52 protein-coding genes and 3 pseudogenes (1 of these 55 cut by a window edge) are annotated in these 57073 nt (G+C 60.4%); 21 read left to right on the top strand and 34 right to left on the bottom strand.

Annotated features, from left to right (window positions below; translation table 11 throughout):
- The 14 genes from ACIOWE_RS19615 to gspM form a co-directional block, all read left to right on the top strand.
- Window positions 1-181: the end of an FAD-dependent oxidoreductase gene (locus ACIOWE_RS19615; RefSeq protein ID WP_007909438.1), read on the top strand. It extends 1238 nt beyond the left edge of the window; 181 of the gene's 1419 nt are visible here — the last part of the coding sequence; the start codon falls outside the window, past its left edge; the stop codon is at window positions 179-181.
- Window positions 182-434: 253 nt separating this feature from the next.
- Window positions 435-1502 carry a uroporphyrinogen decarboxylase gene (gene hemE, locus ACIOWE_RS19610; protein WP_401394734.1) on the top strand — a complete coding sequence of 356 codons (1068 nt, stop codon included), beginning with the start codon at window positions 435-437 and terminating at the stop codon, window positions 1500-1502.
- Between the two features lie 911 nt (window positions 1503-2413).
- Window positions 2414-3904: an N-acetylglucosamine-binding protein GbpA gene (gene gbpA / locus ACIOWE_RS19605; protein ID WP_401394731.1), complete on the top strand. Its 1491-nt coding sequence runs from the start codon at window positions 2414-2416 to the stop codon at window positions 3902-3904.
- A gap of 202 nt (window positions 3905-4106) precedes the next feature.
- Entirely contained in the window at window positions 4107-4637 is a 531-nt protein-coding gene (locus ACIOWE_RS19600) for a type II secretion system protein N (protein ID WP_401394728.1), read from the top strand.
- A gap of 4 nt (window positions 4638-4641) precedes the next feature.
- Window positions 4642-6567 carry a type II secretion system secretin GspD gene (gene gspD / locus ACIOWE_RS19595; protein WP_401394725.1) on the top strand — a complete coding sequence of 642 codons (1926 nt, stop codon included), beginning with the start codon at window positions 4642-4644 and terminating at the stop codon, window positions 6565-6567.
- The gene (gspE, locus tag ACIOWE_RS19590; RefSeq protein WP_401394722.1) at window positions 6564-8045 is read left to right on the top strand and encodes a type II secretion system ATPase GspE; all 1482 of its coding nucleotides are present in this window, start codon (window positions 6564-6566) and stop codon (window positions 8043-8045) included. The genes gspD and gspE overlap by 4 nt, the downstream gene beginning before the upstream one ends.
- A gap of 2 nt (window positions 8046-8047) precedes the next feature.
- Entirely contained in the window at window positions 8048-9259 is a 1212-nt protein-coding gene (gene gspF / locus ACIOWE_RS19585; RefSeq protein WP_401394719.1) for a type II secretion system inner membrane protein GspF, read from the top strand.
- A 3-nt stretch (window positions 9260-9262) separates the two neighbouring features.
- Window positions 9263-9712: a type II secretion system major pseudopilin GspG gene (gene gspG / locus ACIOWE_RS19580; protein ID WP_095187436.1), complete on the top strand. Its 450-nt coding sequence runs from the start codon at window positions 9263-9265 to the stop codon at window positions 9710-9712.
- 2 nt (window positions 9713-9714) lie between these two features.
- Window positions 9715-10185 carry a type II secretion system minor pseudopilin GspH gene (gspH, locus tag ACIOWE_RS19575; protein ID WP_401394715.1) on the top strand — a complete coding sequence of 157 codons (471 nt, stop codon included), beginning with the start codon at window positions 9715-9717 and terminating at the stop codon, window positions 10183-10185.
- Entirely contained in the window at window positions 10175-10540 is a 366-nt protein-coding gene (gspI, locus tag ACIOWE_RS19570) for a type II secretion system minor pseudopilin GspI (RefSeq protein ID WP_401394713.1), read from the top strand. Before gspH ends, gspI begins: the two co-directional genes overlap by 11 nt.
- Window positions 10533-11093, top strand: a complete 561-nt coding sequence (gspJ, locus tag ACIOWE_RS19565; protein WP_401394710.1) for a type II secretion system minor pseudopilin GspJ — start codon at window positions 10533-10535, stop codon at window positions 11091-11093. The genes gspI and gspJ overlap by 8 nt, the downstream gene beginning before the upstream one ends.
- Window positions 11090-11959: a general secretion pathway protein GspK gene (locus ACIOWE_RS19560; RefSeq protein WP_401394707.1), complete on the top strand. Its 870-nt coding sequence runs from the start codon at window positions 11090-11092 to the stop codon at window positions 11957-11959. The genes gspJ and ACIOWE_RS19560 overlap by 4 nt, the downstream gene beginning before the upstream one ends.
- Entirely contained in the window at window positions 11956-13065 is a 1110-nt protein-coding gene (gene gspL, locus ACIOWE_RS19555; protein ID WP_401394704.1) for a type II secretion system protein GspL, read from the top strand. The genes ACIOWE_RS19560 and gspL overlap by 4 nt, the downstream gene beginning before the upstream one ends.
- On the top strand, window positions 13066-13536 hold the full coding sequence (gene gspM, locus ACIOWE_RS19550) for a type II secretion system protein GspM (RefSeq protein WP_401394701.1): 471 nt from the start codon (window positions 13066-13068) through the stop codon (window positions 13534-13536).
- Window positions 13537-13539: 3 nt separating this feature from the next.
- Here the strand turns inward: gspM and ACIOWE_RS19545 are convergent, their stop codons facing one another.
- The gene (locus ACIOWE_RS19545) at window positions 13540-14814 is read right to left on the bottom strand and encodes an MFS transporter (RefSeq protein WP_401394698.1); all 1275 of its coding nucleotides are present in this window, start codon (window positions 14812-14814) and stop codon (window positions 13540-13542) included.
- Between the two features lie 118 nt (window positions 14815-14932).
- Here ACIOWE_RS19545 and ACIOWE_RS19540 point away from each other — a divergent pair, with 118 nt between their 5' ends.
- The gene (locus ACIOWE_RS19540; protein WP_401394695.1) at window positions 14933-15835 is read left to right on the top strand and encodes a LysR substrate-binding domain-containing protein; all 903 of its coding nucleotides are present in this window, start codon (window positions 14933-14935) and stop codon (window positions 15833-15835) included.
- Between the two features lie 104 nt (window positions 15836-15939).
- On the opposite strand, the gene ACIOWE_RS19535 is transcribed toward ACIOWE_RS19540, so the two are convergent.
- The 22 genes from ACIOWE_RS19535 to ACIOWE_RS19430 all read right to left on the bottom strand — a co-directional run bounded on the left by ACIOWE_RS19535 (window position 15940) and on the right by ACIOWE_RS19430 (window position 35731).
- Window positions 15940-16377, bottom strand: coding sequence for an excinuclease (locus ACIOWE_RS19535; RefSeq protein ID WP_401394692.1), 438 nt, complete (start codon window positions 16375-16377; stop codon window positions 15940-15942).
- 276 nt (window positions 16378-16653) lie between these two features.
- Window positions 16654-17457, bottom strand: coding sequence for a hypothetical protein (locus ACIOWE_RS19530; RefSeq protein WP_401394689.1), 804 nt, complete (start codon window positions 17455-17457; stop codon window positions 16654-16656).
- Between the two features lie 25 nt (window positions 17458-17482).
- Window positions 17483-18709 (bottom strand): beta-ketoacyl-ACP synthase, encoded by a 1227-nt coding sequence (locus ACIOWE_RS19525; protein ID WP_401394686.1) that lies wholly within the window; start codon window positions 18707-18709, stop codon window positions 17483-17485.
- Window positions 18709-19437, bottom strand: a complete 729-nt coding sequence (gene fabG / locus ACIOWE_RS19520; RefSeq protein WP_401394683.1) for a 3-oxoacyl-ACP reductase FabG — start codon at window positions 19435-19437, stop codon at window positions 18709-18711. Before fabG ends, ACIOWE_RS19525 begins: the two co-directional genes overlap by 1 nt.
- Window positions 19430-19894 (bottom strand): hotdog family protein, encoded by a 465-nt coding sequence (locus tag ACIOWE_RS19515; RefSeq protein WP_401394680.1) that lies wholly within the window; start codon window positions 19892-19894, stop codon window positions 19430-19432. Before ACIOWE_RS19515 ends, fabG begins: the two co-directional genes overlap by 8 nt.
- Complete coding sequence (locus ACIOWE_RS19510) at window positions 19891-21087, bottom strand: beta-ketoacyl-[acyl-carrier-protein] synthase family protein (RefSeq protein WP_401394677.1); 1197 nt, start codon at window positions 21085-21087, stop codon at window positions 19891-19893. Before ACIOWE_RS19510 ends, ACIOWE_RS19515 begins: the two co-directional genes overlap by 4 nt.
- Entirely contained in the window at window positions 21084-21698 is a 615-nt protein-coding gene (locus ACIOWE_RS19505; protein WP_401394674.1) for a hypothetical protein, read from the bottom strand. Before ACIOWE_RS19505 ends, ACIOWE_RS19510 begins: the two co-directional genes overlap by 4 nt.
- Window positions 21698-22423 carry a class I SAM-dependent methyltransferase gene (locus tag ACIOWE_RS19500; RefSeq protein WP_401394671.1) on the bottom strand — a complete coding sequence of 242 codons (726 nt, stop codon included), beginning with the start codon at window positions 22421-22423 and terminating at the stop codon, window positions 21698-21700. Before ACIOWE_RS19500 ends, ACIOWE_RS19505 begins: the two co-directional genes overlap by 1 nt.
- Entirely contained in the window at window positions 22420-23667 is a 1248-nt protein-coding gene (locus ACIOWE_RS19495; protein ID WP_401394668.1) for an NAD(P)/FAD-dependent oxidoreductase, read from the bottom strand. The genes ACIOWE_RS19500 and ACIOWE_RS19495 overlap by 4 nt, the downstream gene beginning before the upstream one ends.
- Window positions 23654-24817 (bottom strand): sodium:proton antiporter, encoded by a 1164-nt coding sequence (locus ACIOWE_RS19490; RefSeq protein WP_401394665.1) that lies wholly within the window; start codon window positions 24815-24817, stop codon window positions 23654-23656. The genes ACIOWE_RS19495 and ACIOWE_RS19490 overlap by 14 nt, the downstream gene beginning before the upstream one ends.
- On the bottom strand, window positions 24814-27153 hold the full coding sequence (locus ACIOWE_RS19485) for an MMPL family transporter (protein ID WP_401394662.1): 2340 nt from the start codon (window positions 27151-27153) through the stop codon (window positions 24814-24816). The genes ACIOWE_RS19490 and ACIOWE_RS19485 overlap by 4 nt, the downstream gene beginning before the upstream one ends.
- Entirely contained in the window at window positions 27137-27739 is a 603-nt protein-coding gene (locus ACIOWE_RS19480) for an outer membrane lipoprotein carrier protein LolA (RefSeq protein ID WP_401394659.1), read from the bottom strand. Before ACIOWE_RS19480 ends, ACIOWE_RS19485 begins: the two co-directional genes overlap by 17 nt.
- A complete protein-coding gene (locus ACIOWE_RS19475) occupies window positions 27736-28161 on the bottom strand; it encodes an acyl-CoA thioesterase (protein WP_401394656.1) in 426 nt (141 codons plus the stop codon). Before ACIOWE_RS19475 ends, ACIOWE_RS19480 begins: the two co-directional genes overlap by 4 nt.
- Window positions 28154-29698 carry a histidine ammonia-lyase gene (gene hutH, locus ACIOWE_RS19470; RefSeq protein ID WP_401394653.1) on the bottom strand — a complete coding sequence of 515 codons (1545 nt, stop codon included), beginning with the start codon at window positions 29696-29698 and terminating at the stop codon, window positions 28154-28156. Before hutH ends, ACIOWE_RS19475 begins: the two co-directional genes overlap by 8 nt.
- Window positions 29679-30626: a glycosyl transferase gene (locus tag ACIOWE_RS19465; RefSeq protein ID WP_401394650.1), complete on the bottom strand. Its 948-nt coding sequence runs from the start codon at window positions 30624-30626 to the stop codon at window positions 29679-29681. Before ACIOWE_RS19465 ends, hutH begins: the two co-directional genes overlap by 20 nt.
- Window positions 30623-31357 carry a glycosyltransferase family 2 protein gene (locus tag ACIOWE_RS19460; protein ID WP_401394647.1) on the bottom strand — a complete coding sequence of 245 codons (735 nt, stop codon included), beginning with the start codon at window positions 31355-31357 and terminating at the stop codon, window positions 30623-30625. The genes ACIOWE_RS19465 and ACIOWE_RS19460 overlap by 4 nt, the downstream gene beginning before the upstream one ends.
- A 140-nt stretch (window positions 31358-31497) precedes the next feature.
- On the bottom strand, window positions 31498-33177 hold the full coding sequence (locus ACIOWE_RS19455; RefSeq protein WP_401394644.1) for an AMP-binding protein: 1680 nt from the start codon (window positions 33175-33177) through the stop codon (window positions 31498-31500).
- Entirely contained in the window at window positions 33174-33719 is a 546-nt protein-coding gene (locus ACIOWE_RS19450; RefSeq protein ID WP_401394641.1) for a hypothetical protein, read from the bottom strand. The genes ACIOWE_RS19455 and ACIOWE_RS19450 overlap by 4 nt, the downstream gene beginning before the upstream one ends.
- The gene (locus tag ACIOWE_RS19445) at window positions 33716-33970 is read right to left on the bottom strand and encodes an acyl carrier protein (RefSeq protein WP_007909503.1); all 255 of its coding nucleotides are present in this window, start codon (window positions 33968-33970) and stop codon (window positions 33716-33718) included. Before ACIOWE_RS19445 ends, ACIOWE_RS19450 begins: the two co-directional genes overlap by 4 nt.
- A 9-nt stretch (window positions 33971-33979) precedes the next feature.
- A complete protein-coding gene (locus ACIOWE_RS19440) occupies window positions 33980-34240 on the bottom strand; it encodes a phosphopantetheine-binding protein (protein WP_201235862.1) in 261 nt (86 codons plus the stop codon).
- Complete coding sequence (locus tag ACIOWE_RS19435) at window positions 34221-35030, bottom strand: lysophospholipid acyltransferase family protein (RefSeq protein ID WP_401394638.1); 810 nt, start codon at window positions 35028-35030, stop codon at window positions 34221-34223. Before ACIOWE_RS19435 ends, ACIOWE_RS19440 begins: the two co-directional genes overlap by 20 nt.
- Entirely contained in the window at window positions 35006-35731 is a 726-nt protein-coding gene (locus ACIOWE_RS19430) for a beta-ketoacyl synthase chain length factor (RefSeq protein ID WP_201238553.1), read from the bottom strand. The genes ACIOWE_RS19435 and ACIOWE_RS19430 overlap by 25 nt, the downstream gene beginning before the upstream one ends.
- 356 nt (window positions 35732-36087) lie before the next feature.
- Between ACIOWE_RS19430 and ACIOWE_RS19425 the strand changes: the two genes are divergently transcribed.
- Window positions 36088-36858, top strand: coding sequence for a ParA family protein (locus ACIOWE_RS19425; RefSeq protein ID WP_401394634.1), 771 nt, complete (start codon window positions 36088-36090; stop codon window positions 36856-36858).
- 129 nt (window positions 36859-36987) lie between these two features.
- Here ACIOWE_RS19425 and trxC read toward each other — a convergent pair whose 3' ends face one another.
- Entirely contained in the window at window positions 36988-37422 is a 435-nt protein-coding gene (trxC, locus tag ACIOWE_RS19420; RefSeq protein ID WP_213027325.1) for a thioredoxin TrxC, read from the bottom strand.
- Between the two features lie 321 nt (window positions 37423-37743).
- On the opposite strand from trxC, the gene ACIOWE_RS19415 reads away from it, so the two are divergent.
- Window positions 37744-38199 carry a hypothetical protein gene (locus ACIOWE_RS19415; protein ID WP_401394630.1) on the top strand — a complete coding sequence of 152 codons (456 nt, stop codon included), beginning with the start codon at window positions 37744-37746 and terminating at the stop codon, window positions 38197-38199.
- Between the two features lie 27 nt (window positions 38200-38226).
- On the opposite strand, the gene ACIOWE_RS19410 is transcribed toward ACIOWE_RS19415, so the two are convergent.
- The 7 genes and pseudogenes from ACIOWE_RS19410 to ACIOWE_RS19380 all read right to left on the bottom strand — a co-directional run.
- On the bottom strand, window positions 38227-38751 hold the full coding sequence (locus tag ACIOWE_RS19410) for a hypothetical protein (RefSeq protein ID WP_401394628.1): 525 nt from the start codon (window positions 38749-38751) through the stop codon (window positions 38227-38229).
- On the bottom strand, window positions 38751-39911 hold the full coding sequence (locus tag ACIOWE_RS19405) for a hypothetical protein (RefSeq protein ID WP_401394625.1): 1161 nt from the start codon (window positions 39909-39911) through the stop codon (window positions 38751-38753). The genes ACIOWE_RS19410 and ACIOWE_RS19405 overlap by 1 nt, the downstream gene beginning before the upstream one ends.
- 90 nt (window positions 39912-40001) lie before the next feature.
- Window positions 40002-41465 (bottom strand): protein adenylyltransferase SelO, encoded by a 1464-nt coding sequence (selO, locus tag ACIOWE_RS19400; RefSeq protein ID WP_401394622.1) that lies wholly within the window; start codon window positions 41463-41465, stop codon window positions 40002-40004.
- 48 nt (window positions 41466-41513) lie between these two features.
- Window positions 41514-44867 carry a mechanosensitive channel MscK gene (mscK, locus tag ACIOWE_RS19395; RefSeq protein WP_401394619.1) on the bottom strand — a complete coding sequence of 1118 codons (3354 nt, stop codon included), beginning with the start codon at window positions 44865-44867 and terminating at the stop codon, window positions 41514-41516.
- A gap of 34 nt (window positions 44868-44901) precedes the next feature.
- A complete protein-coding gene (locus ACIOWE_RS19390) occupies window positions 44902-46644 on the bottom strand; it encodes a potassium/proton antiporter (RefSeq protein WP_201235855.1) in 1743 nt (580 codons plus the stop codon).
- Window positions 46645-46947: 303 nt separating this feature from the next.
- Window positions 46948-47547 (bottom strand): annotated as a pseudogene (locus ACIOWE_RS19385) (methyl-accepting chemotaxis protein); the annotation flags it as partial.
- A 303-nt stretch (window positions 47548-47850) separates the two neighbouring features.
- Window positions 47851-48507, bottom strand: a pseudogene (locus ACIOWE_RS19380) (MCP four helix bundle domain-containing protein); the annotation flags it as partial.
- A gap of 345 nt (window positions 48508-48852) precedes the next feature.
- On the opposite strand from ACIOWE_RS19380, the gene ACIOWE_RS19375 reads away from it, so the two are divergent.
- From ACIOWE_RS19375 to ACIOWE_RS19360, 4 genes and pseudogenes are all read left to right on the top strand, one after another.
- Window positions 48853-49083 carry a hypothetical protein gene (locus ACIOWE_RS19375; protein ID WP_042557307.1) on the top strand — a complete coding sequence of 77 codons (231 nt, stop codon included), beginning with the start codon at window positions 48853-48855 and terminating at the stop codon, window positions 49081-49083.
- Complete coding sequence (locus ACIOWE_RS19370) at window positions 49080-49382, top strand: cell division protein ZapA (protein WP_401394616.1); 303 nt, start codon at window positions 49080-49082, stop codon at window positions 49380-49382. Before ACIOWE_RS19375 ends, ACIOWE_RS19370 begins: the two co-directional genes overlap by 4 nt.
- A gap of 99 nt (window positions 49383-49481) precedes the next feature.
- Window positions 49482-50552: pseudogene (locus ACIOWE_RS19365) on the top strand (cache domain-containing protein); the annotation flags it as partial.
- Between the two features lie 21 nt (window positions 50553-50573).
- Complete coding sequence (locus ACIOWE_RS19360) at window positions 50574-51419, top strand: methyl-accepting chemotaxis protein (RefSeq protein WP_401394749.1); 846 nt, start codon at window positions 50574-50576, stop codon at window positions 51417-51419.
- 68 nt (window positions 51420-51487) lie between these two features.
- Here the strand turns inward: ACIOWE_RS19360 and ACIOWE_RS19355 are convergent, their stop codons facing one another.
- The 3 genes from ACIOWE_RS19355 to putA all read right to left on the bottom strand — a co-directional run.
- A complete protein-coding gene (locus ACIOWE_RS19355; protein ID WP_401394613.1) occupies window positions 51488-52201 on the bottom strand; it encodes a hypothetical protein in 714 nt (237 codons plus the stop codon).
- Between the two features lie 172 nt (window positions 52202-52373).
- Complete coding sequence (locus tag ACIOWE_RS19350) at window positions 52374-54176, bottom strand: acyl-CoA dehydrogenase (RefSeq protein ID WP_401394610.1); 1803 nt, start codon at window positions 54174-54176, stop codon at window positions 52374-52376.
- A gap of 257 nt (window positions 54177-54433) precedes the next feature.
- Window positions 54434-57073 (bottom strand): bifunctional proline dehydrogenase/L-glutamate gamma-semialdehyde dehydrogenase PutA (gene putA / locus ACIOWE_RS19345; RefSeq protein ID WP_401394607.1); only part of this gene is annotated, 2640 nt, incomplete at its 5' end.

The following is a 57073-nucleotide window of genomic DNA, read 5'->3' as shown; positions in this document are numbered from 1 at the left end:
AATCCAGACCGACAGCCAGGGCCGCGTCGTTGCGCCTGAGCAAGGTCAGTACAAGCACCAGACCAGCAACCCGAAAATCTTTGCCGGTGGCGACATGGTGCGCGGTTCCGACCTGGTGGTGACGGCGATCTTCGAAGGCCGCAATGCCGCCGAAGGGATCCTCGATTACCTGGGCGTCTAAACCCGGCCCCTGAGCCAAATGCAATAACCCTGTGGGAGCGAGCCTGCTCGCGAAAGCGGTGGATCAGTCAACAGAAATGTTGAATGTGAAGCCCTGTTCGCGAGCAGGCTCGCTCCCACAGTTGTTTCTCTGTGTTGCTGATAGCGTGTTTCCAGCGCGACAAATTGACCCGATAGACAAAAGGCTGACCTGCAACCGTGCCTTTTGCGTCGCGCTCTGAGAAAATGCCCGCACTTTTTTTCCGGATGCCGACATGACTGCCCTGAAGAACGACCGTTTCCTCCGCGCCCTGCTCAAGCAACCCGTAGACGTCACCCCTGTGTGGATGATGCGCCAGGCCGGCCGCTACCTGCCGGAGTACCGCGCCAGCCGCGCCCAGGCCGGTGATTTCATGAGCCTGTGCATGAATCCGGAATTCGCCTGCGAAGTCACGATGCAACCGCTCGACCGCTATCCACAACTGGACGCGGCGATCCTGTTTTCCGACATCCTCACCATCCCCGATGCCATGGGCCAGGGCCTGTACTTCGAGACCGGTGAAGGTCCGCGTTTCAAGAAAGTCGTCAGCACCCTGGCCGACATCGAGGCCCTGCCGATCCCTGATCCACACAAAGACCTCGGCTATGTGATGGACGCGGTCAGCACCATTCGTCGCGAGCTCAACGGTCGAGTGCCGCTGATCGGTTTCTCCGGTAGCCCGTGGACCCTGGCGACCTACATGGTTGAAGGCGGCTCGTCGAAAGACTTCCGCAAGACCAAGGCGATGCTCTACGACAACCCGCAAGCCATGCACTTGCTGCTGGATAAACTGGCGCAGTCGGTGACCTCGTACCTCAACGGCCAGATCATGGCCGGTGCGCAAGCGGTGCAGATTTTCGACACCTGGGGCGGCAACCTGTCGGCGGCGGCGTACCAGGAGTTCTCGCTGGCCTACATGAAGAAAATCGTCAGCGGTCTGATCCGCGAGCACGAAGGCCGCAAGGTGCCGGTAATCCTCTTCACCAAGAACGGCGGCCTGTGGCTGGAAAGCATCGCCGAGGCTGGCGCCGACGCGCTGGGCCTGGACTGGACCTGCGACATCGGCAACGCCCGCGCCCGCGTCGGCGACAAAGTCGCGCTGCAAGGCAACATGGACCCGACCGTACTCTACGCAAAACCGGAAGCGATCCGCACCGAAGTCGGGCGCATTCTGGCCAGCTACGGCAAGGGCAGTGGCCACGTGTTCAACCTCGGCCACGGCATTACCCCTGAGGTTGATCCGGAGCATGCGGGTGCGTTCCTGCGCGCGGTGCATGAGCTGTCGGCGCAGTATCACGAGTAACTGACACAGTGCTTGTTGTTTGCCCTGCCCCGGAATCGGGCAGGGCAATTGATTCAATGTTCCTTCGTTGTCCTCCTCGTTTCCCCTCCCTCTCAGTCTTTATCGGGTACGTATGCGTCCGGGACGTCTTACGTCTACCGGTTTTCTCCTTGTCTGCTGAATAAAAGTACGTCATTCACGCGAACAAAGTGCCTGCGTCGTGTGATGAATCTCTCAAAACATTAATTGCCATTAATATTATTGGTCGTAAGTTTTTAGTTGTTGGTCGGTGCTGTCTGGAATGTCTGTTTGAATAAGGAAGTTTGCAGTTTTCAGGTGGGTAGTGAAGTAACAGTTATCAGGCTTTTAAAAATCCTATTGAATTGGTCGGTTATTTTTTAGCACTTGAAATGTTTAACAAAATATTTCGTGGTGTAATGGTCTGGCTGTGTATGGGGTGCGAAGTTCTTGCCTGATCGATATTTTTATCCGATATATCGACGGTTTTTCGCTACATGTTTTCTCGCTAAATATCATATAGCTACTATTGTGCGCACTGTTTTAGAGCGCTTTTTTTTCGCCTCGATGCGCTGTGATTGCGATAACGTTCAAAGTTTTTTCTTTGCACAAAGCAGTTGGCTATTTCGTAAAAGGTGCCTGAAACCCCTTCTATTTCAGGCACGCAGGCTTCTCGAGTAAGATTTTCGTCAAAGAAAAATCGCACCGACACCGATGAGGGCATCACGCCTGGATATCTCTCGCAGAGTGGCTGTGCATGCCGAGATAACAGTTGATGCCGTCAGCGAAGTCTCGATCGTTAGTTTGATTATGGAATATCAGAGGACCAGCCATGTCGCGGCAGCGGCTTGTTCTGGAGAAGGAACTCGTGCGGCAAAAAAACAACGTCGTAAGTGTGTTAATTGGAGAGCAAGATGACGAAAAACATTTCATCAGCGGGGATCCTCGCAGGGTGTGCATCCTCATTGACCCTGCTGGCTTCACTGTTGGCTTCTCAGCAAGTGTCGGCGCATGGCTATATTACCGAGCCGCCGGAGCGAGCTTACTCTTGCCGACTGGGCGTCAATACAAATTGCGGTGGTGCTCAATATGAACCGCACAGTGTGGGAGAGGGGCCTAAAGGTTTCCCGTCTGCGGGGCCAGTCGATGGCAAGATTCCAAGTGCCGAAAACGGTTCGTTTTCCGAGATGGATATTCAAACGGCTACCCGCTGGCATTTGAATGAAATCAAGAACCGCAATGTCGAGTTTGCCTGGAACTACACCGCCGCCCATCGAACCACTCGTTGGGAATACTTCATCACCAAAACCGGCTGGAACCCGAATGAACCGCTCAAGCGTGCGTCGTTCGATACCACACCGTTTTGCGTGGTGGAGGCCAACGGCGGCTCGCCGATTGCCGGGCCGTCGGGCGGCGCTGGCCCAGGAAAAGAGAAGCACAAGTGCACGATCCCGGCCGATCGCAGTGGGCATCACGTCATTCTCGGTATCTGGACTGTCGATGACACAAAGTCGGCTTTCCATAAAGTCATTGATGTGAACATCACTGCCGATGGCAATACGGGACCGGGTCCGGGTCCTGTGGACAGTTGGAATGATGTCGGCAACATCGCCCCGAACAGAACCTTGGGCATCGGCGACAAGGTTAACGCCCGCGCATTCGTAGGCGGAGCCGAAAGCGCTGAATACAGTGTCGGGATCACGATCGATTCAACAGAAGAAGGCCTGCCGCAGAACTGGTCGTACAAACTGGCCGAAAAGGTCAATGCGACCCAGAAACTGATACGTGCCGGTGTACGTGACGCCGAAGGCAATATTGCCCCGGTCAAGGGCACGAATGGCTTGTACGCCAAGGTTGAAAGTGGTGTTACCAGCTATCAGCTGCAAACGGTAATAGTCAGTGATATCGACGCTTACATGCACGTCCACAACATGGCGAGCGAGTTTGTGCTGGACAAAGGCAAAGCCAAAGTCGACCTCACGGTCATGACCAACCGCGAACTGACCGTTGAGGCCACCGTGGTGGATGCCACCAACAAGCAAGTGGGCTATGCGAAACAACTGGTTAATGCCACTACTGCGCCGATCAGCGTTCAGGTAACCAGTTCGCCCGGTGCACACCAGGTATTGCTGGTTGGCAGCAGCAAGGATGGCCGGATCAATCTTCAAGACGCCAAGCGTTTTGAAATGACCGGCACAGCCGGCGGTGGCGATCACGCCTTTGAGTTCCCTGCCGGGATTGGCAGTTACAAGGCCGGTACCAAAGTGCTGCAGCCAAAAAACGGCAAGGTCTATGAGTGCAAGCCGTTCCCGTTCGAAGGCTGGTGCAAGTCTTACAGCCCCTCCGCCAATCAGTATGAGCCAGGTATTGGTTCCAACTGGCAGGACGCCTGGATTGCCAGGTAATCCCTAGCCGTTCGACGCCGGATAGCCGTCATGGCTGTTCGGCGTCGTCAGTTGGTATTCGAGGCATACCCTGGATGTGTGGATCGGAACGTGAAGACATGAACAGAAAACCCGTTTTCTCAAGGCAACCCGCGCCTGCGCAGAGATTGCTCACCGACAGACTTCGATTGTTTGAGTTGAGCCGCCCTTGAAGTTTTTATCGATGGCGCCCTCCAGAAAGATCTCGGTATTTCTCGGCTCGACATTGCTGCTGCCGCTGGTTTGTGGCGGTGTATTGCTGTGGAAGGAGCGCGCCTGGCGCGACACGCTTCCCGTTCTGGCGAACCTTGCGATCAAACCGCCTCCCTCAGTTGACGAACAGGCGCCGTTCAATCCGGGGGCGATTGCTTCGTTGCTGGGGCTGGTAGCGCAAGAGTCACTGGCCCGAAGCAGTGAGGCGTTAGTGCTCAAGGCCAGTTTTGTTTCCAGTACCGGTGACTCCCGAGCGCTGTTGGCCGGCACTGAAGGTGAACGGACCTACCGACTCGGCGACACCTTGCCGGGCGGCAGTGTGCTGCGCCGCATCGAAGTCGGCCAGGTGGTGTTCTGGCGCAATGGCCGCGAAGAAGTCTTGCCCATCGAAATGTCGACCAAACGCTGGTTGTTGCCCATCGAAGGCAGTTCGCCCGACGTTGCTGGCGCAAGCGCCAACCTTTATCTCCAACCCACGCCCTACAGTGGCCAAAGTGATTGATCGCATGACTATGCTCTTCTGGTTTTCTGCACGCCGCGTCTTGCGGTTTCTGGCGTTCGCACCGTTGTTGGTTCAAGGCGTTGTATTGGCCGAAGCGCCGCAATGGCAGTTGTCCATGAAGGATGCGGAGTTGCGCGATGTCGTGCAGGAGATGTCTTCGATACTCGGCTCCACGGTGATTCTTGATCCGCGTGTTCAGGGTCGAATTACCGTGCTTTCCAAACAGCCGCTGGACCGCGAAGGTGTTCGGCGTCTGTTCTTCTCGGTGCTCGATGCCCACGGTTTTGCCGCTGTTGATCAGGGTGATCGCTTGCTGATCATTCCGGCGGGCGAAGCCAAGGCGCGCGCTGGAAACGAAAATGGCCACACGGCGTCGAGCACCGAGTTCGTCACTCAAGTCATCGAGTTGAACGCCAGTGTTGCCGCCGATCTCGCCGGGTTGATTCGTCCGTTGGTGTCCACCAATGGCTATATCGGACCCTCCGCTTCGGCCAATGCATTGATCGTCACCGACAGCGCCGGCAACGTCCGCCGCATCAGCGAGATAGTGCGGCAACTGGATTCCGGTGCCAAAAATGCACACGCCGTTGTTGAGTTGCGCTATGGCCTGGCCGTTGAGATTGCCAAAGTCATGGAGCAGTCGATCGGCAAACAGAACCTGGAGTCCGGCAGCCAGGTTATCGCTGATGGCCGCAGCAATCGTCTGGTGATTCTGGGCACACAGGTCGCCCGGCAGCGGTTGATCGATATGGCACGGGCGCTCGATACACCCGCCAACGCCCGCGCTGACAACTCCAGGGTCATACGTCTGCGCCACAGTGACGCCAAGCAGTTGGCCGAGGTGCTCGATTCCATGAGTCAGGGAATGAAAGCGGCCGGTGGTTCGGGCAATGGCAAAGATACTTCGCCGGCCTCCCCTGTGGTGGTCAAGGCCGATGAGAGCCAGAACGCGCTGGTAGTCATTGCCGAGCCGGCGCAGGTGCGCACCATCGAGAATATTGTCCGTCAACTCGACCAGCCACGCGCTCAGGTGCTGATTCATGCCGCGATCGTCGAAATCTCCGGCGACATCAATGAAGCGCTCGGCGTGCAATGGGGCGTGAATGGCGGTGACGTCAAGGGCGGCATCACCTTTCCGGGCGCTGGAAGCACGATTGCCGGGCTCTTGGGTTCGGGAGCCAACGTCAAGTTGCCGGAAGGCGCTGCACTGAAAATCGGCAGTGATCGTTTCGGCGTTCTGGTGACCGCGTTGGCTAGCAATGCCCGTAACAATTTGCTGTCGACGCCGAGCCTGCTGACGCTCGACAACCAGCAGGCAGAGATTCTGGTGGGGCAGAACGTGCCGTTCAAGACGGGCTCCTACACCACCTCCAGCAGCGGCTCGGATAATCCCTTTACCACGGTCGAGCGCAAGGACGTCGGCATCAGCCTGAAGATCAAGCCACACATCAACGAGGGCTCGACACTCAGGCTGGAAGTCGAGCAGGAAAACTCCGAAATCGCGCCTGCGGTCAGCGGCCTCACCAGCGAAGACCTGATCACCAACAAGCGCTCGCTCAAGAGCACCATTCTGGCTGATGACGGCGAGATCATCGTGATTGGCGGTTTGATCAAGGACAGCGTACGGACGGTGGAAAGCAGTGTGCCGATCCTCGGCCGCATTCCGCTCATCGGCGGGCTGTTCCGCTCAAGCAAAGACACCGTGACCAAGACCAACCTGATGGTGTTCCTGCGTCCGACCATCGTCCGCAGCAGAGAGAACCTCGCCGAGATCACCGAGGATCGTTACAACGACCTGCGTCACTTGAGCAAACCGGGCGCGCGGCAGAACAACTCATTGTTGTTGCCACGAGACCCACAACAATTGTTCGAAGGCACCAACGACAATCAACTGATTGATCTGCGCAAAGACAAGGTGCGAGCACCATGAGTGCGGTGCCGGAGTCCGCTGCTAGATTGCCATTCGGCTTTGCCCGTCGTTTCGGGGTATTGCTCGAAGGCGAGGGGGACGATTTGCGCGTGTTGTTTCGCGATGACACCCCGTTGACTGCGCTGGCCGAAGTGCGCCGTTTGAGTCCCCGGGATCTGCCCTGGCAGCGGCTCGACGAACAGACTTTCGCCCTGCGTCTGGCGCAGTGTTATCGAGCCGGAAAAAGCGCTGCCGAGCAAGTCGCACAGGGCCTGGACGATGAACTGGATCTGGTCAGTCTGGCGGATCAGGTGCCACAGACTGCCGACTTGCTGGAGCAGGAGGGCGATGCACCGATCATTCGTCTGATCAACGCGTTGCTCAGCGAAGCCGTCCGCGAAAAAGCCTCTGACGTGCACCTGGAAACGTTCGAACAGTACCTGTCGGTGCGCATGCGGGTCGACGGTCAATTGCGTGAAGTACTGCGGCCCAAGCGCGAGCTGGCGAATCTTCTGGTGTCACGAATCAAGGTCATGGCCAGGCTGGATATCGCCGAGAAGCGTATTCCTCAGGATGGTCGTATCGCCTTGCGTCTGGCTGGCCACGAGGTTGACGTGCGGGTGTCGACCCTGCCTTCGGCCCATGGCGAGCGAGTGGTTTTGCGTTTGCTCGACAAGCAGGCCGGTCGCCTCGACCTGCAGCGTCTGGGTATGCCGGCCGAGACGCTGGCGCGGTTTCAACAAATGCTTGGCAAACCCCACGGGATCTTTCTGGTCACAGGTCCGACGGGCTCGGGCAAGACCACTAGCCTGTATGCCGCGCTGACTCATCTCAACGATCAGACACGCAATATCCTGACCGTCGAGGATCCGATCGAATATCACCTGCCGGGCATTGGCCAGACCCCGGTCAACCCCAAGGTCGATATGACGTTCGCCCGGGGTTTGCGGGCGATCCTGCGTCAGGATCCGGACGTGGTGATGGTGGGCGAAATTCGTGACCGCGAAACCGCGGAAATTGCTGTGCAGGCTTCCTTGACCGGTCACCTGGTGCTGTCGACCTTGCACACCAACAGCGCGGTGGGCGCAGTGACCCGGTTGCTGGACATGGAAGTCGACGCGTACTTGTTGGCGTCTTCGCTGGTCGGTGTGCTGGCCCAGCGTCTATTGCGCACGCTGTGCTCCGAATGCAAATCACCCTATGTGGCGGACGCGGCCCAGAGCCTGCGGCTCGGCTTGGCGGTCGACGCGGCGCCGCGCCTTTATCGGGCCGTGGGTTGTGAGCATTGCCAGCAGGGGTATCGCGGACGGATCGGCATTTATGAACTGATCAGCGTCAATCCGGCGTTCTCGGCATTGATCCATCGCGGGGCCAGCGAGCCGGAGCTTCAGCGTGAAGCACGCAACAGCTCCCCGAGCCTGTTTCAGGATGGGCTGCGGCGGGTACTCGATGGCTCGACCAGCCTCGATGAGCTGTTGCGCGTGACCCAGGAGGACTGAGCATGCCGGCATTCGATTATCAGGCGCAGGACCGCAATGGTCGCAGGATCAGAGGCTCGCAAGAGGCGGAAAGTCCCAGGCAGGCGCGTCAGTTATTGCGTGATCGCGGCTTGATGACTACTCACTTGAGGGAGGCCCGACGGGTAAAAAACCCGGCCGGTCGGTTCACCAGTAACGCGCGCTTGAGTGCCAGCGAACTGGCCCTGGTCACACGTCAGCTATCGACACTGATTCAGGCCTCGTTGCCACTGGAAGAAGCCTTGCAAGCGGTAGCCTCGCAGAGTGAAAAAAGACGTGTCAGCAGCCTCCTGCTATCGGTGCGCAGTCGTGTCCTTGAAGGCTACGCACTGGCGTCGGCACTCGGCGGATTTCCCAAAGTGTTCCCCGAACTGTATCGCGCCACGGTCGCTGCGGGTGAGCGCTCCGGTCATCTGGAACAGGTATTGGAGCAGTTGGCCGACTACACCGAGGCTCGTCAGCTTTCGCGCCAGCGCATTCAGCTGGCGCTGGTTTATCCACTGATTCTGATGTGCGCATCGCTGGCCATTGTCGGTTTGTTGCTGGCCTACGTGGTGCCGGACGTGGTGAAGATTTTTATCGACAGTGGCCAGCCATTACCGATGCTGACTCGCGGACTAATCGCCCTCAGCGATGGCTTGCGCGGTTATGGCCTGTGGCTGTTTTTGTTGATCTTCGCCTTGGTCGCGGCTGTACGAGCGGCGTTACGTCAGCCCGCCATGCGTTTGCGCTGGCATGCATTGCTGTTGCGCATGCCGCTGCTTGGCGGGGTGTTGCGCGCGACCGAAGCGGCACGGTTCGCCAGTACCTTGGCGATTCTCGGCAAGAGCGCCGTGCCGCTGGTGGATGCTCTGGAAATAGCCGCCGCGGTGATTGCCAACCATACCGTCCGCGCCCGCATGAGCGATGTCGCCCGCTCTGTTCGTGAGGGCGGCACGCTGGCTCGTGCCCTGGATCGCAGCGGCGATATCCCGCCGATGATGCTGCACATGATCGCCAGTGGCGAGCGCGCGGGTGAACTGGACAGCATGTTGGCGCGAGCCGCCGAGCAACAGGAAAAAAACCTGGCAGCGCGCATCGCACTGGCGGTGAGCCTGTTTGAACCCTTCATGCTGGTAGTGATGGGCGGCGTGGTGTTGCTGATCGTCCTGGCCATCCTGATGCCGATTCTGAGTCTTAATCAACTGGTGAGCTGAACCATGAAACCCTTTGTACATAGCGGCGCACGTACCCAACGCGGTTTTACCCTGATCGAAATCATGGTGGTCGTGGTGATCATCGGCATTCTCGGCGCGATCGTCGTCCCGCAGTTCATGAGCCGACCCGATCAGGCCAAGGTCACTGCTGCTAGAACCGATATTCAGGCGATCGCCACGGCGCTGGAAATGTATCGCCTCGACAATCACAACTATCCCTCGACTCAACAAGGGCTCGAAGCGCTCAGCAAACGCCCGACAGGTACACCGACGGCGAAAAACTGGAACCCGCAGGGTTACCTGAAGAAACTCCCGGTCGACCCATGGGGTACGCCTTATCAGTACCTGGGGCAGGGCGTTAAAGGGCCGGGTTATGACCTCTATTCCTTCGGTTCCGATGGCGTCGAAGGTGGGGAAGGGCACGCGGCTGAAATCGGCAATTGGGACAACTGAGGATGAAGCGCAACGCCCGTGGTTTCACGCTGCTGGAGATGCTCGTGGTGATTGTGGTGATCAGCGTGGTGATCGGCATGATCACCCTGGTGGCCGGCGAGAGCCCGGCACGTCAGGCGCGGCAGCAAGCCCTGATCGTCGCACAGTTACTGAACACCTCACGGGAAAGCGCAGTGCTGGAAGAGCGTGAATACGGCGTGCGGCTGGAGCGTGAGAGTTATCAGTTGTTGCGTTTCGAGCGTTCGACCTGGCAGCCAGTCGGCGCGCCAAGTCATTTGCCTGTGGGATTGTTCATGACGCTTGAGCAGGAAGGTCGACCGCTGACCCTGAGCGACCAGTCGGCGCAACCCCAGATTTTGCTGCTCAGCAGTGACGAACTCAGCCCCTTTGTCTTGAGTTTTTCCAGCAAGAGTCAACGTTGGTTGAGTCTTTCCAGTGATGGTCTGAGTGAGCCGGTCATCAATGAAAACTGAGCGCGGATTTACCTTGCTGGAGGTGATGATCGCCCTCGCGATCTTCGCAACCCTGGCCGCCGCCGCCCTGTCGGCCAGTCAGTATGTATTGCAGCAGGGTGCCGGTCTGGAGGAGCGGTTGTTTGCCTCATGGCTGGCGGATAACCAGTTGAGCGAACTGAGCCTGCAACGCAATCTGCCATTGGGCAGTAAACAATTCGTCGTCGCCTTCGCCCAGCGAGAGTGGGTGCTCAGCCAAGTCATTCGAGCGGCAGACGACCCGCGTCTGCTTGCGGTCGAAATCAGCGTGCGTCGTGGCGACAGTGACAACATCGTGAACCACAGCCAGCGCTGGTTGCAGGCGCGAGATGAATAGACAGTCGGGTTTCACCTTGATCGAGTTGCTGATCGCCATGGCCATTTTCGTTGTGTTGGGGATGGCGTGCTGGCGATTGTTCGACGGAGTTGCCAACGCCGAGCGCAGCAGTGTCGACCATCAGCTGGCTCTGCGCAGCTTGATGCGCGCCGTAGCGGTGATTGAGCGCGATGTGCTGCAGGTGGTGGAGTCGCAACCGGGGCGGACGATTCTGCTTGATGGTGGTTTGCTGAATTTTCAACGGGGTAACTGGCGCAACCCGCTGGATCAGCCGCGCAGCGAGTTACAGGAAGTCAGTTACACCTTCGAAGGTGAAACGCTGTGGCGTTACAGTCGCGCTGTTGGCCAGGCCGAGGCGCAACGGCAGAAGTTGCTCGAAGGCGTGACGCAGGTGCGTTGGCGGTTGTTTGATGAAAAAAGCGCCTGGCGCGGTGAGTGGCCCGTTGATGCAAAAATGCCGATGGCGCCGCCCCAGGCTGTGGAACTGCAGTTTTCCTCGCCGCGCTTCGGCCAGATCCGCCGCGTGTTCATTTTGCCGCAGGCCGTGCGATGAAGAGCCGTCAGCAAGGCGTTGCATTGATCACGGTGCTGTTGGTGATGAGCCTGGCGTTGTTGCTGGTCGGGAGTTTACTGCGCAGCCATCGCCTCGCAGTGCAAAGCAGTGCGCAGCAACTTCATCAATTGCAGTTGCGTCAGTTGGGGCTGAGCGGCGAAACCCTGGCTCGGCAATATCTGCAGAACCCACAATGGCGAGCGTCCAGAACAATTCAGCTGGGGCAAGAGTGGGGCCAGCGCCGGAGCGCATTCGACATCGACGGCGGGCGTGTGCACATCCACATCGAGGACTTGGCCGGGCGCTTCAATATCAATCAGTTGCTCAAGGCCGGTCAGGTCGACCAGATCACGCTCGGGCGCTGGTCGCGGCTGTTGCAGGCGCTGAACCTGAATGCTCCGGATTTGAGCGCTTTGCGCCCGCCCGACGGCCCGGGGCTGCCGTCCGATGTTTCCGGATTACGGTTGCTGCCCGGCGTCGATGCACATTGGCTGGCGCGCATCAAACCGTGGATTGCCGTGCTCCCCAAGGAAGCCACGCTAAACGTCAACACCGCCTCGGCAACGGTCCTCGCGACCCTTGAAGGAATGACCATCGACAGCGCCCGAGCGTTGGTGGCGCAACGTCCTGCTGAGGGTTACTCCAGTGTGCAGAACTTCACTCAGGCGCCTGCCATTGAGGGGTTGGGTGTACTCAGCCAAGGGTTGGGTCTGAGCAGCCGCTGGTTTCGCGTCACGGTGGATGCCGAGTTGGGCCAGCGCCGTCTGCGCCTGATCAGCCAATTTGAACGTGATTTGAACAATGGCCGGCTACGACTGCAGCAACGAAGTTTCGTGGCCTCGACTGAAAGTGAAATTGCCCAATGAAAACCTGGCTTTACCTGACTGCCGAAGGCTTGCCTGAGGCCTCACCCGATTGGCCATGCTGTTTCTGGCGTGACGACGAGGCGCCGAATCTCATGCCATTGGCCAACGCCGCGACCGTGTTGGCCGGTGCCAGCGTCATGCTGATACTGCCAATGGAGGTTTGTAGTTGGTGGCTCACCGACGCATGGCCTAACCGACGACGGCCTTCCGTACAGGCGCTGACGTATGCGATTGAGGACCAATTGGCGCAGGAACTGGACAGCGTTCATGTGGCGGCCGGGCGCTCAGACGCTACGCGACGTTATCCGCTGTTGGTAATCGACCGGCAGTGGCTGGAAACGTTGTTGGTCCTGCTGAAATCCTTGGGTATCGAGCCGGCAAGCTGTTACGTCGATGCCGATCTGCTGCCCGACGATCGGCCTTGTGGCGCCTGGTGGTTCGGGCGCTGGATCGTCGGAGGGGGCCTGCTAGCGAGGCTGGCGTTGACCGATCAAGGACGTGAAACCTTGAAGGAAAACCCGGCATCCCCCGTGCATTGGCTGAACACACCGGACTCTCCGCTGACAGCGCTCAGCACTGTGCTGGCCAGACAATCCCGGCACGCTATAGACCTGCGTCAGGGCGAATATGCTCAGTCGCAGCGACGCTTGCCCTGGTCGCTGGTGGGGGTGGCGGTGGGTCTGACGTTCCTGATGCTGTGGGGTTTCACTCAGGCACGTAGCCATTTCCTTGAACAACAAGCCGGGCTTCTTTACGCCGACAGCGTGGAGCGGTTCAGAGCCATCTTTCCGCAGGAAACCCGCATTGTTGACCTGGCTGCGCAATTGCGTGCCTTGCAATCGCAGGGTGATACGAATCAGGAAACCCGCCTGGCGCGTTTGCGCAGCCTTGCCGAACAGGTAATCGGTGGCAGCAGCGTCGAGGTTCAACGCATCGAGTATCGCGCCGGCGAGGGTTGGAAAGTGCAACTGACAGCCAACAGTTTTGCCGAACTTGAGCAGTTGCGGGAGCGCGGCAGACAGAGCGGGATGTCAATCAAGCTCGGCAGTGCCAGCAAAGACCAGAACCGCGTACGGGCAATATTGACGCTGGAGGAGTCGTCCTGAATGAAGTCTTACCTGAAGTTACCGCCAGTCTTGCAGGAAAAATGGCAGCAACTGCCGCGAAGGGATCAGAAAATGCTGGTCTGGCTGGGCATTTTCCTGATTGTCGTGCTGATGTTCAGTGGGCTCTGGCAACCGGCACAACAGCGTCTGGCTGCCGCCGAACGACTTTATCAACAACGGTTGGCGCTGGCGCTGCAAGTGCAGCGCGCACTGCCGTCGCAGCAGCGCCCGCCGGTGTCCGCGCCGCTCTCCACCCGGCTCAGTGACAGCGCATTGGCGCAGGGGCTGGACCTGGAACAGTTCGAGGCCGATGACAATGTCCTGCGCATCACCTTGCGGGGCAATGCGCAGACATTACTGAAATGGCTGGAGGGCGTCGAACGCGACGGTGCTCAATTCGAATCCCTGAGTCTGGATAAAAAAGATCAGTTACTGGAGGCGCAACTGGTGGTTCGTGCCGAGCCATCCTGACGGTCAGGGTGACGCGTTACCCAGCGTTGGCAACTTCGCCAGTTTCAACGCCACCAACAGCGCAACCAGCAACAGCGCGCCGATAAACAGGCCAATGCCGTTCCATCCCCCCAAGTGCCAGAACACCCCGCCTGCCGTCCCGGCGATACTCGAGCCGGCGTAATAGCTGAACAGATACAGCGACGACGCCTGCCCCTTGGCCTTCAACGCCCGTCGTCCGATCCAGCTACTCGCCACCGAGTGCGCGCCAAAGAAGCCGAAGGTGAAGATCAACATGCCGACAATCACCAGCAGCAGCGGCGTGAACATCGTCAGCGCAAGACCGGCGAACATCAGCGCAATGGTTGCCCACAACACCTTGCGCCGCCCCAGTTTGTCCGCCAGTGAGCCGATTTTCGCCGAGCTGTAGATGCCCGACAGATACACCACCGAGAGCAAACCGACGAACACCTGATCGAGGTTGTACGGCGCCGCCAGCAAGCGATAGCCGATGTAGTTGAACAGCGTGACAAACGCGCCCATCAGCACGAACGCTTCAAGAAACAGCAGCGGCAAACCGGCATCGCGAAAGTGCATGGTGAAGCCATCAAGCAGACTGCGCGGGTGCAGCGAGCGCGAACGGAAGTTGCGTGATTCCGGGAGAATTTTCCAGAACACCGCTGCGGCAATCATCGCCAGTCCACCGATCACCAGCATCGCCGTATGCCAGCTGACGAAGTCGATCAGCACGCCGGTGATCAAGCGCCCGCTCATCCCGCCAATCGCGTTGCCACCGATGTACAAGCCCATCGCCAGGCCAATGTGCTGCGGGTGAATTTCTTCGCTCAGATAGGTCATCGCAACGGCTGCCAGGCCGCTCAACGACAAACCGATCAGTGCACGCATGATCAACACGCCTTCCCAACTCGGCATCATTGCACTGGCCATGGTGCACAGCGCCGCGGCGAACAGTGCGGTGACCATCACCGGTTTGCGCCCGATACGGTCGGAAATCGGTCCGGTGATCAGCAGGCCGATGGCGAGCATGCCCGTGGCGACCGACAGAATCAGGCTGCTCTGCGCGGCGTTGATCCCGTACTCGTGGGACAGCAGCGGCATCATCGGCTGGACGCAGTACAGCAGGGCAAACGTCGCAAACCCGCCGCTGAACAGCGCTAGCACCGTACGCATGAACATCGGCGTGCCTTTTTCGATGTAGATCTCTTGCAGTTCGGCGACGACATCGTCGGCCGCAGCAGGCGGGACTTCATGGGCATGGGGCGCGACAGCTGTTTTCACTTCAGACCTCGGAGGGCACGGCCAGGCAGGCAATGAAAAAATCATATAGCTGGCTAATGTTTCTATCCAATATATTGTTCGACCTGTTTGATAGCTTTAACGACCTAATGGGGTTTTCATGGAATTGCGTCATCTGCGCTACTTCATCGCTGTCGCTGAAGAACTGCATTTCGGCCGCGCCGCACAGGTGCTGGGCATCTCCCAGCCGCCGCTAAGTCAGCAGATTCAGGCGCTGGAGCAAGAGGTCGGCGCGCGCCTGTTCGAACGGACCAATCGTCGGGTCGAGTTGAGTGAGGCCGGGCGGTTGTTTCTGGAAGAGGCGCGGCTGGTGCTGGCGCAGGTCGACAAAGCCGCGGACGTCGCTCGCCGGGCGCAACTCGGTGAGCTGGGTGAACTGAAGATTGGCTTCACTTCGTCGGCGCCGTTCAACTCAACGATCCCGCAGGCGATTTTCTCTTTCCGCCAGCGCTTTCCGGCCGTGCATCTGAACCTTCGGGAGATGAGCAGCACGATGGTGGCAGAGGCGCTGGTTGATCAGTCGATCGAGGTCGGCATCATGCGTCCGCTCGGTTTGCCGGATTCGCTGAGTGTGGTGGAGTTGATGCGTGAACCGTTGGTCGCCGTGCTCAGTGCCAAGCATCCGTTGGCGCAGGGCTCGGAGGAGGGATTATTTCTCTCGGCGCTGGCCCATGAGCCGTTCGTGTTTTTTCCGCGCAGCTACGGCAGCGGTTTGTATGCGCAACTGCTCAGTCTGGCCCGCGATGCCGGCTTCAGTCCGCACTTCGCGCAGGAGGCCGGTGAAGCGATGACCATCATCGGTCTGGTCGCTGCGGGTCTGGGCGTGTCGGTGATGCCGGCCTCGTATCAACGAATGCGCATCGACGGTGTGGTCTACCGGCCTTTGCTCGATCCAGAAGCGGTGACAGCGGTGTGGCTGGTCCAGCGCAGGGATCAGAAATCGCCGATGGCCAAGGCTTTTGTCGAGTTACTCACACGCAAGGTCGAACCCTCAAAGGCGTGACTGCTACGCAGTCAAATCGCGAGCAGGCTCGCTCCCACAGGGGAACGTATTCCAGGGTGGGAGCGAGCCTGCTCGCGAAGGTGCCCACTCAAACACCGCCGCCTTCAGGGCAACCGCACCAAATTTCCCTTCAACGCCACCCGCGTCACAAAAATCCCCGCCCGACACTCGTAAGTATTCAAATCCTTACGCACATGCTGGTCGTAATAACTGACGATGTTAGTCACCGCATTCGCCCCGACCCGCTTGGCCTCGGCCTGCAGTTTGATCAGGTTCGACTGCAACACCCATTCACAGGAGTCGTGATCGCTCTTGTTGAAGCCGTTGGTCTTCAGGTCACTGATCACATCCCGCTGCAACAACCGCTGAGTGCCCTGCGGGCCATTGCCGGCCAGATAAAACTTCACACTGCCGTCCAGGCGTCCGGCACGAATCGCGTCGGACAGCACCGTTTCGAAGGGCATGTACATGAGGTTGGTGGCATGGCTGGCGCTGGGCAGCAAGCTGAGGAACGAGGCGGCGATCAGGGCTTTCACTTGCATGGTCATCTCCTTGACGGTGAAAGAGAACCGCGAGTGTTTGATCGATGGGGGCTCGCCGTTCCAGCAGGCGTTGGATTAGGGCCTGTTGAGCGAGTGTAGATGCTGAAAATGGAGACAACACCTTGTGGCGAGGGGATTTATCCCCGATCGGCGGCGCAGCCGTCGTAAACCAATGAACTCGGTATGTCTGATACTCCGAGTTCTCAGGTTTTGGGGCCGCTACGCGATCCATCGGGGATAAATCCCCTCGCCACAGGATTGGATTCACTCAATCAGTTAGTCGACGTGCGCAAGATCCCCGCGCAGCGCCACGCTCGACACGACCAGCCCCGCACGGCACTGGAATTTTTCGGTGTCTTTGTACAAGTCGCGCTGGTCGACGCTGGCGATGTTGATCACGGCGTTAGCGTCGGCTTTTTTCGCGGCGTTCTGCAGGGTTGCGAGAGCTGATTGCAGGGCCCAGAAGCAGGCGTCTTCGTCGGATTTGTTCGAACCGTTGGTCTTGCGGCTGCTGCTGACGGTGTCGAGTTTGCGCACCTGTTTTGGCAGGGTTTCGCCGGCCAGGTAGAACTTCACGCTGCCGTCGAGCAGGCCGGCGTCGGTGGCGCGTTTGACGCCTTCGCGAAAGCTCAGGTAAGTCGGCTCGTCCGCACCCTGTTTGATGATGCCCAGGTTGTTCACCGCTTCGATGTCCGGGTTGATCGACAGTTCTTTCAGCACGTTGTCGCGCAGGCGGTTGACCCAACGGTTGTAGTTGCCGTGGATCTTGCCGTCCTTGGCGTCGAGGCCGTAGCTGCTGCGGTAGTCGATTTCGAACGAGGTCGGTGTGAACGGGATATCGACTTCGGCATGGTGGCGACCGCGCACGGTGATCGCAGCTTTGATCATGCCCGGACGCACCGATTGCACGACCCACTGGCGGTCGTTCAGGGCGGTGACGATAGCGCGGCTCATCTGTGGGGCCGTGAAGCCGAGGTTTGGCGAAAACTCTTCCTTGGCGTTGTACACCGGTTTGCTGGTGCAACCGCCGAGGACGAAGGCCAGGGCCAATAGGGCGGCGATGCGGTGAAACTGAGTCATTCCCTTCACTCCAAACGTATTGCGGTCAGTGCCAGCGGCGGAAAATCAACGAGGTGTTGACGCCACCAAAAGCGAAATTGTTGTTCATCACGTAGTCGTGATGCATCTGGCGGAATTCACCGCGCAGGTAATCGAGCTTGCCGCAGTGCGGATCGACCTCGTCGAGGTTGAACGTGTGCACGTACAGGTCGCGGTTGAGCATTTCGATGCTGAACCACGACTCCAGCGCTCCGCAGGCGCCGAGCGTATGGCCGAGGAAACTCTTCTGCGAGCTGATCGGCATGCGCTCACCGAACAAACTGCTGGTGGCTAGTGTTTCGGCAATGTCGCCCTGTTCTGTAGCGGTGCCGTGACCATTTACGTAACCGATTGCATCAGGCGTCAGCCCGGCGTCTTCCAGCGCCAGTTCCATGGCCCGGCGCATGGTCACTTGTTCCGGGCGGGTGGTGTGCTGGCCGTCGGCGTTGCTGCCGAAGCCAACGATCTCGGCGTGGATGTGCGCGCCGCGAGCGAGGGCGTGTTCCAGCTCTTCGAGCACCAGCATGCCGCCACCTTCACCGATCACCAGACCGTCGCGGCCCTTGTCGTATGGACGCGGGCTGGTCTGCGGCGCGTCGTTTTTCAGGCTGGTGGCGTAGAGCGCGTCGAAGACCATGGCTTCGGTCGGGCACAGCTCTTCGGCACCGCCAGCAAGCATCAACGGCAAGCGACCGAACTTGATGGCTTCGTACGCGTAGCCGATGCCCTGACTGCCGCTGGTGCAGGCGCTGGAGGTCGGGATCAGGCGCCCGGTGAGGCCGAAGAAGATGCTGATATTCGCCGCAGTGGTGTGCGGCATCATCCGCACGTAAGAGTTGGCGTTGAGGCCCTCGGCTACCGAATTGAGCAGCATGTTGCCGAACGCCTTGATCTCGTCGGTGCTGCCGGTGGACGAGCCGCAGGCCACGCCCATGCGCCCGTCCTTGATCGATTCGTCGCCAAGCAGGCCGGCGTCGGCCAGGGCTTTTTCTGCCGCGCCGACCGCCAGCCTCGATACCCGGCCCATGCTGCGCAGTTGCTTGCGGGTCCAGTGCGCAGGCACGACAAAGTCATCGATGGGCCCGGCCAGACGGGTGTTGAGCTCGCTGAAACGATCCCACTCGTCCATCCGGCGGATGCCGCTGCGGTTGGCCGCAAAGTTGCCAGCGATGGTCTCCCAGTCGCTGCCCAGCGAGGTAATGCCGGCCATGCCGGTGACGACGACGCGCTTCATCAGCACAAGCCTCCGTTGACCGCAAGGACCTGGCGGGTGATGTACGAGGCTTCCGCCGACATCAGGAAATTCACCGCACCGGCCACCTCTTCAGGGGTGCCCATGCGCTGCGCGGGGATCATCTTCATCAGTTCTTCTACCGGCACGTTTTCGTCGAGCATCGCCGTGTCGATCAGGCCCGGCGCGACGCAGTTAACGGTGATTTTGCGCTTGCCCAGTTCGATCGCCAACGCCTTCGCGGCGCCGATCACGCCGGCTTTCGAGGCGCTGTAGTTGACCTGGCCACGGTTGCCGATCAGACCGGACACCGAGGTGATGCAAACAATCCGACCGGCGGCGCGGCGGCGGATCATCGGCATCATCACCGGATGCAAAACGTTATAGAAACCGTCGAGGTTGGTGCGCAGCACCACGTCCCAATCGTCGTCGCTCAACGCGGGGAATGCGCCGTCGCGGGTCAGCCCGGCGTTGAGTACCACGCCGTAATAGGCGCCGTGGGTTTCGACGTCGGCTTCGAGAATGCTTTTACAGGTTTCGCGGTCGGCGACATCGAATTGCAGGATGCGCGCGTTGCGCCCCAGTGCTTCGATTTCAGCCTGCACCGCTTGTGCCTCAGTCATGCCGCTGCGGCAATGCAGGACGATATCGTGCCCGGCCTGCGCCAGGCGCAACGCTATGGCGCGGCCGATGCCACGGCTGGAGCCGGTGACCAGTACGGATTCAGTCATCGTTCGACTCCCTTTTTTGCACAAGATAATCAGCCGCCTGAGGCGGCCGGAACACATTCAACCGGGCAGTCGCTTCGATGCCGGGGGCGTTGATATGGCATTCGAAAACGCCCATGCCGTTGTCGTCTTCCAGCGAGCGGATGCCGTGGATGATCAACTCGCTGCCGGCCGGAAACGCAGCAACATTGCATTCGAATTTGCGCGTGCCGAGCAGGAAACCCAGCTCCACCGGATTGCCTTTCAGCCGTGCGTGGCAACCGGCAAACGCGGCGACGCTCTGCGCCATCAACTCGATGCCGACCCATGCCGGCAGGCTGCCGTCAGGCAGGTTGAACAGGCCGTCGGGCTTGACCGTGAGGCAGGTGTAAATCTGTTCTTCGTCGAAGCTTGCGATCCTGTCGATCAGGATCATGTCGCCGGCGTGGGGCAGCAGTTCGGCGAGCGGCCAGTCGGTCATGGGGCGTCTCCGATAATCAGGCTGACGTTGTTGCCGCCGAAGGCAAACGAGTTGCTCATCAGGTAGCGGGGAGCAATGGACGTCAGGCGTTCGTTCGCGGTCACCCACTTCAGCGCCGGCAAATCGGGATCGGCCTGGCCATCCCAGACGTGCGGCGGCAAGGCGTGTGCCGGGTTGTCATCGCTCAGGCTCAACCAGCAGAACGCCGCTTCCAGTGCCCCGGCCGCGCCAAGAGTGTGGCCGGTCATGGGTTTGGTCGAAGAGCAGGCCACGCCGTCCGGAAACAGCGTGGCGACTGCGAGGCTTTCCATGGCGTCGTTGTGCTGGGTCGCGGTGCCGTGCAGGTTCAGATAGTTGATCTGAGCAGCTTGCAGTCGGGCGCGGCTCAGGGCTTTTTGCATCGCTTGCAGCGCGCCGCGACCGTTCGGCTCCGGGGCCGAGATGTGGTGAGCATCGGAACTGGCACCGGCACCGAGCAGAGCGATGGCCGGGCCGTCGCCACGCTGCTTGCTCATCACGAACAGCACCGCCGCTTCGCCGATGTTGATGCCGTTGCGGTTGGCCGAGAACGGATTGCAACGCTCGTCCGATACCGCTTCCAGCGACGAGAACCCATTGAGGGTCAGCTTGCACAAACTGTCGACCCCGCCGCACAGCACGGCGTCACACAGGCCGAGGTCGAGCAGACGCTGCGCGCTCATCAAGGCCCGCGCGCTGGAGGTGCACGCGGTGGAAATCACATAGGCCGGGCCGCTCAGTTGCAACCAGTCGGCGAGAAAATTGGCCGGTGCGCCGAGTTCCTGTTGCCGGTAGTCGTACTCGGCCGGGAACTGCTGTTCAAGAATGTAATGCCCCAGGCCACGGCTGGCCTCATCGATGCCCGAAGTGCTGGTGCCGAGCACCACGCCGATGCGCTCGCGGCCGTAGGTCTGGATCGCCCGGTCGATTTCGTCGCGAATCTGCAGCGCGGCTTCCAGAAGCAGTTGGTTGTTGCGGCTGCTCTGGCCGGCCAGCGCCAGCGGGATCGGCGCCAGTTCACCTTGGACGGCGGCCACGGGCAACTCACGACCGGTCATCCAGCCGGATTCGCGGCGCATGCCCGAGCAGTCGCCGGCAAACAGATTGCGCGCCACTTCTGCTTTGTCGCGGCCCAGGGCGCTGATCACACCGAGGGCATTCAGGTAAGCGGTCATGGTGTCGATTCACCGAGGGGGGACACGCGATAGTGCGGGCCTTGGGGCAGGTTCAATTGAAAGCTCAACGGTTGTGCATAACGAATCTCCCAACGCGTTGGCAGCGAGCGCTGCTCGCCCGTTTGCTGCGCGGTCGGATAGTTGCGCAACAACTCGCCGGACGGCGTCAGGGCGAACAGTAACGCGGCGAACAGCTCCCGGGCTTCAGGATTGGGCGGCAGCAGACCGTCGGCCTGCCAGTGCCCATCGATCAGTTGCTGACGAGCCTGAGGGATACCCAGCGGGTCCATCATCGACCAGCGAATGCCGGGGCCTTCGCGCTGGATCACCAGCAGCCAGTCCTGGCGTTGCTCGGCTTGTTGGCGCTCGATGTGCAATTGCAGTGGCAATGGCAGCGTCGGATTGCCTGCGGGCAGCGGCGCCTGGCTGGCGCAGGCACTCAACAGCAATACAAAGCCGAGCAAAAAAAGTCGCCATACCGCAGACACTGTGGGAGCTGGCTTGCCAGCGATGGCGTCGGCACCTCCAACATTGACGCTGACTGATACACCGCTATCGCTGGCAAGCCAGCTCCCACAGGTTTTGGGTTGTATAGGTTGAATGCGGTGCATCAGATATCACCTTGCAATGGTTTGCGAGCGACGACGTTGACCAGCGTCTCTTCACGCTGACCAAACGGCTTTGGCTTGCGCAGCCTAAACCGCTCCAGCAAACCAAAATCCTTCGACCGGCTCCACCACAAATACGGGTACGAGACATTGCGTTCGCCGAACTCAAACCCTTGCTCGCGAACCATCTGCAGATACTGTGCAGCACTTTTCTGCACATGCATCGGATGGCGGAACAGCCAGCGAATCACCCACGTATCGATGTAAGCCTCGGTGGATTCGGCGAACAGCAGATACCCGCCTGGCTTGAGCACCCGATAAAACTCGGCGAGGGCTTTTTCCTGCTCGACCAGGTGATGAAAGGTCTGGTGACAGAACAGCAGATCAACACTGGCATCCGGCACCTGCAGCGTCGCGCAATCGCTGCCAATCAATTCCACCTCAAGATCCTGACGCGCCGCCTCTGCGCCGCTCAATTCAAGACTGTGCGGGTCGGCATCGATGCCGATCAGACGCTGTGGCGCAAAGGTCTGGCGCAGGTAACGAAACGATTTGCCCTGACCGCAGCCGGCATCCAGCAATACCGGGTTCGTCGGCAGCGACTCGCTGAACAAACCACGCAGATCGTTGATCGCCACGCGCAACACATGGTGCTGCCAGGTGTGGCTGCGCAGGAACCAGAAACCGAAACGGGTTTCCTCGACGTAGCTGTCGCTCAGGTAATTCATGGGGCGTCCTTTGCACAAAGTTCGGAAATCATCTTCAAGCGGCGACGCGCTTCGCTGACGAACGGGTTGCGTTGGTCCCAGGCGTAGCCGGCGAGGATCGAGCAGATCATCCGGCGAATTTCCGGCTGACTGTCCTCATGGAAAATCACGTCCTGAAAGGTCCCGGCGTACCAGCCCTCGACGTAGCAGCGGAAAGTGTCGACGCCACGCTTCAACGGCTCGGCGAATTCGCGCTGCCAATCGACCGTTTCCCCCAGCAACTGACGATGCAGAACCGCCGCCGCCATGCTCGCCGAACGCATGGCGATGGTCACGCCGGAAGAGAACACCGGATCAAGAAACTCCGCCGCGTTGCCCAGTAGCGCGAAGCCCGGGCCGTGCAGGGTTTTGACGTTGGCGGCGTACCCGCCGAGGGTGCGCGCCGGGGTGTCCCACACGGCGTTGTTCAAGACATTGGCGAGGCTTGGCGTCTCGGCGATAAAACCGCGCAGGCAGGCGTCGAGGTCGGCATCGCGACCGTTGAAGTGTTCCGCCGCGGCGACCACGCCTACCGAGCAGCGACCGTTGCTGAACGGAATCGTCCAGAACCAGATATCGCGATGCTGCGGATGGGTGGTGACGAGGATTTTTTCGCGGTCGAACCCCGGGTTGTCGATGTGATCTTCGACATGGGTGAAAACCGCCTGACGCAGCGGGAAGTTCGACGGTGCTTCCAGGTCGAGCAGGCGCGACAGCACGCGGCCATAGCCGCTGGCATCCAGCACGAAATTCGCCTCGATGCGGTATTCACTGCCGTCTTCACGGCGCACATCGAGTTGCGGTTTTGCCCGGTCGAAATCGACGCTGACGATGGCATCGCCATAGCGGATCTCGGCACCTTGCAGCGCCGCCTGATCGGCCAGCAATTTATCGAAGTCGGCGCGCTGCACCTGGAACGTGGTCGGTTTACCGTCGCTGAAGGTGTCGCTGAAATCGAATGCGCTGTAGCGCTCGCCCCAAGCAAACGCGGCGCCGGTCTTGCGCTGGAATCCGGCGGCGTTGACGGCGTCGAGCATGCCGGCCTCTTCGACGAAATCCAGACAATGACTGAGCAGGCTTTCACCAATGGAAAAGCGTGGGAAGTGCTGGCGCTCGATCACCAGCACGTCGTGGCCTTTGCGCGTGAGCAGCGCGGCGGCGATGGCACCGGACGGGCCGGCGCCAATGATCACTACCTGACGGGATTGCATTTCAACGTTGGGCACGTGGGCTCCGGGGCAAGTGACTGTTCACATTCAGCGGCACGCGATGCAGGCCGATCAGGGCCGGCAGCAGCGTCGCGATCAGGCCCATCAGCATCAGCGCGAAGTACAGCGCCGGGGTGATGAGCTGTTGTTGCAGGAGCAAGTTGAGAAAGACGATTTCGCTGAGGCCGCGAATGTTCAACAGCACACTTTCGCGCCAGCGGCTGGCGCCTTCGAACGAGGCGCCGGCCCAGCCGAGACCCAGCCAGTTGCCGAGCAGTTTACTGCCAATCGGCAACAGCAGCAGCGCCGCCCATTGCACGACGCCAAGGCTGGCGAGGGCGCTGTGCACATCGATCTGCACGATGCCGAAAGTGAGGATCAGCGGAATCGCCATCCATGTCTGCAAGCGGCTTATCCAGCGCGCCGGCAATGGCAGCACCAGCGGCACTTTCAGCACGGCCATGCACAGCAGATAACCGATACCGAAAATCAGTGCGTTGAGTTTGTAGTGCTCGGCCATCACCAGCAGGGCGAAGAAGCCGAGGCTGTAGGTCAGCGACCGACGCACGCCGAACAAGCGCAGCACCAAGGGCACGCAAGCGAGGCCCAGCGGCAGCAACAGACTGCTCAGGTGCAGACTGCCTTGAGCCAGCCCGAACAACGTCCAGCAGGTCAGGTCGATCAGGATGGCGGTCTGCACCAGACGTCGGGTGGCGGCGGGCGGGTAATCGATGTGACGCAGATACAGGTACAACACCGGAATCGCGGTAATCGCGAACACCAGACCGATGGCCAGCGAGTGGAGCCAGGGTTGCGCCGGCAGCAGCCAATATGCGACCGCGAGACCGCAGGCGAACGGCACGGCGAAACTCGGCACGGCGATTTTCACGCTCTGTCGATCCAGTCGCAGGTCGATCACGTCGCTGAGAATGTGCCCGAGCAGCAAGGCGAAACTCAGGCTGTAGAGGTTTTTCAGCCAGTCTGGTGCGATCAGTTCAGCGCCACTGAGCTGCCAGCCCGGCTCTATCCAGAAGTACATCAACAGCGGCAAACCGAAACTGGCCAGCAGCAACTGGCTGACGATCGGGATCAGGCCGAAATGTCGACCGACCCGCGTGGCGACGGCGAACAGCGCCAATGCCAGCAGCCAGAAACCGATGACCATCATGCTGTCGGCTCCGCGACCGCAGCGCCGTGTTGGTGTCGTCCGGCCCACGGCGCGAGCATGAAACTGAACGCCAGACCGAGGCTCACCGACAGGCCGAAATTGCTCACCGCCGGGGTACTGGACACCGCCAGCAGACCAAACGACAGCCACGTCGTCACGGCTGCGAGCAGCGTGCCGAGCAGGCTCACCGCCGCACCGCCGACCTGCTCACGCATGAGGATTGCGTAATCGACGCTGATCGCCGTCACCAACAGCAGGCCGAACAGGCTGAACAGGGTCAATGGCTGACCGAGCCAGCCGAGGCTGGCCAGGCTGCACAGCGCCGCCAGCAGCGGCAAAGCCACAATGCGCAATGCCCCGCCGAAACCGAATGGCAGGATCAGCACCAGCACGATCAACACGCAGGAGGCGAGTTTAAGTTCGGCGGCGCTGATCTGCGTCGCGGCGAAAACATTGTTCAGCTCACCGAGCCGATCGACCAGAACCACGCCCGGTAGATCCAGCGCCTGCACCCGCAGCAACGACGGATTGTTCAGGCCTTGCAGGCTGGTCATCGCCGCTACGCCGTCCTCGGTCGGGCCGAGCCACAACGTGCGATACGGTTGGCCGAGCGGCCCGGCCAGCGCCGCGTCGATGTCCTCGGTCGGCAGTGTCTGTAATTGTTGCAGCTCGGTTTGCAGCGCAGCGAGGGGCACACCGAGGTCAAGCAACGGCTGCCAGAACTGCGGCAGTTTGTTCAGTGCGTCGCGCACTTGCTGTTGCTGGCCAGGAGGGCTGACCAGTTGATCGAGTGCCTGATAGCCTTGCAGCTTGTCGAGATTGACCAGTTGTTCCAGACGCTCGCTCAGCGCTGCTTGTCGCGCCAGCAACTCTTGCTGATTGGCCGCGCGCACGAGGAAGAACTGGCTGGTCGGCTGGTAGCCGGTGATCCGTGCGATGGCCTGCGCTTCATCGGTCAGCCGCTGCGGGGCACCGACCCACTGACGAATGTCGTTTTTGCTTTGCAGTTGCACCAGACCGCCGGCACAGAAGGCTATCAACAATGCCAGCAACACCGGCGTGCGAACGCGCTCGAGCAGTTTCTCGCGCAGATTGACCAGGCGTTCGGCCAGGTGCAGCGGCCATTGCGCGGGGCGCAGTTCGACGTTTTTCAGCAGCGCCGGCAGCAAGCACACGGCCGACAGATAGGCGCCGAGCAACCCGGCAGCGGAGAACACGGCGATTTGCGTCAGCGCCGGAAACGGCGTCCAAGCCAGCGCCAGATAACCGATGGTGCTGGTGAGCAGGCTCAGGGTCAGCCCGGGCAGCGTCAGGCGCAAGGCCGGCCAACTGCGCCACGGCTTGAGGCTCCAGCTCTTCGACAGGTAATGCAGCGGGTAATCCACCGCTACCCCGATCAGGCTGGAACCAAGCACCAGCGTCATCACATGCATGTGACCGAACAACGCCACGCACGCGACCGCGCCGAACAACATGCCGACCAGCACCGGCACAAACGCCAGCAACACGCGCCAGCGGCGGAAGGCGAGCAACAACAACAGCAAAATACCGAGCGTCGCGCCGCCCCCGACCCAGGTCATTTCACGAGTCGCTTGCTGCTGACCATTGGCCGCGTACAGCAAACCGCTGGCGGCGAGCAATTGCACGTCTGCTTTCGCCGCTTGCTCACGGCTGTGTTGCAGCAGGGCGGCGACTTGCAACGGCAGGTTCATGTCGAACGCGTTGCCCGTGGTGCGCGCCCGCAGCATCACCCAGCTCTTGCCGTCGGCATCGGCGACCAAGGCGCCGCTGCCGATATCCAGTTGCACCGCGCCGTGTTTCGGCTGGCTGTTCTGGATGCGGCCGGTCAGGCCCAGCCAGTCGTCCTGGCTCGGCACCAGACTGAAACCGGTAAAAGGGTCAAACAGTGCCTGCACCCGTTGTTGAATGAAGGCGTCGGGGTGTTCGGTGAGGAGTTGCCGATCATCCGCCGAAAGCATCGCCAGCCGTCCTTGCAGCAACTGCGTGCGCAGCGCAGGCAAGTCCGCTTGCAGGTTCCACTGGACTTTTTCGAACAGCCCGCTGGCCTGCCATTGCTCGCCCAGCGTTTGCGCCATGGCCACCGCTTGCTGGCGATCGGCGTGGCCGACCAGCACCAGCATTTCGCGGTTGAGCGGTTCCTGCATGCGTTGTTCAGCGCGCAGTTCAAGAGCGTCAGGATGGGTGCCGGGCACCAGTTCCATCAGGTTGGCCGATAGCGGCGCGCCGTCACGCCATTGCCAGGCGGCCAGCGCGACGACTGCCAGCAGCAGAATCAGGAACAGCCAGGGCAGCCTGCGTTCACTCGGCAAAGTCATGTTGCTCCGTGTCGCTCAGCGGTTGGCCGGCGGTGCTGTTCTGCATGCGCAGCACCGTGCTGTCGCCCTGGGTTTCCAGCAGCTCGATGGTTTGCACCAGAGCGCCGCCGTCGATATTGATCTGGTTGAACACTTGCTTGAGCAGCAGCGAGCGCGGGGTCAGGGTCAGTTTCCACTGTTGCGCGTCACCGCTTAGCGCCAGTTCGAAATCCCGTTGCAGGCCGCTGCTGTCGCCTTGCAACACGGCGAGGAACAAACGGTTCTGCTCGGCCCCGGCGCTCTTGTTCGGCAGCAGTTGCCAGCCATCGCCGTCACGCCGGGCGATGCCTTTGGCAGTGATGCGGTAATCCTGTTGCAGCGGGGTTTTCAGTAGCCAAAGCAGGCCGTGATTTTTCGCGAGGACGAAGCTGCCCTTGCTGATCAGCGGCTGCGGCAGGGCGCGCAGGTGTTTTTCCTGGATGAACTGGCCGTGGATCACGTCCGGTTTTGCCAGTTGTGCGCTGAGCTGTTGCAGGTCAAAGGCGTTGGCCAGCGTCGATACGGCGAGCAGGGCCAGAGCACCAAGAGTTCTGGAGATAAGGTTCATCGCAGCATCCTTTCCACGGCATCGGTGAAGACTTTCGGCGAGGCCAGTTGCATCTCGCGACTGCTGACCTTGACAGCCACTTGCACCGAGCTGGCGCGGGTCAGGCGTTCGCCGGTTTGCGCATCGGTGATCAGGTAATGGATCTTCAGGCGATTTTCCCACTCCACCAGGCTGGCGCGCACGTTCAGACGCTGGCCGAACACCGCGCCGCGCACGTAGCGCAGTTGCAGATCGATCACTGGCCAGGCGTAACCCGAGTCGACCATCTGGTTGTAGTTGTGGCCGAGCTTGTCGAGCAACGCGCAGCGCGCCACTTCGAGATACTTGACGTAGTGGCCGTGCCAGACGACGTGCATGGTGTCGACGTCGAAAAACGGCACGAGGATTTCCGTGTCGGCGTGAATCACTCCGGCGCTACGCATGCAGCCTCCAGTGTTGCGCGGCGATGCGTTGCAGGCACAAGCGAAGTTCGCCTTCCAGGGCGCGGTCTTCGATGACCGGCGGGAAGTCCTTGGCCAGTGCTTCATGCATCGCGGCCAGTGCTGGCGGCAGTGGTCGGGCGTCGTCGGCCTGACCCCGCAGCCAGACGCCTTGGTTGGCGGCGAGCAGGGTGGCGGCGGCGACCTGTTCGGTCAGTTCCAGCACACGGATCGCGTCGCGGGCAGCGATGGTGCCCATGCTCACCTTGTCCTGATTGTGGCACTCGGTAGAGCGCGAGAAGACGCTGGCCGGCATGGTGTTTTTCAGGGCTTCGGCGGTCCAGGCGCTGGTGCCGATCTGCACAGCCTTGAAGCCGTGGTTGAGCATTGCGCGATCTGCCGGGGCGCCGGACAGGTTGCTCGGCAAACCGTGGTTGTAGCGCTCATCGACCAACAGGGCGAGCTGACGGTCGAGCAGGTCGGCAACGTTGGCCACCAGGTTTTTCAGGCTGTCCATGGCGAAGGCGATATGGCCGCCGTAGAAGTGCCCGCCGTGCAGCACACGTTCGGCTTCGGCGTCGATGATCGGGTTGTCGTTGGCGCTGTTGAGTTCGACTTCGATGAACGAACGCAGCCAGTTCAGGCTGTCGGCCAGTACGCCGAGCACGTGCGGTGCGCAGCGCAGCGAGTAGCGATCCTGCAAACGATGCAGCGGAGCGGTCGGGGCGTCGATCGCCAGATCCTTGCGCAGCCACGCGGCGACCTGCATTTGCCCCGGATGCGGTTTGGCGGCGAACAGGCGTTCGTCGAAATGCTCCGGATTGCCTTGCAGCGCGACCACGTTGAGCGCGGTGATGCGCGTGGCCAGTTGCAGCAGGTAATCGGCGCGGGCGTAGGCGAGGCAGGCGAGGCCGGTCATCACTGCCGTGCCGTTCATCAATGCCAACGCTTCTTTCGGGCGCAGCACCAACGGTGTCCAGCCCAGCTCGCGGTGCACATCGGCGGACTGGCGGCGTTCGCCACGGAACATCACTTCGCGCTCACCGGACAGGGTCGCGGCGACGTAGGACAGCGGCGTCAGATCGCCGCTGGCGCCCACCGAACCTTCTTCCGGAATCAGCGGCAGGATGTCGTGTTCGAGAAACCCGTGCAGACGTTCCAGCAGTTCAATGCGCACCCCGGAAACGCCGTGGCACAGCGACTGCAACCGTGCCGCCAGCACCGCGCGGGTGGCTTGTGCATCGAGCAGCTTGCCCAGCCCGCAACCGTGAAAGGTGTAGAGATGACGCGGCAACGCTTCGACGTGGTGCAGCGGCACCGCGACCACGCAGGAATCGCCGTAACCGGTGGTCACGCCGTAGATCACGCCTTCCTTGTCCAGCAGCGAGTCGAGGAACCGCGCACCCTTGGCGATGCGCTCGCGGTAAGCCGCGTCGCTCTGCAACTGCACGGGCGCCTGACGGTTGGCCAGGGCCAGCACGTCTTCGATGCGCAAAGGGCGTTCGCCGAAGGTTACCGGCTCATGGGTTGGCGTCGTCATCGGTCTTCCAGAAAGGGTAAAAGTTGAACCATTGGTGCGGGGCTTCGAGGCAATAGTGACTCAGGCGCTGCGCATAGCGGGTGGCCCACTGATGAATGACCTGCTCGCGCTCGCGACGTGTCCACGTCACGGCGTCGGCAAAGGGTTCCAGGGTCAGGCGGTAGTGGCCGTCGGGTTGTTTCAGGCACATCAGCAGGTTGACCGGGCATTTCAGCAGACCTGCCAGCAGCCACGGCCCTTGCGGGAACGGCGCCGGGTGGCCGAGAAAGTCCACGGTCACACTGCGCCCACCGTGCAGCGGCACACGGTCGCCGGCAATCGCCAGCCACTCGCCGCGCTCCAGGCGTTCGTGCAGTTGCAGCATGATCACCGGATCGAGTTCGCTGACCTGGATCAGGCGCAGATTGGTCGCCCCGGCCTCGCCGAGCAAGCGGTTGAACTGCTCGGCGTGTTTGGTGTGCACCAGCACATTCATGGTGACCTTTTCACCGATCTCCGCCAGCGCCCGGCACACCTCAAGGTTGCCCAGATGTGCGCCGACCAGCAGTTGCCCGCGACTGCCACGCAACTGATTGCGCAGCAGGGCCGGGTCGATGATTTCGATCTGTTCGATGCGGATCTTGCCGTTCCACACGTCGAGCTTGTCGAGCATCGAATCGGCGAACGCCATGAACTGGCGAAATACCCGCCAGTGACTCGGGCGCAGATCGTCACGCTTGCTCCACTCGGCCAACCGTTGCTGGTACTGCCAGGCACTGCGTCGCGCGGTGCGGCCGAACAGGAAAAAGTACAGGACGATGCCGTACAGCAACGGGCTCAACAGGCGCCGGCCAAGGACCTTGGCAGCGAATGCGGTGAATTTCATCAGGAGGAAACTGCCGCGTTCTTCGCGGTCGGCCCAATGCTTTTTGTCGGCCTCGACCGTCATGGGCGCCACCGCCGCCAGAGGATCACCGGCAAACGCAGCAACATGCCGAAGAACAGCCGGGTGTGCATGCTGGAAATCAGTGCGTTGTCGTGAAACAGTCGGAAGTGCGAGACGCCATCCAGCGGGTAATGCACGCTGGTTTGCAGCCATTGCATCGGCTGATTGCGCCAGGCCAGGCGCACGAGAATGTCCGAGTCGAAATCCATGCGTTTGCCTACCTTGGCCGAATCAATTACGGCCAGCGTCGGCGCCAGCGGATAGACACGAAAGCCGCACATCGAATCGCGGATTTGCAGCGACAGCGTGTTGATCCAGACCATGACGTGGGTCAGGTAACGGGCGTACAAACGGCCCTTGGGCACGCTGTCGTCGAACAGCGGATACCCGCAGATCATCGCTTGAGGATGGGCGCGGGATGCCTCGACGAAACGGGCGACGTCGAGCAGGTCGTGCTGACCGTCGGCGTCAACCTGCAAGGCATGGCTGAAACCCAGTCGCGAAGCTTCGCGCAGACCGGTCATCACCGCGCCGCCCTTGCCCTGATTGACGGTGAGGCGGACCAGATAGACGTTGTCGCGCTCGGCCAGAGCATCAAGCACTTTCGCGCAGGATGGCGTACTGGCGTCGTCCACCAGAATGCACGGCAGATGCTGCGCGAGCAGGGCGTCGACCACCGTGCTGATGGCCGTTTCGTGGTTGTAGACCGGGATTACGGCGCAGGGGTTATGCATGGATTTCCCCCGGGATCACACAACCTTTGTGGCGAGGGAGCTTGCTCCCGCTCGAGTGCGCAGCGCTCGCCCTCGGAAGTGTGCCGAATAATTTTGGGGCTGCTTCGCAACCCAGCGGGAGCAAGCTCCCTCGCCACAGGTTATGCATTGTCAGCCCCCAGCAGGATTCGGCCACTGGAGCAGGTCGCGGAGTCGTTGCGGTAAGCGAAATACAACTTGCTGCGCTCGGGATCGAAGCGCAGGTGCAGCTGGATTTCATCGCCGGGGCGCACCAATTGCTGAAACTTCAGCACTTCCATGCCCGCGAACGGGCCGCTCAGGTTGAGCAATTGGCGACCAAGAATCAGCGCCCACTCGACCTGGACCACGCCGGGCAACACCGGGGCCTTGGGGAAGTGACCGCTGAAGTACGCCAGATCCGGCGGCACGCTCAGTTGCAGGCTCCATTCGCCCTCGGTTTCGCTTTGCTCCAGCACTTCCGGGGCTTTGGGCCTTGGTGCGACAAGCAGTGCTTCGACATCGGCTTGCGGCAGTTTGCCCTGGCTGTTCAACGGCATTTGCCGCAGCAGGCGCCAGCGCCGGGGCAGGGCGAGGGCTTCGCAATGCTCGCGCAGATGCTGGCGCAGGGTTTCGGTCAGGCTGCGGCGACCGTGTTCACGCAAGGCAAACAGGCCCGATTCGCTGAGTACCAGCAATGCACCGAGGGATGCACGGTTTTCCTGCACCACGCCCAGTCGTGCTTCGGCGACCCAAGCGTGGCTGACCAGCGCTTGCTCGAGCATCGGCAGGGAAATACGTTTCTCTTCGAGCTTGACGATCCGGTCCAGCCGTCCGAGCAGTTCGAAGCGACCATCGGCAGCGATGCGTGCAGCATCGGCGGTGTGTTCGACATGGCCTGCGGGCAGATACGGTGAGGCGATCAGCAGCGCGCCGTCGTTGTCCTGACTCAGTGCGACGCCGGCGAACGGCTGCCACAGGCTTTCACCCTGCCGCCAGGCGATGCCACCGGTTTCCGAGCTGCCGAGGATTTCCGTCGGCCACTGTTGCAGGCGTTGTTGCAGGCTCTGCGCCGCGTCGGCCGGCAGTGCGCCACCCGAGGAGAATACTCGCCGTACGGCGCTGAGGGCCGGCCAGTCGAGGTTGTCGCCCATGCGCTTGAGCAGCGCCGGACTGGCGACCCAGGCGAAGGTTGCATGCTCGCGACTGGCGCGCTGCATGTCCTCGGGGAATGCCAGTTGTTTGCGCACGAATGTTCGCCCGGCACACAGCGGCCACAACACACGGAACAGCAATCCGTAGATGTGCTGGGTGGCGACGCTGCCGATGATGCAGGCCTCAGCGAGATCCGCGCCCCACAATTGCTCCAGTGCTTCGACCTCATTGGCCAGTTGGCGCAGCGTCTTGTCGATACGCTTGGGTTCGCCGCTGGAACCCGAAGTGCACAGGCTCAAACGGCACTCGTCGAGATTCAGTTGCGCACTGGCCAACGCTGGCTGATGCAGGTCAGTCAGATGACAGTCATCGTTTTGGTCGGTCAGCCACAGATCCACTTCGCCCGACCAGCGCTGGCGGGTTTGTGCCTGTAGATCCGCAGGCAGCAATACGCTGACACCTGCGCGCCAGGCACCGAGCAGGGCAATGGCCAGGTCGGCGGCGTCTTCCAGATGCACGGCCAGTCGGCGTACGCCACGGCTTTGCAGGGCGGCAGCAACAGACAATGCCTGTGCGCACAGCTGCGCGTGATCGAGTGCCGGCGCGTGGCTGATCGCTCGCGTCGGCAAGGCCTTGAGCAGCAATTGCTCAAGTTTTATCCAGTTCATGTACGGCCTCTTACCCGTTGTCGTATCAGCCATTCAATGGCAAACATCAGGCCGATCAATCCGTAGGAAATCAGGCCGGTGTACAACATCCACCAGTTCAGCGGCGCCCACAGCGTCAGCAGGGCGGCGCACAAACCGTTGCAGAAGAAAAACACGCACCAGGCCACCGTGACCTTGCGCGTGTAGACAATCGCGTTGGCCGGCAACTGCGGTTCACGCAGCCGTGCCAGACGTTCGACCATCGGCGGGCCGTATTTCAGGCTCAGGCTGAACAGCACCAGCATGAATCCGCTGATCAATACCGGATACCAACGCAGCAACAGCGGGCTGTCGAACAGCGCCAGCAGCACACAGAAAACGATTGCCACGCAGGCCATCCACAGGCTGCCGGGCTTGCGCTCGCCGGTCAGCGCGCGGGCGAGCCACAGGCTGCCCAGCAGCAGGCCGAACTGCCACGGCGCAAAGTGCTCCATGCCGAAATACACCGCAAAGGGGTACAGCAGACCGGCCAGCAGCAGGCCGAGGCCGATCAGTCGGCTCATGCGGCCGGTTGAACCAGACGGTAGACCGCCTCGACCACGTCACCGACGGTGCGCACCGACTTGAATTCTTCGGCGGCGATTTTCTTGCCGGTCTGGCGCTTGATGTGATCGATCAGATCGACCGCGTCGATGCTGTCGATTTCCAGATCCTGATACAGGTTGGATTCGAGGCTCACACGGGCCGGATCCAGTTCGAACAGCTCGACCAAGGCATCGCGCAGGGTGTTGAAAATGTCGTCACGAGTTTGCATGGTCCGGTCTCAAGCTGCCTGTTTTGCCGTGACGAATGCCGCAAGGCTGGCCACGTTGGTGAAATGGTTACGGGTGTCCTTGGCGTCGGCGTCGATCTTGATGCCGTACTTTTTCTGGATCGCCAGACCCAGCTCCAGCGCGTCGACGGAATCCAGGCCCAGGCCTTCGCCGAACAGCGTCTGGTCGTCGCCGATATCGTCGACGCTGATGTCTTCGAGACCGAGGGCGTCGATGATCAGCAGTTTGATGTCACGGTGCAGATCGCTCATCTTCGGCGAGCTCCTTGATGAAGTAAGAGTGCAAATAATCGTTGAGCTTGCGCGAGGCTTGCGGTGCGGGGCCTTGCGCGGCGAAAGTCTGTGGGTCTATATCGGCGCCGACGCGAAAACTGAAGTGCACGCGGCGATTGGGGATCCGATACCACGGCTCGGCCTTGGTCAGCGTGGTCGGGCTGACCTTGATGATCACCGGCGTGAGGATTTTCGCACCGCGCAGGGCAATCGCTGCGGCGCCCCGATGAAAGGCCGGTACCTGTCCCGGCTGAGTACGCGTGCCTTCGGGGAAAATGATCAGGGTCTGGCCGTTTTGCAGCGACTCGGCGGCGGCATCGAGCATGTCCATGCTGCCGTCGTTGCTGATGTATTCGGTGCTGCGCAGCGGGCCACGGGTGAAGGGGTTTTCCCACAGGCTTTTCTTCACCACGCAATTGGCGTGGCGCACCAGGCCGATCAGGAACACCACGTCGATCAGCGACGGGTGGTTGGCGATGATCATTTGCCCTGGCCGGCCGAGGCGTTCGGCGCCCTGAATGTCATAGGTGAGCACGCCGGTGCGGGCCATGAAACGCACGAAAAACCAGAACAGCCGACTGACCATTTGCCGTGCGCGCTGGCGGTGTTTGATGGCATCGCCCGGCAGGCAGCCGAGCAACGGGAAAACCACTAAACGCAGGCACAGCCCGCCGAGCCCGAACAGAGCGAAGCTTGCAGCGGTGGCCAGCAAACGCCAGTAGTAGGCGTCGCGGTGCTTCTCGATCACGGGTTGCGTTGCCAGGTCCATACACGATTTTTCCAGGCATGTTGGCAAAGGGTTTGCTGGCCGAGCAGGGTGCGCAGCAGATTGAGCGCGTGGGGCCAGTGCGCTTTGGACAGTGCTTCGGTGGTGCTGTTCAAGGTCAGCCGCCAGTCGGTACCGGGCGTGAGCAGCAGACCCAGCGCATAAGGAAACGGCACGTCGTCGATCCACTTCGAATAGGCTTCGGGTGGCTGTTCCTCGGTGATGATCAGCAGAACCGCCGCCGCGCCCTCATTGAGCAGGGCCGCCGCTTCGAGCATGCCGTGTTCGAGGCCGTCGCCCGCAGCGGCGAGGGCGGTCATTTCGCTGGTTTCGCCGCGCATGATCGACCACAGGCCAATGATTGCGTTGTGCACCGAGAGGCTGAACTGAGTTGGCGACAGCGGTTCGTCCCTGGCCAGATCACTGAGGATGTCGTAGGTGCGCGGGGTCTCGCCGTGCCGCGAGACAAATACCAGTGGCAGGTTTTCCCGCCCGTCGGCCAGTGGCCAGCCAACACTGAAAGCCATTCGCGCCAGACGGCTTAGACGCCGCCGTTGCATGGCCGGCAAAAACGACACATCGGGCGCGGCATCGCTCGCCGGAATGACAACCGGCTGTCGGCTCCAGGCCTGCCAGGCGTCCACGCTGTCGAGCCCCGGGGCCCACGCGCGCCATTGGGCGATGTTGAAGTTGATCACGGACATTTATCCCGCCCCTGCGGGCTTGTATTGACGCATTGAGTCGCCAAAGCCGCGGCGGGCCTGACATGGCGCTTGACGCCGGGTGGCGCGCATTATCCCGGTGCGACGGGTGTGTAGCAAATGCTGGTTACATTTTGCGCAACGAAATGTACCGATTGGTTCGCGGCAGAACTGTCACTTGGCCATTATCCAGATTGCGAGCGGCTTGTCTGTCGGGAATCTCGGCGATTCATGAGGGCTTTTGCTCGGTCTCCACGGGGATATTTGCACCTGACCCTGTAGTCCGTGTCCGTGAAGGTAGCGAAGCGAGGCCGCGCGCATCTACACTCGGTCATTCTTTGATACACGGAGGTTTGGTCATGCGGCGCGTGGTGTTCAATCAGAAAGGTGGCGTAGGCAAATCCAGCATTGCCTGCAATCTGGCGGCGGTCAGCGCGAGCGAGGGTTATCGCACGCTGTTGGTGGACCTCGACGCCCAGGCCAACTCGACTCAATATCTGACAGGACTCACCGGCAACGATATCCCGATGGGCATTGCCGACTTCTTCAAGCAGACCCTGTCTTCCGGGCCGTTCTCGAAGAAGAATCAGGCCGATATCTACGAAACTCCCTTCGATAACCTTCACATCATCACCGCCACTGCCGAACTGGCTGACTTGCAGCCCAAGCTCGAGGCCAAGCACAAGATCAACAAGCTGCGTAAGTTGCTCGACGAACTCGACGGCGAGTACGACCGCATTTATCTCGATACGCCGCCAGCGCTGAATTTCTATGCAGTATCGGCGCTGATTGCTGCCGATCGCATACTGATCCCCTTCGATTGCGACAGTTTTTCCCGTCAGGCCTTGTACGGCTTGATGGCGGAAATCGAAGAACTGAAGGAGGACCACAACGAAGGCCTGGAAGTCGAAGGCATTGTGGTCAACCAGTTCCAGGCCCGCGCCAGTCTGCCGCAGCAGATTCTCGATGAGTTGATTGCCGAAGGTTTGCCGGTACTGCCGGTTTATCTGACCAGCTCGGTGCGCATGCGTGAGTCCCATCAAGCCAGTATCCCGCTGATCCACCTGGATCCACGGCACAAGCTGACCCAGCAGTTCGTCGAGCTGCATAACCTGCTCGAAGACCACTGATTCCCTGGATTCACCCAATCCCCCTGTGGGAGCGAGCCTGCTCGCGAAGAGGCCAGTCCATTCAACATTTCTGTTGACTGAATGGACGCCTTCGCGAGCAGGCTCGCTCCCACAGGTTTTTTTGGTGTGTCAGATACCTTGGCTACGCAGCCACGCCATCAACTGCGGCAACGGAAACGCGCCACTCTGCCGTGCCACTTCCCGGCCGTTCTTGAACAGAATCAGGCTCGGAATCGAGCGAATCCCCAACTGGGCCGACAACTGCTGATTCGCCTCGCTATCGAGCTTGGCCAATCGGCACTTGCCCGCCAACTGCGCAGCCGCCTGCTCGAACACCGGCGCAAACGACTTGCACGGCCCGCACCAGTCCGCCCACACGTCCACCAATAGCGGCAGATCGCCTTTGATCTGGCTGGCATAGTCGCCTTGCTTGAGTTCGAACGGCTTGTTCAGCAGGACTGCGGATTTGCAACGACCGCATTTGGGCTGGTCAGCAAGGCGCTCGGCGGGAATGCGATTGAGGCCGTTGCAGGAGGGGCAGGGGATAAGCAGTGGGTCGGTCATGAGCGGTTCTCGGACAGGAAGTCTATAAGACTGTTCTGAGGGCAAAGTCGTGATTATCAAGGAATTGATCTGTAGGGCATTACCTTCTTTGTTTGAGGAGAGGGACTACACGTATCGATGCTTCGGCTGACTATCTGTATTTGATCAAGCGCCAGCTCAACTTACGGCAGGTCCGCTGGCTGGCCGATCACTTCAAGCTGCCAGTAGATGTATTCATCTGAAGGGCGTTGCAGAGCCATCAAAACGCCAGGACAGTTGCACTCTGATAGCATGTCGCGCGGCTTTTTCAGCCGCGCTTTCATCTAAAGGGAATTAACTGTCATGAGCTCTACCCAAGAGGCCGCAGCGCCTACCGATTCCACGCCTTACAAAGACGCGAGCATGCGCTGCGGGCACTGCAACTACGCGCTCAAGCCGACGTATCACCAAGCATTCGAGCTGGTTCGGTTGCAGCCCATCAACTGCTATCAGTGCAGTTCGGATCTGCTGCTCGATGAAGCCGACCGTCAGGTGTTGGACAAAAAACTGCAGACAGCCACCCGTATCGGCAAGTTGGCGTTGCTGATTCTGGGGCCGTACTTCTTGATCAGCATGCTCGCGACACTCTATTTCATGTTCTTCGCCAAGCCGCCGTTTTCCGGGTTCTCGGGCGTGTTGGTTGGCGGTGGGTTAGTAATCGGATTCCTCCTGAAGAGCGCCGCCACGGACAGCGAAGAGCGCGATTTCGTGCTGTTCAAGCAAGGCGAGGGGCCTGCTGTCGAGGCGCAGGCTGCATAACTTGGTGATGCTGCGGTCTCGCGAGCGCTATTGTGCTTCGGGGCCGAAGATGCGCTGCTTCCACGCAGCGCTGGCATCGACCAGCGAGTAAGCGTCGTTGCAGCTCAATACGATGCCGACGTTCTTGCAAAACACCACGTCGACAATGTTCTGCTCGCGGGTGAAATCGGTCAGTCGATCCACCGCCATGAACACTTCGACGTTTTGAATCGCGTAATGCACTTCCCCGCCCCATTGCGAACCATATCCGGAAATCTTCAGCGGCCCGCACAACCGATAGACCGCCGCGGCTTTGCCCTGCGCGGTCTCCAGTTCCCTGAACGGCAGAATGGTCGTCCCCACCAGATGAATAAAGCCGATCGCCCGACTGTCCATGAATGCCAGTGCGGCTCGTTCCGCGTCGTTCAGTTGGCGAAGGGGTTGCGCCTTGGCGATGAAGCGGCGGGTCGACCAGGACAGGGCCACGAGTTTCCAGACAAAAAATACTGCTGGAGAAATGAGCAGGGCGACGATGACCACGAATGCGAGAACTTCAAACGCTGGCTGGCTCATCAGGACGCGCTCACGCTGTTCGACACAGGCCGGCGCTCCCACAGACGCCTGGCCAGATTTGCGCCGTAGGCGACGCACAGTCCGCCACTGACGTATTCCACCCATGCCTGCGCGTTGCTGCGATCAACGTCGGGATAGCACAAATGCGCCACCAGCCAGGAAATCCCGAACAGTCCCATCATCACCGCGTTGCCGAGCCAGGCTTCGTGCTCCTGATGGCGCCAGTCGGCATAGGCATCGGGCAGGCCTTCGATCTTGAGCAGCCAGTCATACCAACCTCTCTGCGCATCGACATCGATATGAGCAATAACCGTCTGGCCTTCCTTGATGTGATTTTCAATTTGCAGCCGGAGCGGAGAGTCGACGGACACACGTTTTTTGCCGATGGTCATTCCCTCCTCAGGAACCCAGCGATAAACGCCTTCAATCCGGTTGACCACGCTGCGCGGCTGATGCTTCTCCAGCGCCATGGGCAGGAAGCCTGCCAGGGTTACAAAGAAGAAAGGGACAAACCATTCCTTGGCGGTCAGCCACTCAAAGGCCATCGCCCAGAACAGCAACACGCTTGCCACAACTGCACAGGACCCCAAAAAGCGCCGCAGACACGGCGCGTGCCCGTTCATTTCATACGCGAGGCGTCGACGCTCTTTCTTGCGGGCAGGGCGCTGTCCCAGGATCAGTGTCTCTTCGTTGTCGATACTTGGGCCGGGGATACCGAACGTCCATTGAACGTCAGCCCGCTCGTCGGTCTCGACACGCTGGGCGAACGCCTCGATGTGGTAGCCGTCATTCAGGCGGATCACATAAGCGCGTTTTTTGCCGCAGATGATTTCGGCCTCGTTGCTGCCTTCCTTGTTCAGAAACGGCAGGGCCAGTGCAGGCAGGAATACCGGGAGTTCAGCTATGCGGTCCATGCCGGACCAGTCTTTCATGGTGCCGGTTTTTCGATAGGCGCCGCTGATCAGGTGAACATCGCGATCGAATGTTTCCTTGGGGTAATAGAGGGCGAGCAGCCTGTGTTCTTCGATCGTCGCGCAGCGGGAGGGGTCGTCGCGGCGCAGAGCGTTGAGTCTGAACTGACACGCCCAGATGCCGCCGACGTAGATAAGCATTGAAAGCGTTTGAAACAGCGTGATGCCAACGGAGAGATAGCCGAGCACTGCAACGTCCTTGTCCTGTAATGCCGCGCTGTCCGGTACGCGGCGGTGTTCTATGAAGCCAAAATGCCCGGCAGTGTCACATCGCTCGCATCACGACGAGCAACTGATCTCCAGATGTTTGCCCCATTCCGGCGGCCGCTCAGCGTAGCTTTCCATCCCCGGCTGCGCCTCGAAAGGTTTGCTCAGCACCGCGTGCAGGCGGCGAACCTCGGAGTAGTCGCCCTGTTCAGCGGCATCGATGGCTTTTTGCGCCAGATAATTGCGCAGGATGTACAGCGGATTGACCGCATGCATACGCGCGCGACGTTGCGCTTGATCAGGCGCGCCATCGCGGGCAACCCGCGCCACGTAGCGCTCGCCCCAGGCATCGAAACCCTTGATGTCGACGAAGTCGTCACGCAAACGGGTGACGGCTTGTTCTGCTGATTCCTCTCCGAGGCGGCGGAAGAACAGGGTGTAGTCGACGCCGCTGTTCTGCATCAATTGCAGCAGATTTTCCAGCAGGGTCTGGTCGTCCTCTTCGGCGGTGGTGAAACCGAAACGACGGCGCATCAGATCGAGGTAATGGGCCTGGAACAGTGGCAAGTACAGGCCGAGAGTTTCGCGCAGGGCTTCGACGCTGATGAACGGCGTCAGCGCCTGCGCGAGGGCGCTGAGGTTCCATTGGCCGATGGGCACCTGATTGCTGAACGAGTAACGGCCCTGATCATCCGAATGGTTGCAGATGAAGTTGGCGTCGAAGTCATCGAGGAAGGCGAACGGGCCGAAGTCGAAAGTGATGCCAAGGATCGACATGTTGTCGGTGTTCATCACACCGTGGCAGAAACCATAGGCCTGCCATTTGGCGATCAGTTCGGCGTTGCGCTCGACGATCTCGCGGAACATCGCCAGATACGGCTCCGGTTGCTCCAGGCATTCCGGGAAGTGCATCGCCAGCACGTGTTCGCCGAGTTGCTTCTGCTGCTCGGGACGTTTGGTGTAGTAGAAGTATTCGAAGTGGCCGAAGCGAATGTGGCTCGGCGCCAGACGCAGCACCATCGCCGCGCGTTCCTGCTTTTCCCGCCAGACCGGCGTGTCGGAGCCGATCACACAAGCCGCACGCGAGGACGGAATGTTCAGCGCGTACAGCGCTTCGGAGGCGAGGAACTCGCGGATCGACGAACGCAGCACCGCACGCCCGTCTCCCATGCGTGAAAACGGTGTCTGCCCGGCGCCCTTGAGGTGCAAGTCCCAGTGTTCGCCGGCCTGGTTGTAGACCTCGCCCAGCAGCAGTCCACGACCATCGCCCAGTTGCGGGGTATAGCCGCCGAACTGGTGTCCGGAATAAACCATCGCCCGCGGCTCGGCATCGGCCCACAGTTTGTGGCCGCCAAACAGTTCGGCAAATTCCTGGGTTTCGGCGGTCGCCGGGTCGAGATCCAGCAAGGCCATGGCCGCAGGGCTGGCGACGACCAGACGCGGATTGTCGATCGGCTCGGGCAGCACGTGGGCGGAGAACGCATCGCCCAGGCGGGCGAAGCGATTGTCGAAGGTCAGTTCGTCGAGGGCTTTCAAGGGCCTGCTCCAGCAGAATGTCCGAGCATTCTGCTGGGAATAGACCGGTTAGTCGAGTTTGGCCGGCGGCGGCTCTTGCAGCGGCTTCTGCTCGTCGGGCACGGCGACGATGGTTTTGGCGTCCGCTTCGATGGGCACCAACTTGTATTCCTGACCGTGCAGGTTCTTCAGGTAAACCTCCATCTGGCGGAACGAGATGTTGATGTGCTGCTTCTTGAACTCGCGGTTGATGAAGCGGTTCACTTCATCGATCACCGGGTTACGGTCGCCGAGGTCACGTACATGCATGCGCAGTTCATGGTCGAGCGTACTTTCGCCGAAGTTGAGGAAGTACACGTGCGGCTCGGGTTCCTTGAGCACGCGCGGATTGTCCCGGGCAGCCTTGAGCAGCAGCTCCTTGACCAGATCCAGATCCGATCCGTAATCGACACCGAGTTTTAGCGTCACGCGGGTGATGGTGTCGGTCAGCGACCAGTTGATCAGTTGCCCGGTGATGAACGTCTTGTTCGGGACAATGATGTCCTTGCGGTCGAAGTCGGTGATGGTCGTGGCGCGGATGCGAATCTTGCTCACCGTGCCCGACAGGTTGCCGATGGTGATGGTGTCGCCGATCCGCACCGGGCGTTCGAAGAGGATCATGATGCCGGAGATGAAGTTGGCGAAGATCTCCTGCATACCGAAACCGAGTCCGACCGACAGCGCCGCCACCAGCCATTGCAACTTGTCCCAGCTGACGCCGAGGGTCGACAGGGTCGAGACGAAACCGACGCCGGCGATCACATACGACAGCAGCGTCGTGGTCGCGTAGGCGCTGCCCTGAGCCAGATTGAGCTTCGACAGCACGAACACTTCGAGCAGGCCGGGCAAGTTGCGCGCCAGAGCGAAAGTGATGCCAATGATGATCAGCGCGCCGAGCATGTCGCCGATGCTGATCGGCACCATGCTCATGTTGGCGCCGGTGCCGCTGGTGTACTCGTAGAGGGTGATGTTGTCGAGGTACGAGAACACCGAAATCAGGTCCGACCAGACCCAGTACAGCGCCGCGATGAAGCCGCCGAGCAGGGCCAGACGGATCAGGCGCAAGGACTGTTCGTTGACCTTTTCGATGTCCAGCGTCGGCTCTTCGATCACCGCTTCGCCATCGCCGGCTTCTCTCGCCGCCTGGCGTTTGGCCAGGGCGCGCTGGTAGGCCAGGCGTCGTGCGGCAACGCTCAGGCCACGGACGAAGGTGGCTTCGATCACCAGCCAGAACATCAGCAAATAGAGGGTGTTGATCAGGCGGTCGCTGAGTTTCAGCGCAGTGTAGTAGTAGCCGAAGCACACCGCGACGAACAGGGCGATCGGCAGCAGGGTGAACATCACGCCGACGGCTTTGCGAAACAGCGAGGTGTTCTCGTGGGCCGGGCTGCTGATCAGCAAGCGACTGAGTAACCACGCCATCAAGGCATAACAGGTCAGCACGACAGGCATGCCAAGTACGTCGTCTGCCAGTGCCGCCGGTTGCAGTTCGGCCACCGCCACCACGGTGACCAGCGCCATGACCACCAACCCGAGTCGGCGGATCCAGCCCTGCAGGAATTCGACCTGCGGTTTTTCCCAACGGAAGTGCAACTCGGCCACGCCGCCCGGCGCAAGAATCCGGTAGGCGGTGTAGAACACCAGCCACGCCTGGCCCATTTGCAACAGCGCCGCGCCCATGTTGGCGTTCTGTCCGCGGGCGTCGATCTGCAAGGCCAGGCCGCACAAGGCCAGGCCGAGCGCCACCGGCATCGCCAGCAGAATGTTGATCAGAATCGCCTGCGGCGTGTGCCACTGGCTGTCGCGCTTGAAGTGACCGATGTCCTGGTGAACCTTGTTCAACCGCGCATATAGAGCCTTGCGGCGCCACAGCAGCGCACCAATCAACAGTGCCAGCGGCAGGAACAGCAGCGGCCGCTGGGTCAGGCCGTCGGTCAGCTCGCTCAGGCTTGAAGCCAGCGGCAGGGTGTCGATCTGGCGTTTCAGGCGCTCCGGCACGCCTCGCATCCACTCGATGTCCAGCGGCTTGTTGCTGGGAATCCAGAACATCTGTTCGTCGAGGGTCGCGCGCAGGCTCTGCGCGGTGCTCAGCAGTTGCTTCTGGTTAAGTTGCAGGGTGATCGATTCATTGAGCATCGCGCTCAGTTCGCGATTCAGACGCTCGAGCAGATCGGCGCGGGTGTTGGCCAGTTCGAGCAGGCTTTTGCGCAGTTGCGGTGTGACTTGTTCCGGTGGCTGAGTGGACAGCAGGTTGTCGACATAGGCCGCCGGATTGCTCAGCTGTTCACGCTGCTGGCTGACGTCAAATTGCCACAGGCGGATGTCGGCGATCTGATCCGCCAGATCGCGGTCGACCTTGAGGCGCGGCAGGGCCTGCTTCTGCTTATAAAGAATCTTCGACAGCAACAGGCTGCCCTTGAGCACGTTGATCTGCTCGTCGAGGGCCGAATCGCTTTGGGTCAAGGTGTCGAGCTGCTGCTTGGTTTGCAGGTTCTGCTGAGTGACTTCGTTGAGGCGGTCGGTACTCTTGAGCAGATAGTCCGACAGCTTGAGGTTGGCCGTGCTTTCGATGGCAAGCAGGCTGCTGCTGCCGGCCTTTTGCGCTTCGATCGATTGCTGGGTGACGGTTTCCTGAGACTGCGCCAGACGCTTCTGGTTGATCAGGGTTTGCAGTTCCTGGATCTCGCGGTCGAGGCGGTCGGACTTCTCCGAGAGCAAGTCATGCAGACTGTTGCCCAGATCCTGCAACTGGTTGTTGCCGGCCAGTTCCTGACGGCGCAGCGGAATCAGTGCGTTCAGCGCGGCCAGCTCGGCGTTGAGCAGGTCACGCTGCTCGGCGCTGACGGCCTTGCCCGCGTCCTTGCCGGACTTGAGGATGTTGTTGATTTGCTGGATGCGCGTCTGACTGGCGGCAATCTCCGCCTGGGCGCGCTCGGGTCGAGTCTGCGCGGTAATGATCAGGCTGTTGGCGTCGGCCAGGGCTTTTTGCAGATCGCTTTGCTGGGTCGAGCGATCGGTGAGAATCTGCTCCAGTTGCGGGATCGACTCTTTGGGGAACCGCTGCGCTACCGGTACCACCGCAGTCGCCTTGAGGCGCGTCAGTTCGCGATTGTTCTCGATGGTCTGCTTTGGCGCGGTGGCCAGTTGCTGCTTCAGATCGCTGAGTTTTTGCTCGTAATCACGCCGGTTGTTCAACTGATTGAGGGTGTTCTGCAAAACGGCTTGCAGGGGCTTTTTATCAGCGTCCGGCAGTTTGCTGTCGGCAAGCTTGTCCAGGCTGGCCTGCACGGCTTCGCTGGACGGCGGTTCGGCGGCGTACAGCGGGCCGACGGAAAGACTCAGGCCCAGCAGGGCCGCGAGGAAAAAGGAGCGCAGGGTAGGCATAGAGACCGGTCAAGCAAGTGAGAGTGGACGCAGTTTAGAGGAAGAGTCCGGGACCCGGGCGACTTCCTTCGGGGAATCTGACGCCCACTTTGCCGATCTTGTTCCCGTCCATGACCGCAACCGTCCAGTGGGTGTTGTTCCACTCCACCTGGTCACCGACGATCGGCGCACCGCCGACTTTATGGGCAATGAACGCGCCCAGGGTCATGTCCGGATCGATGCCTTCAGCGGGCAACCCGTAAAGCGCTGCAACCGCTTTAAGCTGGGCGTCTCCTTCGAGCACAAAGTCGCCGAAGAAGCGCAGATCGAGGCCACGTTGCGGTGCCTGGCTGAACAGTTTGCCGAGGGCCGGCAGATTGTGTTCATGGCCGATAACACACAGCAAATCATCGACTTCCAGCACCGTACTACCCGACGGATGGAGCAGTTGCTGACCACGAAACAGCGCCGCGATGCGCGTGCCCTCGGGCATTTTCAGCTCACGCAGGGGCGAACCGATGCACCATTTCTCGGCGCCGAGCTTGTAAACGAACAACTCCCACTCGCTGGTGATGTGCACTTCCAGCGCTGATCGGGAAATGGGCGCAGGCTCGGGCGGTACGGTCACCTTGAGCAGTTTCGCCACCCACGGCAGGCTCGTGCCCTGCACCAACAGCGACACCAGCACGATGAAGAAGGCGAGATTGAAGTACAGCTGCGCGTTCGGCAGCCCGGCCATCAGCGGGAACACCGCGAGAATGATCGGTACGGCGCCGCGCAGACCGACCCAGGAAATAAAGGCTTTCTCGCGACCGTGGAAGGCCTTGAACGGCAGCAGACCGACGATCACCGACAGCGGCCGCGCGAACAGAATCATCCACAGCGCCAGACCAAGGGCGGGCAGGGCGATCGGCAGCAAGTCGTGCGGCGTGACCAACAGCCCGAGCACCAGGAACATGCCGATCTGCGCCAGCCACGCCATGCCATCGAGCATGTGCAGAATGCCGTGGCGACTGCGCACCGGGCGGTTGCCGATGACCAGACCACACAGGTAAACCGCGAGGAAGCCGCTGCCGTGCAAGGCGTTGGTCAGGGCAAACACCACCAGGCCACCGGCGATCACCAGGATCGGATACAGGCCGGCCGCGAGGTTGATCCGGTTGACCAGTTGCAGCATCAGCCAGCCACCGCCGAGACCGATTACGCCACCGATACCGAACTCGCGGATCAGGTGGGTCAGCAGGCTCCAGTGCAAACCGGTCTGGCCGCTGGCGAGCATGTCGATCAGGGTCACGGTGAGAAACACCGCCATCGGGTCGTTGCTGCCGGATTCGATTTCCAGGCTGGCGGTCACCCGTTCGTTCAGACCTTTGCCGCCGAGCAGCGAGAACACCGCCGCCGCGTCAGTCGAACCGACGATGGCGCCGATCAGCAGGCCCTGGATCAGGTTCAGGTCGAACAGCCACGCCGCCGCCATGCCGGTCAGTCCGGTGGTGATCAATACCCCGACCGTGGCCAGCGACAACGCCGGCCATAACGCCACGCGGAAACTGGACACCCGCGTGCGCAAACCGCCGTCGAGGAGGATCACTGCCAATGCGAGGTTGCCGACCAGATAGGCTGTCGGGTAGTTATCGAAAATGATCCCGCCGCCATCGACTCCGGCCGCCATGCCGACCGCAAGAATAATGACCAGAATCGGGATGCCGAGACGTGAAGACAGAGAGCTGACAAGAATGCTTGCGCCTACCAGCAACGCGCCGATCAAGAACAGGCTGTTGATGGTCGTCGCATTCAAAGGCAGTACTCCAGAAGCGTAAAGACGGGCACAAACTGACCATGCAGTCTGCGTGCCAGCGATTCTAACCTGTTGAAATGTGATGCTGTCAAAAAGGTTTTTGCAGTGTGATCACACAGGAGGTGCGGCATGTGATGACTGTGGCGAGGGAGCTTGCTCCCGCTGGGGTGCGCAGCGCCCCCAAAAATCAGACGCTACGGTTTTTTCAGAGCAGACGCAGTGGCTGGATTGCGACTGCTGCGCAGCCGAGCGGGAGCAAGCTCCCTCGCCACAGAGAGTTTATTTACTTCAAGGTAAATGTCGTTACAGGCTAAACCGCCCAACCATGTTGTTCAGGTCCAGCGCCAACCGCGACAGTTCATTGCTCGCCGCACTGGTCTGATTCGCCCCGGTCGCCGATTGCACCGACAGATCGCGGATGTTCACCAGGTTGCGATCCACTTCCCGCGCCACTTGAGCCTGCTCTTCGGCGGCGCTGGCGATCACCAGGTTGCGCTCGTTGATTTCGACGATGGCGGTGTTGATGGTATCCAGCGACATCCCGGCACCGCGAGCAATGTTCAGCGTCGACTCGGCGCGCTCGGTGCTGTTGCGCATCGAATCCACGGCGTGTTCGGTGCCGCTCTGAATGCTGCCGATCATGCGCTCGATTTCGCTGGTCGATTGCTGAGTGCGATGCGCGAGGGCGCGAACCTCGTCAGCCACCACCGCGAAACCGCGACCGGCCTCACCGGCACGTGCCGCTTCAATGGCGGCGTTCAGCGCCAGCAGATTGGTCTGATCGGCCAGACCACGAATCACATCCAGCACCTTGCCGATGTCACGGGATTCATTGGCCAGATCGCCAATCAGGCTTGCCGTGCTCTGTACATCGGCGCTCATGCGTTCAATCGCGCTGACGGTTTCCTGCACCAGATCACGACCGTCGCCAGCCGAAGTGGTGGCGTTTTTCGATGCTTCCGAAGTGCTGACCGCGTTGCGTGCGACTTCTTCCACAGCACTGGTCATTTCGTTGACGGCAGTAGCCGCCTGTTCGATTTCGTTGTTCTGCTGAGTCAAGCCGCGCGCGCTTTCGTCGGTGACGCTGTTCAGTTCTTCAGCCGCCGAAGCCAACTGCGTGGCCGAGCCGGAAATGCGCTGCAAGGTGTCGCGCAGTTTCGATTGCATCTTCGCCATCGCTGCGAGCAGACGACCTGCTTCGTCACTGCCGTCGACGTGGATTGGCTGGGTCAGGTTGCCTTCGGCGATGGTTTCAGCCGCGTCCAGAGCCTTGGCGATCGGTCGGGTGATGCTGGTGGTCAGCAGCCAGGCGAACAGGAGCGTCAGGCCCGTGGCGATCACCAGCAGGGTCACCACCAGGTCGAATGCCGAGGAATACTGGTCGGCCGCTTGCTGATTGGTCTCGCTGATCTGCTCGCCGTTGATCTGCATCAGACGGTTGAGCACGGTGTTCATTGCTTCGGAGTTGTTGAGCAACTCGGTGTTGAGCAGCGTGCGCAGCTCATCCACCTGATTGTTGCGCGACAGGCTCTTCATGCGGTCTTCGATCTGGCGGTACTGGCCGAGCAACTGCACGTACTGGTCGTATGCTGCACGTTCTTCCGGGCTGCCGATCAATGGCTCGTAGTCGCTCTGGGCTTTACGGATTTGCTGATTGCGCATGTCCAGCAGTTCGACGGTTTTCTGCTGCACGTCCGGTTCACGATTGACCAGCAGGCGATACGACAGCACCCGCAGGCGCAGGGTCAATTGAGTGAACTCGTCGAGGTTCTTGATGCTCGGCACGCTGCTGGACGAAATGTCTTCCGCGGCGCCGCGGATTTTGCTCATCTGGTTCAGGGCGAACACACCGAGAATCAGCATCAGGCCGCCGATCAGAGCGAACCCGGTAAACGCCCGGGGGGCGATATTCATATTGCGAAGGGACATGGGGCGGATACCAAGAAAGGGCCGCGTCCATGCGGGCTGAGACTGCTGTATGGGTGACTTATCGGTCATACGACTAAAGTCTTGAGTCGGTGTGCGTATTTGTCGCATCCAGCCCTGATCGACGAAGTGCAGGAACCAGATCGTCAGATCACAGTCTTTTAAACTCGCGAGAACGCTCACCCGCCAGGAAAATCAAGGCTTTGCGTCGGTTAAACCCTGGCATCTGTGGTGACTTTTCTTTATCGTACGCGCCCTTTGAAAAACGCTTGGAAGATCAAAATGTTGGAAGCATCCCTCAGCCAATTGGAACAGCTCGTCAGCGACCTGGTGCAACAGAACCAGACCCTTTCGCAAACCAACCAGACCCTCTCCACGGAACTGGCCCAGGCCAAGGATGAAAACGAAAGTCTGCAACTGAACCTGATGGAACAGGAAGAAAAGCACGGCGCCACCGCCGCACGCATCCAAGCCCTGGTTGATCGTGTCAACGCAGGTCCTGTCAGCGCATGAACCACCACTCAGCAGGGGTAAAAGTCGTCTCCATTCTCGGAGAGGACTACTCGATCAAGGCGCCGGCCGGGGAAGAACAGACCCTGCTGGACGCGGCAATGATGCTCAAGGCCGCGCTGGATGACACCAAACGTAAATACCCGACGCTGATCGGCGACCGCTTGCTGGTGCTGGCGGCGATGAATCTGTGCTCTCAGCAAATCGAAATGAAGAAAAAGCATCAGGAAGAACTCGACCGTTACCAAGAGCAAGTCAGCGCCACGGTCGACACCATCGCCAAGACCATCAATCAGGGTTGATGGGGTTGCGCACAACCAAAGAATAGATTGTCGATTGAGTTGTATACAATCGGCACGGCTGTTGCATTGTTTCGGCCACTTATTCTTTGGGGGTGCTCCATGCAGTTGTGGCGACGCAGTATTCAATGGCAGCTGATTCTCAGCATGGGCACCGCCCTGCTGGTCAGCATCCTGATCGTGGTTGGCATTTATACCCTGGTGGTCAACCGTCTCGCCCAGAGCTATCTGGTCGAACAAGCGCTGCCATCGAGCATCGAAGCGACGCGCAACGACATCGAGCGCATCCTCGTCCAGCCGCTCACTGCCGCCAAGGACATCGCCAGCAACACCATGGTGCGCGACTGGCTGGCGGCCGGTGAAGACAGCAGCAAAACGGCAGCCTTCGCGCAGTATCTGGAAGGCATCCGCGCCGAACACAAGGCATTTACCGCTTTGATCATCGGCACCGAATCCAATCACTACATCACCGAAAAAGGTCTGGATCGCACCCTCAGTCGCGCCAAACCGGCCGACGCCTGGTTCTATTCTTTCCTCGACAGCAATCAGCCGCGAACCCTGAACATCGACAACGATGGGGCCACTGGAGAATTGGCGCTGTTCATCGATTTGAAGGTTGAGCAGGCCGGCAAAGTGGTCGGCGTTGCCGGGCTTGGGCTGAGTATGAAAGAGCTGTCCGAGCTGATTCACAACTTCAGCTTCGGCGAGCGCGGCAAGGTCTATCTCGTGCGTTCCGACGGTTTGATCCAGGTGCATCCCGAGGCGCAATTCAGTGGTAAACGCACGCTGACGGAGCAGATCGGTGCTTCGGCGGCGCAAGCGGTTCTCGGTCAAAAAAATGCCGTCAGCAGCAGCTTCCAGCGCGACGGCGAAGACTTCCTTGCCTTCAGCCTGCCTTTGCGCGATTTGGGCTGGACCCTGGTGGCCGAAGTGCCGCAGTCGCAGATCTATGCCGAGGCGCGCAAAGCGATGTGGATGAGCGGCGGCATCGGTCTGGCGGTGGCCCTGGTGTGCCTCGCGTTGGTGGTGTGGCTGGCCCAAGGGCTGGTGCGACCGATTCGTCAGGTAACAGCGGCGCTGGTAGCAATCGGTAGCGGCGGTGGAGATTTGACCCATCGGTTAGATTCCAGTCGTGCCGATGAGCTGGGCGATCTCGCCCGCGGCTTCAACCGTTTCCTCGACAGCCAGCGTGGAATGATTGGCGAAGTGTTGGCCACCAGCGAGCGGTTGCGCACGGCGGTGGGGCAGGTGGCCAAAGTGGTGGAGAACACCGCCGAGCGTTCTGGTCGTCAGCAGGAAATGACCGACATGGTCGCCACCGCCGTTCATGAAATGGGTTTGACCGTGCAGGAAATTGCGCAGAACGCCGGCAACGCGGCACTCGCCTCGCAAACTGCACGAGATGAAGCGATGCAGGCGCGGGAAGTGGTGGGTGGTTCCATCCGCCATATCGAAAGCATGTCCGATGAGATTGGCTTGGCAGCGGGCGCGGTGGGCGAGTTGGCGCAGCAGGTGGCGTCGATTGATTCGGTGTTGGCGGTGATTCGCGGCGTGTCCGAGCAGACCAATCTGTTGGCGCTCAACGCCGCCATTGAAGCGGCGCGGGCCGGGGATATGGGGCGTGGTTTCGCCGTGGTGGCTGATGAAGTGCGCACCCTGGCGCGGCGGACGCAGGCATCCACTGACGAGATTCAGCAGATGATCGGCAGCCTTAAGCAAGGCGCAGAAAACGCCGTGTCGTCGATGCGCACGGGTCAGGCTGCGACGGGGACCGGGGTTGAGTCGAGCCAGCGCACGGGCGCTTCACTGACAGCGATTACCGGGCAGGTCGAGCGCATCAGCGACATGAACCATCAGGTGGCGACGGCGACGGAAGAGCAGTCGGCGGTGACCGAAGAGATCAACCGCAATGTGCAGGGAATTTCCGATCTGGCCCGGGCCACGGCGGGAGAGGTTCGGGCCTGTCGCGAGGATTGTCAGATGCTGCAGAAACTGGCGGATGATCTGGCGCGGCAGATGGGTGGGTTCAAGTTGAGCTGAGTTCTACTGTTTTCAGATCAGTCGACGCGCCATAAGTGGCGCATTGGCGCGACGGCGGATCAGATATTTCATGCCAGAAGAATTTCCCGCCCATAAAATTCGATGCCACCAATCGTCTCCAGGTAGAACACTCGTTTTTCTTTCACGATGCGCATGGTTTGATCGACGGCATAGCTGTCGCCGATTGCCAGTGTTCGGAACATATCGTTCTGGCTGAAATCCGTGACGCTGACATAGCTGTTGTTCGGCACGATGACGGTGACCTGATAGCGGTCGCCTCTGCGGGTGTAACGCTTTGCGGTGACCCGCACTGCCTGTGGGTCTATCACGTAATCATTGATTCTGGCGGAAAGCAGAAACTGGTCTTCAGTGAGATTCACATACGGATCGATGTTGGTGACTGACATCTCGTCGCTCAAATCTGCACCGCCATAGACCACTGACCGCCATTGATTGGAGCTGATACGGGCATGTTCTTTGTAAGCAACCCGGTTGCTGGTTTCGTATCGGTCTTCAGCGCAAATAATCTCAAACATTCCTGCCGCCGTCGTAGTAACGGTCGGCGCTCCATTGGCGGGGGAAGTCGTCAGGCTGATCTGCGACTCTTCGTCAGAGGTGCGGTGATGGTTTTTGCTGATGACAATAGATTCGCTGAAATCCTTGTTCGTCCAGACTGTACCGCTGCGCGCAGGTATTTGAGAGATAGAGGCAAGAACGCAATAGTCCAGGGTCACAAGACCTGAAAGTTTGATGGATCGGTCTTCGAGAACATGTTCGCTCATGGCTTTTACTCGGATGAGGTAAGGGGGCGGACGTGTGTCCGTACCTGCCGGGCAACTGCAAACTACATGTCGGGCGAAGACAGCCTATCGTCAGTTTCTGATCTCCACACCTGTAAAACCTGACAGGTGCGAAGACCGTTGAAGTGTGTTGGGGCGCTACATAGGCGATGAGTCAGAACCACGAATCTTGCATGTTCAGACACGTATCATCCCGCGCCTCCAGCAACGCCAGCTCATGGTGGCAACCCGGCACTTCCCACGTCAGGAAATACCGTGCCGCCTGCAACTTGCCTTTATAGAAATCGGCATCCGCCGCATTGCCCTTGACCAACCCTTCCTCGGCGCGAATCGCCTGCTCCAGCCAGCGCCAGCCAATCACCGTATGCCCGAACACCTTCAGGTACAAAGCCGAATTCGCCAGGCTACTGTTGACCTTGCCCTGCGCCAGATCGGTCAGCAAACCAATGGTCACGACTTGCAGACGCGCGACCAGTTTCTCCAGCGGCTCACGCAATGCGCTCAGTGATTCATACGCCGTAGCGCGCTCAGCGGTGTTGGCGATCAACCGAATCAACTGCTTCAGCCCGGCACCACCGTTCTGCGCCAATTTACGCCCGAGCAAGTCCAGCGACTGAATGCCGTGGGTGCCTTCGTGGATCGGATTCAGCCGGTTGTCGCGGTAATACTGCTCCACCGGATACTCGCGGGTGTAGCCGTGGCCGCCAAGGATCTGGATTGCCAGTTCGTTGGCCTTGAGGCAGAACTCCGACGGCCAGGATTTGACGATCGGCGTGAGCAGATCCAGCAACTCATGCGCCTGTTTGCGCTCGGACTCGGTCTCAAGCGTCGTGGTGTCATCGAACAGTCGCGCCGCATACAGCCCGAGGTCAAACGCCCCTTCGACGTAGGACTTTTGCGTTAACAGCATGCGTCTGACGTCCGCGTGCTGAATGATCGCCACCGGCGCGGTGGTCGGGTCCTTGCTGTCCGGCACCCGGCCTTGTGGACGTTCGCGGGCGTATTCCAGCGAATACAGATAACCGGCGTAACCGAGCATGACTGCGCCCATGCCAACGCCGATCCGCGCCTCGTTCATCATCTGGAACATGTAGCTCAAACCATGATGCGCCTTGCCCACCAGATAGCCGACACACTCGCCGTTATCGCCGAAGTTCAGTGCAGTCGAGGTGGTGCCGCGCCAGCCCATCTTGTGGAACAGCCCGGCCAGCAGCACGTCATTGCGCTGGCCGAGGCTGCCGTCATCGTTGACCAAAAACTTCGGCACGATGAACAGCGAAATACCTTTCACCCCCGGCGGTGCGTCCGGCAGTTTGGCCAGCACCATGTGCACGATGTTTTCCGAGAGCGGGTGATCGCCGCCGGAAATGAAGATCTTGTTGCCCTTCAGGCGATAAGTGCCGTCGGACGCTGGCTCGGCACGCGTACGAATATCCGACAGCGATGAACCGGCATGCGGTTCGGTCAGGGCCATGGTGCCGAAGAAACGACCGTCGATCATCGGTTGCAGGAAGCGCTGTTTCTGCTCTTCGGTGCCAAAGCTTTCGATCAGGTTGGCCGCGCCCATGGTCAGAAACGGGTACGACGTCGAAGCCGCGTTGGCTGACTGGAAATGCGCAAAGCAGGCTTGAGAAAGCAGCGTAGGAAGTTGCATGCCACCGGCGTCGAAACTTCTCGCGGCGTTGAGGAATCCGGCTTCAAGGAAGGCATCGACCGCCGGTTTCACTTCGGGAATTAGAATCGCTTTTCCATCTTCATAGCGCGGCTCGTTCTCGTCGCCCTTGCGGTTGTGCGGCGCGAAGTATTTTTCGGCGATGCTGCGTGCGGTGCCGATGGCGGCGTCGAAGGTCTCGCGATTGTGCTCGGCAAAACGCTCACGCCGGGTCAGTCCCTCGGCATCAAGGACTTCATACAGCTCGAAAGCCAGATTGCGGGAACTGAGCAGCGTCTCGGACATGGCGGCCTACCTTTTTTTGGATTGGGCCGAGTCTAGGCGTGCTGATAAAAGCTGAACAGGATGATTGATAAGCGTGATGTTGGGCCAGAGCGCCGACTTAACAAACACCACAAAACACTGTGGGAGCGAGCCTGCTCGCGAAGGCGGTCGGTCAGCCGATATTGATGTCGACTGACACTCCGTCTTCGCGAGCAGGCTCGCTCCCACAGGGGGTATTGCTCACCGGGCAGCCATTGCGGCTGCCCGGTTTATCGGGTTTAGCCGATGGTCATCAGGCTGGCATTACCACCCGCTGCCGCCGTGTTGACGCTCAACGCCCGCTCGATCACCAGACGCTCCAGGGCAATATTGGTCTCGCCCTGGGACAAGCCCTGAACACCAACAATGGCACCGGCACGCTTGGCGATTTGCTGGCAAACGCCACGCAACTGGTCGGAATGACCGTGATGCAGAACCGCATCGAACACCACGTCGTCCTTGTTCCAGTCAGAAACCAGCTTGATCCGCGCCTGAATTTCCTTCGGCAGGCGTGGGAACAATGCCTTGCTGATGTCGGACTCCGGCCATACCGCCGAACCGCCTACCGCCAGCACTGCCGCCAGTTGGGTCAACAGATCGCCTTCGACTTCCGCCAGGCACAGCACGTGCTCACGCGGCAGGATTGCGTAGCTGTTCTTCTCACCGGTCGGGCCGGCCAGTACGCGGGTGATGCCGCTTTGCGACTGCGCAGCGTACTGCACGCTCAGGGTGCTCAGGTCGGCAAACTTGTTGCTATCGGCCCAGGCTTTCAGAGCGTTCAGCGGCTTGCTCATGGCGTCGCGCAGGCGAACGTCCGGTGCCACGGCAGCATCACCGCGAGCGAAGGACTGTTCGATCGCATCGGTAGGACGCGTCGACAACAAACGGTACAGATACAGCGGGCCGCCGGCTTTCGGGCCAGTGCCCGACAGGCCTTCGCCGCCGAATGGCTGCACGCCGACCACGGCACCGACGATGTTGCGGTTGACGTAGACGTTACCGGCGTTGACGTTGTCGATCACCTTGGCGATGGTCTCGTCGATGCGGGTGTGCACGCCGAGGGTCAGGCCATAACCGGAAGCGTTGATCTGGCCGATCAGTTGATCGATTTCTTTACGCTTGTAGCGCACCACGTGCAGCACCGGACCGAAGATCTCGCGTTGCAGCTCATCGAAGCTTTCCAGTTCGATCAGGGTCGGCATGACGAAGGTGCCGCGTTTGACTTCTTCGGTGTCGGCAATCGCTACCTGGTACACGTTGCGACCTTTGTCGCGCATGCCCTGGATGTGCTTGTCGATGCCAGCCTTGGCTTCGGCGTCAATCACCGGGCCAATGTCTACGGACAGACGCTCAGGGTTGCCGAGACGGCTTTCAGCCATGGCACCTTTGAGCATTTCGATGACGCGATCAGCGGAATCTTCCTGCAAGCACAGCACACGCAGAGCCGAGCAACGCTGACCGGCGCTGTCGAATGCCGAGGACACCACGTCGATCACGACTTGTTCGGTCAGTGCCGAAGAGTCGACGATCATTGCGTTCTGGCCACCGGTTTCGGCGATCAGCGGAATCGGACGGCCCTGGTTGTCGAGACGACCGGCAATGTTGCGTTGCAGCAGACGTGCGACTTCGGTGGAGCCGGTGAACATCACGCCTTTGACGCGCTCGTCACCGACCAGACCGGCACCGACGGTTTCACCGCGACCCGGCAGCAGTTGCAGCACGCCTTCCGGAATCCCGGCTTCGAGCAGCAAGCGCACGGCCTGTGCGGCAACCAGCGGGGTTTGCTCGGCCGGTTTGGCCAGGACCGGGTTACCGGCAGCCAGTGCTGCAGCGACTTGACCGCTGAAGATTGCCAGCGGGAAGTTCCACGGGCTGATGCACACCACCGGGCCCAGTGGGCGGTGGGCGTCGTTGCTGAAATCGTTGCGTGCCTGCACCGCGTAATAACGCAGGAAGTCGACCGCTTCGCGGACTTCAGCGATGGCGTTGGCGAAGGTCTTGCCGGCTTCGCGGGCCAGCAGGCCCATCAGCGGCTGGATCTCGCCTTCCATCAAATCAGCGGCGCGTTCCAGAATCGCCGCACGTTCAGCCGGCGGGGTGGCCTGCCAGATCGGTGCGGCGTTGAGGGCGCATTGAATGGCGTTGTCGACGTCTTCGACAGTGGCTTCTTGAACGTGGCCGACCACATCACGATGGTCTGCCGGGTTCAGCACCGGCGCAGGCGTCTCAGTGCTGGAAGCGCAACCGAGCATCGGCGCGGCTTTCCAGTCATTGTGCGCGGTGGCGAGCAATGCGCAGGACAACGAGGCCAGACGATGTTCGTTGGCCATGTCGATGCCGCTGGAGTTGGCACGCTCTGAACCGTACAGGTCACGCGGCAGCGGAATGCGTGGGTGCGGCAGGCCGAAACCACCTTCCACGGTTGCCATCTGCTCGATCTGCGCAACCGGATCGGCCACCAGTTCCTGAATCGAAATCGACTGGTCGGCGATGCGGTTGACGAACGAGGTGTTCGCGCCGTTTTCCAGCAGGCGACGCACGAGGTATGCCAGCAGGGTTTCGTGGGTGCCGACCGGGGCGTACACGCGGCACGGACGGTTCAACTTGCCTTCGGAAACTTTGCCTACAACCTGCTCGTACAAAGGTTCGCCCATGCCGTGCAGGCACTGGAATTCATACTGGCCCGGGTAATAGTTCTGACCAGCGATGTGGTAAATCGCCGACAGGGTGTGGGCATTGTGCGTGGCGAACTGCGGGTAGATGACTTCCGGCACCGACAGCAGTTTGCGTGCGCAGGCGATGTAGGAAACGTCGGTGTACACCTTGCGGGTGTAGACCGGATAGCCTTCCAGACCTTCGACCTGGGCGCGCTTGATTTC

Origin of the sequence: Pseudomonas sp. NPDC087598, assembly GCF_044743525.1 — a bacterium.
Classification (GTDB): Bacteria; Pseudomonadota; Gammaproteobacteria; order Pseudomonadales; family Pseudomonadaceae; genus Aquipseudomonas.
The sequence above is the reverse complement of the archived record's forward strand: the minus strand, read 5'-3'. Positions and strand labels throughout refer to the sequence as shown.

Coding starts and splice junctions, on each gene's coding strand:
- ACIOWE_RS19510 (WP_401394677.1), bottom strand. CDS start 21,087: ATGACCGCTTACCTGAATGCCCTCGGTGTGATCAGCGCCCTGGGCCGC.
- ACIOWE_RS19475 (WP_401394656.1), bottom strand. CDS start 28,161: ATGCGTAGCGCCGGAGTGATTCACGCCGACACGGAAATCCTCGTGCCG.
- fabG (WP_401394683.1), bottom strand. CDS start 19,437: ATGACTGAATCCGTACTGGTCACCGGCTCCAGCCGTGGCATCGGCCGC.
- ACIOWE_RS19435 (WP_401394638.1), bottom strand. CDS start 35,030: ATGGACCTGGCAACGCAACCCGTGATCGAGAAGCACCGCGACGCCTAC.
- ACIOWE_RS19440 (WP_201235862.1), bottom strand. CDS start 34,240: ATGAGCGATCTGCACCGTGACATCAAACTGCTGATCATCGACGCCCTC.
- gbpA (WP_401394731.1), top strand. CDS start 2,414: ATGACGAAAAACATTTCATCAGCGGGGATCCTCGCAGGGTGTGCATCC.
- ACIOWE_RS19370 (WP_401394616.1), top strand. CDS start 49,080: ATGAACCACCACTCAGCAGGGGTAAAAGTCGTCTCCATTCTCGGAGAG.
- ACIOWE_RS19505 (WP_401394674.1), bottom strand. CDS start 21,698: ATGCACCGCATTCAACCTATACAACCCAAAACCTGTGGGAGCTGGCTT.
- ACIOWE_RS19600 (WP_401394728.1), top strand. CDS start 4,107: ATGGCGCCCTCCAGAAAGATCTCGGTATTTCTCGGCTCGACATTGCTG.
- gspG (WP_095187436.1), top strand. CDS start 9,263: ATGAAACCCTTTGTACATAGCGGCGCACGTACCCAACGCGGTTTTACC.
- ACIOWE_RS19560 (WP_401394707.1), top strand. CDS start 11,090: ATGAAGAGCCGTCAGCAAGGCGTTGCATTGATCACGGTGCTGTTGGTG.
- mscK (WP_401394619.1), bottom strand. CDS start 44,867: ATGCCTACCCTGCGCTCCTTTTTCCTCGCGGCCCTGCTGGGCCTGAGT.
- ACIOWE_RS19455 (WP_401394644.1), bottom strand. CDS start 33,177: ATGAACTGGATAAAACTTGAGCAATTGCTGCTCAAGGCCTTGCCGACG.
- ACIOWE_RS19525 (WP_401394686.1), bottom strand. CDS start 18,709: ATGAAGCGCGTCGTCGTCACCGGCATGGCCGGCATTACCTCGCTGGGC.
- gspI (WP_401394713.1), top strand. CDS start 10,175: ATGAAAACTGAGCGCGGATTTACCTTGCTGGAGGTGATGATCGCCCTC.
- gspJ (WP_401394710.1), top strand. CDS start 10,533: ATGAATAGACAGTCGGGTTTCACCTTGATCGAGTTGCTGATCGCCATG.
- ACIOWE_RS19460 (WP_401394647.1), bottom strand. CDS start 31,357: ATGCATAACCCCTGCGCCGTAATCCCGGTCTACAACCACGAAACGGCC.
- hutH (WP_401394653.1), bottom strand. CDS start 29,698: ATGACGACGCCAACCCATGAGCCGGTAACCTTCGGCGAACGCCCTTTG.
- ACIOWE_RS19450 (WP_401394641.1), bottom strand. CDS start 33,719: ATGAGCCGACTGATCGGCCTCGGCCTGCTGCTGGCCGGTCTGCTGTAC.
- ACIOWE_RS19485 (WP_401394662.1), bottom strand. CDS start 27,153: ATGACTTTGCCGAGTGAACGCAGGCTGCCCTGGCTGTTCCTGATTCTG.
- ACIOWE_RS19490 (WP_401394665.1), bottom strand. CDS start 24,817: ATGATGGTCATCGGTTTCTGGCTGCTGGCATTGGCGCTGTTCGCCGTC.
- gspH (WP_401394715.1), top strand. CDS start 9,715: ATGAAGCGCAACGCCCGTGGTTTCACGCTGCTGGAGATGCTCGTGGTG.
- trxC (WP_213027325.1), bottom strand. CDS start 37,422: ATGACCGACCCACTGCTTATCCCCTGCCCCTCCTGCAACGGCCTCAAT.
- ACIOWE_RS19350 (WP_401394610.1), bottom strand. CDS start 54,176: ATGTCCGAGACGCTGCTCAGTTCCCGCAATCTGGCTTTCGAGCTGTAT.
- hemE (WP_401394734.1), top strand. CDS start 435: ATGACTGCCCTGAAGAACGACCGTTTCCTCCGCGCCCTGCTCAAGCAA.
- gspD (WP_401394725.1), top strand. CDS start 4,642: ATGACTATGCTCTTCTGGTTTTCTGCACGCCGCGTCTTGCGGTTTCTG.
- ACIOWE_RS19515 (WP_401394680.1), bottom strand. CDS start 19,894: ATGACCGACTGGCCGCTCGCCGAACTGCTGCCCCACGCCGGCGACATG.
- ACIOWE_RS19360 (WP_401394749.1), top strand. CDS start 50,574: ATGATTGGCGAAGTGTTGGCCACCAGCGAGCGGTTGCGCACGGCGGTG.
- ACIOWE_RS19415 (WP_401394630.1), top strand. CDS start 37,744: ATGAGCTCTACCCAAGAGGCCGCAGCGCCTACCGATTCCACGCCTTAC.
- ACIOWE_RS19540 (WP_401394695.1), top strand. CDS start 14,933: ATGGAATTGCGTCATCTGCGCTACTTCATCGCTGTCGCTGAAGAACTG.
- ACIOWE_RS19355 (WP_401394613.1), bottom strand. CDS start 52,201: ATGAGCGAACATGTTCTCGAAGACCGATCCATCAAACTTTCAGGTCTT.
- ACIOWE_RS19375 (WP_042557307.1), top strand. CDS start 48,853: ATGTTGGAAGCATCCCTCAGCCAATTGGAACAGCTCGTCAGCGACCTG.
- gspE (WP_401394722.1), top strand. CDS start 6,564: ATGAGTGCGGTGCCGGAGTCCGCTGCTAGATTGCCATTCGGCTTTGCC.
- ACIOWE_RS19410 (WP_401394628.1), bottom strand. CDS start 38,751: ATGAGCCAGCCAGCGTTTGAAGTTCTCGCATTCGTGGTCATCGTCGCC.
- gspF (WP_401394719.1), top strand. CDS start 8,048: ATGCCGGCATTCGATTATCAGGCGCAGGACCGCAATGGTCGCAGGATC.
- gspL (WP_401394704.1), top strand. CDS start 11,956: ATGAAAACCTGGCTTTACCTGACTGCCGAAGGCTTGCCTGAGGCCTCA.
- ACIOWE_RS19535 (WP_401394692.1), bottom strand. CDS start 16,377: ATGCAAGTGAAAGCCCTGATCGCCGCCTCGTTCCTCAGCTTGCTGCCC.
- ACIOWE_RS19445 (WP_007909503.1), bottom strand. CDS start 33,970: ATGCAAACTCGTGACGACATTTTCAACACCCTGCGCGATGCCTTGGTC.
- ACIOWE_RS19430 (WP_201238553.1), bottom strand. CDS start 35,731: ATGTCCGTGATCAACTTCAACATCGCCCAATGGCGCGCGTGGGCCCCG.
- gspM (WP_401394701.1), top strand. CDS start 13,066: ATGAAGTCTTACCTGAAGTTACCGCCAGTCTTGCAGGAAAAATGGCAG.
- ACIOWE_RS19500 (WP_401394671.1), bottom strand. CDS start 22,423: ATGAATTACCTGAGCGACAGCTACGTCGAGGAAACCCGTTTCGGTTTC.
- ACIOWE_RS19425 (WP_401394634.1), top strand. CDS start 36,088: ATGCGGCGCGTGGTGTTCAATCAGAAAGGTGGCGTAGGCAAATCCAGC.
- ACIOWE_RS19465 (WP_401394650.1), bottom strand. CDS start 30,626: ATGACGGTCGAGGCCGACAAAAAGCATTGGGCCGACCGCGAAGAACGC.
- ACIOWE_RS19480 (WP_401394659.1), bottom strand. CDS start 27,739: ATGAACCTTATCTCCAGAACTCTTGGTGCTCTGGCCCTGCTCGCCGTA.
- ACIOWE_RS19530 (WP_401394689.1), bottom strand. CDS start 17,457: ATGACTCAGTTTCACCGCATCGCCGCCCTATTGGCCCTGGCCTTCGTC.